Annotated in this window: 49 protein-coding genes, 1 tRNA gene and 1 pseudogene (1 of these 51 only partly in view); 15 read left to right on the forward strand and 36 right to left on the reverse strand. The window is 71.2% G+C overall.

All coding sequences use genetic code 11. The features are described 5' to 3' along the window. Window positions 1-455 (reverse strand): annotated as a pseudogene (locus tag ACFVX6_RS03960) (sugar kinase); the annotation flags it as partial. Between the two features lie 184 nt (window positions 456-639). Between ACFVX6_RS03960 and ACFVX6_RS03965 the strand changes: the two are divergent. The 7 genes from ACFVX6_RS03965 (at window position 640) to ACFVX6_RS03995 (ending at window position 13,134) form a co-directional block, all read left to right on the forward strand. After that, window positions 640-1,959 carry an extracellular solute-binding protein gene (locus ACFVX6_RS03965; RefSeq protein WP_389687657.1) on the forward strand — a complete coding sequence of 440 codons (1,320 nt, stop codon included), beginning with the start codon at window positions 640-642 and terminating at the stop codon, window positions 1,957-1,959. Window positions 1,960-1,972: 13 nt separating this feature from the next. Beyond that, window positions 1,973-2,968, forward strand: a complete 996-nt coding sequence (locus ACFVX6_RS03970) for a carbohydrate ABC transporter permease (protein WP_389687659.1) — start codon at window positions 1,973-1,975, stop codon at window positions 2,966-2,968. 31 nt (window positions 2,969-2,999) lie between these two features. Beyond that, window positions 3,000-3,839, forward strand: coding sequence for a carbohydrate ABC transporter permease (locus ACFVX6_RS03975; protein ID WP_382970814.1), 840 nt, complete (start codon window positions 3,000-3,002; stop codon window positions 3,837-3,839). A 31-nt stretch (window positions 3,840-3,870) separates the two neighbouring features. Continuing rightward, a complete protein-coding gene (locus tag ACFVX6_RS03980; RefSeq protein ID WP_389687661.1) occupies window positions 3,871-5,226 on the forward strand; it encodes a GH1 family beta-glucosidase in 1,356 nt (451 codons plus the stop codon). A gap of 719 nt (window positions 5,227-5,945) precedes the next feature. Next, window positions 5,946-8,153, forward strand: coding sequence for a discoidin domain-containing protein (locus ACFVX6_RS03985; RefSeq protein WP_389687663.1), 2,208 nt, complete (start codon window positions 5,946-5,948; stop codon window positions 8,151-8,153). 219 nt (window positions 8,154-8,372) lie between these two features. Further along, entirely contained in the window at window positions 8,373-10,547 is a 2,175-nt protein-coding gene (locus ACFVX6_RS03990; RefSeq protein ID WP_389687665.1) for a discoidin domain-containing protein, read from the forward strand. Between the two features lie 148 nt (window positions 10,548-10,695). Then, window positions 10,696-13,134 carry a glycoside hydrolase family 3 C-terminal domain-containing protein gene (locus ACFVX6_RS03995; RefSeq protein WP_389687667.1) on the forward strand — a complete coding sequence of 813 codons (2,439 nt, stop codon included), beginning with the start codon at window positions 10,696-10,698 and terminating at the stop codon, window positions 13,132-13,134. Here ACFVX6_RS03995 and ACFVX6_RS04000 read toward each other — a convergent pair. The 7 genes from ACFVX6_RS04000 to ACFVX6_RS04030 all read right to left on the reverse strand — a co-directional run bounded on the left by ACFVX6_RS04000 (window position 13,115) and on the right by ACFVX6_RS04030 (window position 20,765). After that, window positions 13,115-14,113, reverse strand: a complete 999-nt coding sequence (locus tag ACFVX6_RS04000) for a TIGR03842 family LLM class F420-dependent oxidoreductase (RefSeq protein WP_389687669.1) — start codon at window positions 14,111-14,113, stop codon at window positions 13,115-13,117. The genes ACFVX6_RS03995 and ACFVX6_RS04000 overlap by 20 nt on opposite strands. Window positions 14,114-14,151: 38 nt before the next feature. Then, window positions 14,152-15,552, reverse strand: a complete 1,401-nt coding sequence (gene hydA, locus ACFVX6_RS04005; RefSeq protein ID WP_250740473.1) for a dihydropyrimidinase — start codon at window positions 15,550-15,552, stop codon at window positions 14,152-14,154. Window positions 15,553-15,569: 17 nt separating this feature from the next. After that, entirely contained in the window at window positions 15,570-16,865 is a 1,296-nt protein-coding gene (locus tag ACFVX6_RS04010) for an aspartate aminotransferase family protein (RefSeq protein ID WP_389687671.1), read from the reverse strand. After that, on the reverse strand, window positions 16,862-17,704 hold the full coding sequence (locus tag ACFVX6_RS04015) for a nitrilase-related carbon-nitrogen hydrolase (RefSeq protein ID WP_389687673.1): 843 nt from the start codon (window positions 17,702-17,704) through the stop codon (window positions 16,862-16,864). The genes ACFVX6_RS04010 and ACFVX6_RS04015 overlap by 4 nt, the downstream gene beginning before the upstream one ends. 173 nt (window positions 17,705-17,877) lie before the next feature. Then, window positions 17,878-19,815, reverse strand: a complete 1,938-nt coding sequence (locus ACFVX6_RS04020) for a hypothetical protein (RefSeq protein ID WP_389687675.1) — start codon at window positions 19,813-19,815, stop codon at window positions 17,878-17,880. Window positions 19,816-19,914: 99 nt separating this feature from the next. Next, on the reverse strand, window positions 19,915-20,313 hold the full coding sequence (locus ACFVX6_RS04025; protein WP_389687677.1) for a PPOX class F420-dependent oxidoreductase: 399 nt from the start codon (window positions 20,311-20,313) through the stop codon (window positions 19,915-19,917). Between the two features lie 23 nt (window positions 20,314-20,336). Beyond that, window positions 20,337-20,765, reverse strand: a complete 429-nt coding sequence (locus ACFVX6_RS04030) for a MarR family winged helix-turn-helix transcriptional regulator (protein WP_389687679.1) — start codon at window positions 20,763-20,765, stop codon at window positions 20,337-20,339. 132 nt (window positions 20,766-20,897) lie between these two features. Between ACFVX6_RS04030 and ACFVX6_RS04035 the strand changes: the two genes are divergently transcribed. Continuing rightward, window positions 20,898-21,782, forward strand: a complete 885-nt coding sequence (locus ACFVX6_RS04035) for an MBL fold metallo-hydrolase (protein WP_389687681.1) — start codon at window positions 20,898-20,900, stop codon at window positions 21,780-21,782. 49 nt (window positions 21,783-21,831) lie between these two features. Here ACFVX6_RS04035 and ACFVX6_RS04040 read toward each other — a convergent pair whose 3' ends face one another. Both ACFVX6_RS04040 and ACFVX6_RS04045 read right to left on the reverse strand, forming a co-directional pair. Next, window positions 21,832-23,049 carry an alginate lyase family protein gene (locus tag ACFVX6_RS04040; RefSeq protein ID WP_389687683.1) on the reverse strand — a complete coding sequence of 406 codons (1,218 nt, stop codon included), beginning with the start codon at window positions 23,047-23,049 and terminating at the stop codon, window positions 21,832-21,834. 142 nt (window positions 23,050-23,191) lie between these two features. Next, window positions 23,192-23,443 carry a helix-turn-helix domain-containing protein gene (locus ACFVX6_RS04045; RefSeq protein ID WP_243339177.1) on the reverse strand — a complete coding sequence of 84 codons (252 nt, stop codon included), beginning with the start codon at window positions 23,441-23,443 and terminating at the stop codon, window positions 23,192-23,194. Window positions 23,444-23,507: 64 nt separating this feature from the next. Between ACFVX6_RS04045 and map the strand changes: the two genes are divergently transcribed. Beyond that, window positions 23,508-24,275 carry a type I methionyl aminopeptidase gene (map, locus tag ACFVX6_RS04050; RefSeq protein WP_389687685.1) on the forward strand — a complete coding sequence of 256 codons (768 nt, stop codon included), beginning with the start codon at window positions 23,508-23,510 and terminating at the stop codon, window positions 24,273-24,275. 59 nt (window positions 24,276-24,334) lie between these two features. Here the strand turns inward: map and ggt are convergent, their stop codons facing one another. After that, the gene (ggt, locus tag ACFVX6_RS04055) at window positions 24,335-26,137 is read right to left on the reverse strand and encodes a gamma-glutamyltransferase (protein WP_389687687.1); all 1,803 of its coding nucleotides are present in this window, start codon (window positions 26,135-26,137) and stop codon (window positions 24,335-24,337) included. 114 nt (window positions 26,138-26,251) lie between these two features. On the opposite strand from ggt, the gene ACFVX6_RS04060 reads away from it, so the two are divergent. Continuing rightward, window positions 26,252-26,977, forward strand: coding sequence for a hypothetical protein (locus tag ACFVX6_RS04060; RefSeq protein ID WP_389687689.1), 726 nt, complete (start codon window positions 26,252-26,254; stop codon window positions 26,975-26,977). Here ACFVX6_RS04060 and ACFVX6_RS04065 read toward each other — a convergent pair. From ACFVX6_RS04065 to ACFVX6_RS04090, 6 genes are all read right to left on the reverse strand, one after another. Further along, complete coding sequence (locus ACFVX6_RS04065) at window positions 26,937-28,208, reverse strand: cytochrome P450 (protein WP_389687691.1); 1,272 nt, start codon at window positions 28,206-28,208, stop codon at window positions 26,937-26,939. The two genes, ACFVX6_RS04060 and ACFVX6_RS04065, sit on opposite strands and share 41 nt — an antisense overlap. Window positions 28,209-28,288: 80 nt before the next feature. Continuing rightward, complete coding sequence (locus tag ACFVX6_RS04070; protein WP_389687693.1) at window positions 28,289-28,822, reverse strand: hypothetical protein; 534 nt, start codon at window positions 28,820-28,822, stop codon at window positions 28,289-28,291. Beyond that, complete coding sequence (locus ACFVX6_RS04075) at window positions 28,819-30,264, reverse strand: ATP-binding protein (protein WP_389687695.1); 1,446 nt, start codon at window positions 30,262-30,264, stop codon at window positions 28,819-28,821. Before ACFVX6_RS04075 ends, ACFVX6_RS04070 begins: the two co-directional genes overlap by 4 nt. A gap of 7 nt (window positions 30,265-30,271) precedes the next feature. Further along, entirely contained in the window at window positions 30,272-30,955 is a 684-nt protein-coding gene (locus tag ACFVX6_RS04080; RefSeq protein ID WP_389687697.1) for a response regulator, read from the reverse strand. A gap of 81 nt (window positions 30,956-31,036) precedes the next feature. Then, window positions 31,037-32,743 (reverse strand): murein biosynthesis integral membrane protein MurJ, encoded by a 1,707-nt coding sequence (gene murJ, locus ACFVX6_RS04085; protein WP_389687699.1) that lies wholly within the window; start codon window positions 32,741-32,743, stop codon window positions 31,037-31,039. Next, window positions 32,740-33,915: a lipid II:glycine glycyltransferase FemX gene (locus tag ACFVX6_RS04090; RefSeq protein WP_389687701.1), complete on the reverse strand. Its 1,176-nt coding sequence runs from the start codon at window positions 33,913-33,915 to the stop codon at window positions 32,740-32,742. Before ACFVX6_RS04090 ends, murJ begins: the two co-directional genes overlap by 4 nt. Window positions 33,916-34,132: 217 nt before the next feature. Between ACFVX6_RS04090 and ACFVX6_RS04095 the strand changes: the two genes are divergently transcribed. Next, complete coding sequence (locus ACFVX6_RS04095) at window positions 34,133-35,344, forward strand: Ig-like domain-containing protein (protein WP_389687703.1); 1,212 nt, start codon at window positions 34,133-34,135, stop codon at window positions 35,342-35,344. Between the two features lie 107 nt (window positions 35,345-35,451). Continuing rightward, a complete protein-coding gene (locus ACFVX6_RS04100) occupies window positions 35,452-37,047 on the forward strand; it encodes a CocE/NonD family hydrolase (RefSeq protein ID WP_389687705.1) in 1,596 nt (531 codons plus the stop codon). A gap of 52 nt (window positions 37,048-37,099) precedes the next feature. Here the strand turns inward: ACFVX6_RS04100 and ACFVX6_RS04105 are convergent, their stop codons facing one another. From ACFVX6_RS04105 to ACFVX6_RS04165, 13 genes are all read right to left on the reverse strand, one after another. Beyond that, on the reverse strand, window positions 37,100-37,987 hold the full coding sequence (locus ACFVX6_RS04105) for an amino acid ABC transporter permease (RefSeq protein WP_389687707.1): 888 nt from the start codon (window positions 37,985-37,987) through the stop codon (window positions 37,100-37,102). Then, a complete protein-coding gene (locus tag ACFVX6_RS04110; RefSeq protein WP_274550219.1) occupies window positions 37,984-38,628 on the reverse strand; it encodes an amino acid ABC transporter permease in 645 nt (214 codons plus the stop codon). The genes ACFVX6_RS04105 and ACFVX6_RS04110 overlap by 4 nt, the downstream gene beginning before the upstream one ends. Before the next feature lie 17 nt (window positions 38,629-38,645). Then, window positions 38,646-39,593 (reverse strand): glutamate ABC transporter substrate-binding protein, encoded by a 948-nt coding sequence (locus tag ACFVX6_RS04115; protein ID WP_389687709.1) that lies wholly within the window; start codon window positions 39,591-39,593, stop codon window positions 38,646-38,648. Window positions 39,594-39,604: 11 nt separating this feature from the next. Next, window positions 39,605-40,348, reverse strand: coding sequence for an amino acid ABC transporter ATP-binding protein (locus ACFVX6_RS04120; protein WP_250740493.1), 744 nt, complete (start codon window positions 40,346-40,348; stop codon window positions 39,605-39,607). A 145-nt stretch (window positions 40,349-40,493) separates the two neighbouring features. Then, window positions 40,494-40,934, reverse strand: a complete 441-nt coding sequence (locus tag ACFVX6_RS04125) for a DUF6278 family protein (RefSeq protein WP_250740494.1) — start codon at window positions 40,932-40,934, stop codon at window positions 40,494-40,496. Window positions 40,935-41,076: 142 nt separating this feature from the next. Then, window positions 41,077-41,856: an exodeoxyribonuclease III gene (locus ACFVX6_RS04130; RefSeq protein WP_389687712.1), complete on the reverse strand. Its 780-nt coding sequence runs from the start codon at window positions 41,854-41,856 to the stop codon at window positions 41,077-41,079. 30 nt (window positions 41,857-41,886) lie between these two features. Then, complete coding sequence (locus tag ACFVX6_RS04135; RefSeq protein WP_389687714.1) at window positions 41,887-42,519, reverse strand: MBL fold metallo-hydrolase; 633 nt, start codon at window positions 42,517-42,519, stop codon at window positions 41,887-41,889. A 34-nt stretch (window positions 42,520-42,553) separates the two neighbouring features. Beyond that, window positions 42,554-42,628: transfer RNA gene (locus ACFVX6_RS04140), tRNA-Trp, on the reverse strand. 39 nt (window positions 42,629-42,667) lie between these two features. After that, on the reverse strand, window positions 42,668-43,255 hold the full coding sequence (locus tag ACFVX6_RS04145; RefSeq protein WP_389687716.1) for a hypothetical protein: 588 nt from the start codon (window positions 43,253-43,255) through the stop codon (window positions 42,668-42,670). Further along, a complete protein-coding gene (locus tag ACFVX6_RS04150) occupies window positions 43,252-44,415 on the reverse strand; it encodes an ROK family glucokinase (RefSeq protein WP_389687718.1) in 1,164 nt (387 codons plus the stop codon). The genes ACFVX6_RS04145 and ACFVX6_RS04150 overlap by 4 nt, the downstream gene beginning before the upstream one ends. Window positions 44,416-44,431: 16 nt before the next feature. Continuing rightward, window positions 44,432-45,331, reverse strand: a complete 900-nt coding sequence (locus ACFVX6_RS04155) for an ATP-binding cassette domain-containing protein (protein ID WP_389687720.1) — start codon at window positions 45,329-45,331, stop codon at window positions 44,432-44,434. A gap of 2 nt (window positions 45,332-45,333) precedes the next feature. Then, window positions 45,334-46,395, reverse strand: a complete 1,062-nt coding sequence (locus ACFVX6_RS04160; protein WP_389687722.1) for an ABC transporter permease — start codon at window positions 46,393-46,395, stop codon at window positions 45,334-45,336. After that, a complete protein-coding gene (locus tag ACFVX6_RS04165; protein WP_389687724.1) occupies window positions 46,392-47,411 on the reverse strand; it encodes a sugar ABC transporter substrate-binding protein in 1,020 nt (339 codons plus the stop codon). The genes ACFVX6_RS04160 and ACFVX6_RS04165 overlap by 4 nt, the downstream gene beginning before the upstream one ends. Before the next feature lie 206 nt (window positions 47,412-47,617). On the opposite strand from ACFVX6_RS04165, the gene ACFVX6_RS04170 reads away from it, so the two are divergent. Continuing rightward, on the forward strand, window positions 47,618-48,622 hold the full coding sequence (locus ACFVX6_RS04170) for a Gfo/Idh/MocA family oxidoreductase (protein ID WP_389687726.1): 1,005 nt from the start codon (window positions 47,618-47,620) through the stop codon (window positions 48,620-48,622). Between the two features lie 128 nt (window positions 48,623-48,750). On the opposite strand, the gene ACFVX6_RS04175 is transcribed toward ACFVX6_RS04170, so the two are convergent. From ACFVX6_RS04175 to ACFVX6_RS04185, 3 genes are all read right to left on the reverse strand, one after another. Then, window positions 48,751-49,935, reverse strand: a complete 1,185-nt coding sequence (locus tag ACFVX6_RS04175) for a cytochrome P450 (RefSeq protein WP_389687728.1) — start codon at window positions 49,933-49,935, stop codon at window positions 48,751-48,753. Between the two features lie 55 nt (window positions 49,936-49,990). Then, a complete protein-coding gene (locus ACFVX6_RS04180; RefSeq protein ID WP_389687730.1) occupies window positions 49,991-50,905 on the reverse strand; it encodes a DMT family transporter in 915 nt (304 codons plus the stop codon). 246 nt (window positions 50,906-51,151) lie between these two features. Beyond that, the gene (locus ACFVX6_RS04185) at window positions 51,152-51,766 is read right to left on the reverse strand and encodes a dihydrofolate reductase family protein (RefSeq protein WP_389687732.1); all 615 of its coding nucleotides are present in this window, start codon (window positions 51,764-51,766) and stop codon (window positions 51,152-51,154) included. A gap of 170 nt (window positions 51,767-51,936) precedes the next feature. Here ACFVX6_RS04185 and ACFVX6_RS04190 point away from each other — a divergent pair, with 170 nt between their 5' ends. Beyond that, a complete protein-coding gene (locus ACFVX6_RS04190; RefSeq protein ID WP_389687734.1) occupies window positions 51,937-52,671 on the forward strand; it encodes a 3-oxoacyl-ACP reductase family protein in 735 nt (244 codons plus the stop codon). Window positions 52,672-52,702: 31 nt separating this feature from the next. Here the strand turns inward: ACFVX6_RS04190 and ACFVX6_RS04195 are convergent, their stop codons facing one another. The 3 genes from ACFVX6_RS04195 to allB form a co-directional block, all read right to left on the reverse strand. Then, window positions 52,703-53,158 (reverse strand): pyridoxamine 5'-phosphate oxidase family protein, encoded by a 456-nt coding sequence (locus ACFVX6_RS04195; protein WP_389687736.1) that lies wholly within the window; start codon window positions 53,156-53,158, stop codon window positions 52,703-52,705. 187 nt (window positions 53,159-53,345) lie between these two features. Then, on the reverse strand, window positions 53,346-54,479 hold the full coding sequence (gene alc / locus ACFVX6_RS04200; RefSeq protein ID WP_389687738.1) for an allantoicase: 1,134 nt from the start codon (window positions 54,477-54,479) through the stop codon (window positions 53,346-53,348). A gap of 2 nt (window positions 54,480-54,481) precedes the next feature. After that, on the reverse strand, window positions 54,482-55,765 hold the full coding sequence (allB, locus tag ACFVX6_RS04205) for an allantoinase AllB (protein ID WP_389687754.1): 1,284 nt from the start codon (window positions 55,763-55,765) through the stop codon (window positions 54,482-54,484). Between the two features lie 388 nt (window positions 55,766-56,153). Between allB and ACFVX6_RS04210 the strand changes: the two genes are divergently transcribed. After that, on the forward strand, window positions 56,154-56,727 hold the 5' portion of the coding sequence (locus tag ACFVX6_RS04210; RefSeq protein WP_250740510.1) for an IclR family transcriptional regulator. 230 nt of this gene lie beyond the right edge of the window; only the first 574 of its 804 coding nucleotides appear in the window; the start codon lies at window positions 56,154-56,156; the stop codon falls past the right edge of the window.

A 56,727-nucleotide genomic window follows, 5' to 3' on the forward strand; every position in this document is an offset into this window, starting at 1 on the left:
TCCCGCCCGGGTGCTTTGCCGCCCCGGCGCAGCCCCACGCCCATGCCCACGCGGGGTTGTGGCACTACGAGGTTCACTACGTACCGCTCCATGCGGGGGGCCCCCCCCGCCTCCAGGGGTCGCTCCACGCGGGCGAGCTCGGTCAAGGTCAGGTCGAAGAGCTCGATGCGGATGCGGGTCTCGCCGACGTCCACGCCGATCATGTAGCCGCTGTCCGGGCTGACGCGGAGCAGGGTCCGGGGGCGCCCGCCGGCCGACTCCACGCTCCCGGCTTCCTCCACCAGGCCGTCGGTGACCAGCTCCGCCACCACGTTGCTGATCGACCCGGAGCTCAGCCCCGTGGCGGGGCCCAGCGAGAAGCGGCTCAGGGGACCGTCGAAATACAACCGTTGCAAAACAGCGGTTCGGTTCTCCCGCCGCAGGTCACGCACTGTTCTGCCGCTACGTACTCGCACTCTGTCCCCTGTCATCGATGCCCGTACCTGCAAGATACCTGCGTGAACGCTCTTGACGAGTCCTTCGCTTGAGGTTTAACTCACATCCTAAATTAAGCCATGTGGTTTTGGGGGCGAACCGCGGAACGTCCGCCCCCCACCCCGCAGTCGGCATCCCGTTCCTTCCTGAAAGGCCCATGGAGCCATGCGCAGAATCAGAGTCGCAGCGGTCGGCGCCGTCACCCTCTCCCTCGTCCTCGGGGCGGCTGCCTGTGGGGGCGGCGGCTCCACCAGCGGGAGCGGGTCCAACGAGCAGCCGAAGACGCTGACCTACTGGGCCTCCAACCAGGGATCGAGCCTGGAAGTCGACAAGCAGGTCCTCCAGCCGGAGCTCGACAAGTTCGAGAAGCAGACGGGCATCAAGGTCAAGCTCGAGGTCGTGCCGTGGGGCGACCTGCTCAACCGCATCCTGACCGCGACCACCTCCGGTCAGGGCCCCGACGTCCTGAACATCGGAAACACCTGGAGCGCCTCGCTCCAGGCCAGTGGCGCGCTGCTCCCGTGGGACGGCAAGAACTTCGAGAAGATCGGCGGCAAGGACCGGTTCGTGGAGTCGGCGCTGGGCTCCACCGGCGTCCAGGGCCAGGACCCGGCGGCCGTCCCGCTGTACTCCATGGCCTACGCGCTCTACTACAACAAGAAGGCGTTCGCCGACGCGGGCGTCACCAAGCCGCCGACCACCTGGGACGAGCTGGTCGCCACCGGCAAGCAGCTGACCAAGGACGGCAAGGCCGGGTTCGGCGTCGAGGGCTCCAACCTGTCGAACAACATCCACCAGGTCTTCGTCCTGGGCAAGCAGCACGGCGCGGACTTCTTCACCGCGGACGGCAAGGCCGACTTCACCTCCGACGGCGCGGTCAAGGCCGTGAAGCAGTACGTCGACCTGATGTCCGATGCGCAGATCGTCGCCAAGGGCAACGCCGAGTACTCCCAGAACCAGTCACTGAGCGACTTCGCCAAGGGCAAGACCGCCATGGTGCTGTGGCAGACCGCGTCGGCCACCTTCGCCGCGCAGGGCATGAAGGAGGACGAGTGGGGCGTGGTCCCCGCACCCGTCCAGTCCGGCGCGCCGGGTCAGGGCACCTCAACCAACTCCATGGTCGCCGGCATCAACATGGCCGTCTTCAAGAACACCAAGAACATCGACGGCGCCACGAAGTTCGTGAACTTCATGACCGGTGACGAGGAGCAGAAGATCCTCAACAAGGCCTACGGCTCCATCCCGCCGGTGAAGTCCGCGCAGGCGGACCCCGCGTTCAACACCCCCGGCCTGGCCGTCCTGCGCGACACCCTCGCGAAGAGCGCCGCCGCCCTCCCGCAGGTCCCCGAGGAGTCGCAGTTCGAGACGGTGGTGGGCACCGCGGTCAAGGAGCTCTTCGCCGACGCGGCGGCCGGCCGTCCGGTGACGCCGGAGTCGGTGAAGGCCAAGCTCGAGAAGGCCCAGCAGCAGATGCCCAAGAAGTAGGCACGGAAATCCCATGACCACCACCGCACCCCCTCGTACGGGCAAGCGGACGGTACGGAAGAACCACCCCGGAGCGGCGCCCCGCACGCGCCGCCCCGGGCGGCTCCGCCGGATCTCCCTGCCGTACCTGCTGCTGCTCCCCGCACTCGTCCTCGAGCTCCTGGTCCACCTGATCCCGATGGTCATCGGCATCGTGGTCAGCTTCAAGGAGCTCACCCAGTTCTACCTCCGCGACTGGGGCAACGCGCCCTGGGCCGGCCTGGACAACTACTCCCTGACCGTCGACTTCGACGCACCGGTCGGCGAGGCACTGCTGAGCTCCTTCTTCACCACGTGCCTGTTCACCTTCTTCTCCGTGGGACTGTGCTGGCTGATCGGCACGGCGGCCGCGATCTTCATGCAGGAGACGTTCAGGGGCCGGGGCATCCTGCGCACCATCTTCCTGGTGCCGTACGCACTGCCCGTCTACGCCGCCGTCATCACCTGGGCCTTCATGTTCCAGCGCGACAACGGCCTGGTGAACCACGTCATCCACGACCAGCTCGGGCTCACCGACAGCCCGCCGTTCTGGCTCATCGGGGACAACGCCTTCGTCACCCTGCTGGTCGTCTCGGTCTGGAAGGGCTGGCCCTTCGCCTTCCTCATCATGATGGCCGGCCTGCAGAACATCCCCCGCGAGATCTACGAGGCCGCGGCCCTGGACGGGGCGGGCGTCTGGCAGCAGATCCGCCGCATCACGCTCCCCTCGCTGCGCCCGGTCAACCAGGTCCTGATCCTGGTGCTGTTCCTGTGGACGTTCAACGACTTCAACACGCCGTTCGTGCTGTTCGGCAAATCGGCGCCGGCGTCGGCCGACCTGATCTCCATCCACATCTACCAGTCCTCGTTCCAGACCTGGAACTTCGGCACCGGCTCCGCGATGTCCGTCCTGCTGCTGCTGTTCCTGCTCGTGGTGACTGGCCTCTACCTCCTGCTCACCTCCCGAGGAAGGAGCGCCACCGATGCCTAGGCACACTCAGGCGGTGCAGTCCCGGTCGCCCATGGCGCCCCCCAAGTCGTTCCTCGCGAGCCGACTGGTGTTCCTGACGCTCCTCACCGGGTTCGTCCTGCTGCCGGTGTACGTCATGATCTCCAGTTCGCTGAAGCCGCTGCAGGACGTGTCGGGGAAGTTCCAGTGGATCCCCTCGGGCCTGACCGTCCAGCCGTACTTCGACATCTGGAAGACCGTCCCCCTCGGCGACTACTTCATGAACTCGCTGATCGTGGCCGGTTCGGCGACCGTCTTCTCCGTCGTCATCGCGATCTTCGCGGCCTACGCCGTCAGCCGCTATTCCTTCCGGGGCAAGCGGGTCTTCACCGTCACCGTGCTGTCGACGCAGATGTTCCCCGGCATCCTCTTCCTGCTGCCGCTGTTCCTCATCTACGTCAACATCGGCAACGCCACCGGGATCGCACTGTTCGGCTCGCGCGCCGGGCTGATCCTCACCTACCTGACGTTCTCGCTGCCGTTCTCGATCTGGATGCTGATCGGGTACTTCGACTCGGTCCCCCGGGACCTCGACGAGGCCGCCAAGGTCGACGGCTGCGGTCCGCTCGGCGCCCTCTTCCGCGTCATCGTGCCCGCCGCGATCCCCGGCATCGTCGCCGTCGCCGTCTACGCCTTCATGACGGCCTGGGGCGAGGTGCTGTTCGCCTCGGTGATGACCAACGACGCGACCCGCACCCTCGCCGTGGGCCTGCAGGGCTACTCGACGCAGAACGACGTGTACTGGAACCAGGTCATGGCCGCCTCGCTCGTCGTGAGCCTGCCCGTCGTCGGCGGCTTCCTCCTCCTCCAGCGCTACCTCGTCACCGGGCTGACCGCCGGCGCCGTCAAGTAGCCCCCTCCCATTGCTCTTCGAAAGGCTTGCTGTGTCGGATTCCATTGACCTCGGCGCCTTCCCTCAGGACTTCGCCTGGGGCACGGCCACTTCCGCGTACCAGATAGAGGGAGCCGTCAAGGAGGACGGCCGGGGGCCGTCCATCTGGGACACGTTCTCCCATACCCCCGGCAAGATCGACAACGGTGACACCGGCGACGAGGCCTGCGACCACTACCACCGCTGGCCCGAGGACATCTCCCTCATGAAGCAACTGGGCACCAACGCCTACCGCATGTCGATCGCCTGGCCGCGCATCGTCCCCGACGGCTCGGGACCGGTCAATGCCCGGGGCCTCGACTTCTACGACAAGGTGGTCGACGGGCTCCTGGAGGCCGGCATCACCCCCTCGATGACCCTCTACCACTGGGACCTCCCCCAGGCCCTGCAGGACCGCGGCGGCTGGACCGTCCGCGAGACCGCCGAACACCTGGCCACCTACACCTCCGCCGTCGCGGAACGGCTCGGCGACCGCGTCACCCAGTGGGCCACCCTCAACGAACCGCTCTGCTCGGGCTGGATCGGCCACCTGGAAGGCCGCATGGCCCCCGGCCTGACCGACCTGACCGCTGCCGTCCGCGCCTCCTACCACCTCCTGCTGGGCCACGGCCTGGCCGCCCGAGCCATCCGTGCCGCAGCACCCGGCGCGCAGATCGGCCTCGTCACCAACCACTCCACGGTGGTGCCCGCCACGGACCGGCCCGAGGACATCGCCGCCGCCGTCCGCATGGACGGACACACCAACCGCTGGTGGCTCGACCCCGTCTACGGACGCGGCTTCCCCACCGACATGCGGGAGCTGTACGGCGTGGGGCTGCCCGAGCGCCCCGGCGACCTGGAGACCATCGCCGCGCCCCTCGACTGGCACGGCCTCAACTATTACTTCCCCGCCACCGTCACCAACGACGCCGACGGCCCGGTCCCCTTCGCCCGCGAAGTCCGCCTCCCGGACGTACCGCGCACCGGCCTGGACTGGCAGATCGACGCCGACGGCATCGAGTCCCTGCTGCTGCGCCTCACCAACGACTACGGCGTGCAGAAGCTCTACGTCACCGAGAACGGCTCCGCGTTCGCCGACACCGTCGGCCCCGACGGGGCGGTCGACGACCCCGAGCGCACCTCCTACCTCGAGCAGCACCTGGCAGCCTGCGCCCGCGCCGTCCGCCAGGGCGCCCCGCTGGCCGGCTACTACGCGTGGTCGCTGCTGGACAACTTCGAGTGGGCCTACGGCTACGACAAGCGCTTCGGCCTCGTCCACGTCGACTACGCGACCCAGCAGCGCACCGTGAAGACCAGCGGCCGCCGCTACGCGGACATCGTCCGCAGCCACCGCGAGCTCCACGCGTAAGTCCGGCGGTTCGCCCACGGGCCCGGCCGGATTCCGTTCCCCGCCGGCGCCGGCGGCCGTCCCCGCCCCCTTCCGCTTCCCCACCCCCTCTCCCCTCTCTCCGCCCCCGCCCCCGCCCCCGCAGAACGCTCGGCCGGAACACCCGGCCGAGCCTGCGGCGGTGCTCCCGGGCAGCCGGATGAAGCATCCGGAACTTCCCCTGCCATATGCCTACCGGCCTGCGCGTTCCGGTGCTTATGGTGTGGCTCCGGACCATCCCGGGCCCAGCACCCTCCCGGCTCCCCACGGGAGGGTTGCCGTGCGTCCGGGTTCGGCCGGCCCCCGTGTTCGCGCAGAACCCGACGAGCCCCGCGGGCCGCCAGGTCGTTCGCGGCGAACACCCCGCCCGCACCGGGATCCCCGATCGGCAGCCGGGTCATGACCACACCCACGGCACTCAAAGCAGCCCACGGCTGCCCACCGCTGCCCACCGTGACGGTTCCCCCTCGACGACGGGAACCCCGGTGCTCCCGCCGAGGCCAGAGCCGCCCGGCCGACCCAACCCCTCGCTCCACAACGGAAAGTGACGGGTCGTGAGGGATGCGCACACACGGCTCGTTCCGACCTCGGAACTTAATGAAAGACGAAAGAAAAGACGTCACGATCCTTGACCGGTCGATCGCGTTACGGGCAAGGTCTGGAGAGCGCTCTCCCGTTTCAGGTTCGTTAAAGGAGCACCAATGCCCACTGGCATACCTGTCGATGCGTTGCCACGCGGACGACGTCCCGTTTCCACCCGGAAGGGGATCGCCGGGGCGGTCACGACCGCCCTCTTCGGCAGCCTGCTCGCGCTGGCACCGGCGGCCCCCGCGGCCTCCGCCGAGCCCGCGCCGGTTTCGCAGGGCAAGGCGGTCACGGCCTCCAGCCAGGAGCACTACGGCACCCCGGCGGCCGATGCCGTCGACGGCAACGACGGCTCGCGCTGGTCCAGCGCCGCCTCCGACGCCCAGTGGCTGCAGGTGGACCTCGGCGCCGTGACCGAGCTGAGCAAGGTCGTCCTGCAGTGGGAGGCCGCCTACGCCAAGGCCTACCGGATCGAGCTGTCGACCAACGGCACCGACTGGTCCACGGCCCACTCCACGACCACCGGCGCCGGCGGCACCGAGACCGTGAACATCACCGGGACCGCCCGCTACGTCCGCATGCAGGGCGTCTCCAGGGCCACCGGCTACGGCTACTCGCTCTGGGAGTTCAAGGTGTTCGGCACGACCGGGGGCGACGGGGGCGGGCCGACCCTGCCGGGCGGCGGCGACCTGGGCCCCAACGTGCACGTCATCGACCCCTCCACGCCCGGCATCCAGGACAAGCTGGACCAGGTGTTCCGCGAGCAGGAGTCGGCGCAGTTCGGCAGCGGCCGGCACGCCTTCCTGTTCAAGCCGGGCACGTACGACAACATCAACGCCCAGATCGGCTTCTACACCCAGATCGCCGGCCTCGGCCTGAACCCGGACGACACGACCTTCAACGGCGACGTGACCGTGGACGCCGGCTGGTTCGGCGGCAATGCCACCCAGAACTTCTGGCGCTCCGCGGAGAACCTCGCCGTCAAGCCGGTGAGCGGCACGAACCGCTGGGCGGTGTCCCAGGCGGCGTCCTTCCGCCGGATGCACGTCAAGGGCGACCTCAACCTCGCCCCCGCCGGGTACGGCTGGGCCAGTGGCGGCTACATCGCCGACAGCAAGGTCGACGGCACGGTCGGCCCGTACTCGCAGCAGCAGTGGTACACCCGCGACAGCACCATCGGCGGCTGGACCAACGGCGTGTGGAACATGACCTTCTCCGGCGTCGAGGGCGCCCCCGCCAACTCCTTCCCGGAGCCCCGCTACACCACCCTCGACACCACTCCCGTCTCGCGCGAGAAGCCCTTCCTCTACCTGGACGGCAACGAGTACAAGGTCTTCGCACCGGCCAAGCGCACCAACGCCCGCGGCACCAGCTGGGCCAACGGCGCAGCGCAGGGCGAGTCGGTCCCGCTGAGCAAGTTCTACGTGGTCAAGCCCGGAGCCACGGCAGCCACCATCAACAGCGCGCTCGCCCAGGGCCTGAACCTGCTGTTCACGCCCGGCATCTACCACGTCGACCGGACCATCGAGGTCAACCGCCCCGGCACGATCGTGCTGGGCCTGGGCCTGGCGACCTTCATCCCGGACAACGGGGTGACCGCGATGAAGGTCGCCGACGTGGACGGGGTCAGGCTCGCCGGCTTCCTCATCGACGCCGGGCCGGTCAACTCCCCGACCCTGCTGGAGGTCGGCCCGGCCGGCGCTTCGGCCGACCATTCCGCGAACCCGACGACCGTTCAGGACGTCTACATCCGCGTCGGCGGCGCGGGGGCCGGCAAGGCGACGACCAGCATGGTCCTCAACAGCGACGACACCATCGTCGACCACACCTGGGTGTGGCGCGCCGACCACGGCGAGGGCGTGGGCTGGGAGACCAACCGCGCCGACTACGGGGTGCGGGTGAACGGTGACGACGTCCTGGCCACGGGCCTGTTCGTCGAGCACTTCAACAAGTACGACGTGGAGTGGTACGGCGAGCGCGGAAAGACGGTCTTCTACCAGAACGAGAAGGCCTACGACGCCCCGAACCAGGCCGCCATCCAGAACGGCGCCACCAAGGGCTACGCCGCCTACCGGGTCGACGACTCGGTGACCACCCACGAAGCGTGGGGCCTGGGCAGCTACTGCAACTACAACGTGGACCCGAACATCCGCCAGGACCACGGCTTCAAGGCCCCGGTCAAGCCGGGAGTCAAGTTCCACAGCCTCCTGACGGTGTCGCTCGGCGGCAACGGCCACTACGAGCACGTCATCAACGACACCGGGGCGTCCACGGTCCCCGCCGGCACCTCGACGGTTCCCTCCACGGTGGTCTCCTTCCCCTGAGCCGCCCTGCCTCCCCCACCGGTTCCGCCGATCCCCCGCGCGGAAGCGGCCCCACTCCCCGGGCCCGGTTTCCGCCCTGCCGCCGCGGCCCGGGGGAACCACCGCCCGACCGGCCTCCACCGACCCGACGGAGCCGGGCTCGACTCCCCTGGGCCGGGTGAACCGACCTCCGCGCCCCGGCCCAGGGGCATTCCACCGCCATTGACACCAGGAGCCGCAATGTTCTCCCCTCCCTCCACCAGAACCACGCCCCGCCGCACGCGCGGCGCGGCCGCCCTCGTCACGCTCGGAGCGCTCTTCGCGTCCTCGCTCACGCTGGCCGGCGCCCCCACCGCGGTCGCCGCGGAGTCCCTGCTCTCCCAGGGCAAGCCGGCCACCGCCTCCTCCCAGGAGGGCGAGGGCTACTCCGCGGCCGCCGCGTTCGACGGCAACCTCACCGGCACCCGCTGGGCCAGCCAGTGGCGCGACGCCGAATGGATCCAGGTCGACCTCGGCGCGAGCCGCAACCTCAGCCGCGTCGTCCTCACCTGGGAGGGCGCGTTCGGAAAGAACTACGAGATCCAGGTCTCGGACGACGGAACGAACTGGCGCACCGCCAAATCCGTCACCGGAAGCGACGGCGGCACCGACGAGATCGCGATCTCCGGCACCGGCCGGTACGTGCGGATGAACGGCCTGGTCCGCGCCGGCGGTTACGGCTACTCCCTCTGGGAGTTCCAGGTCTACGGCACCACCTCGCAGGAGCCCCCGGTCCAGGGCGCCGTGCGCGTGGCCGGCTCCCAGGGCAACTGGCAGCTGACCGTCGGCGGGCAGCCGTACACCGTCAAGGGCCTCACCTGGGGCCCGTCCTTCGCCGACGCCCCGAAGTACATGCCCGACGTGAAGTCCATGGGCGTCAACACCATCCGCACCTGGGGCACGGACGCGTCGAGCAAGCCGCTGCTCGACACGGCCGCGGCGAACGGCATCCGGGTCATCAACGGCTTCTGGCTGCAGCCCGGCGGCGGCCCCGGCGCCGGCGGCTGCGTCAACTACGTCACCGACGCCGCCTACAAGAGCAACATGCTCACCGAGTTCGCCAAGTGGGTCGACACCTACAAATCGCACCCGGCCACGCTCATGTGGAACGTCGGCAACGAATCCGTCCTCGGCCTGCAGAACTGCTACAGCGGCACCGAACTGGAGGCGCAGCGCAACGCCTACACCACGTTCGTGAACGACGTCGCCAAGAAGATCCACACCATCGACCCGGACCACCCGGTCACCTCGACCGACGCCTGGACGGGCGCGTGGCCGTACTACAAGCGCAACGCCCCGGACCTCGACCTGTACTCGATGAACTCCTACGGCAACATCTGCAAGGTGCGCCAGGACTGGGTGGACGGCGGCTACGACAAGCCCTACATCATCACCGAGACGGGACCGGCCGGCGAGTGGGAGGTGCCCAACGACGCCAACGGCATTCCCGAGCAGAAGACCGACGTCCAGAACGCCGAGGGATACACCACCGCCTGGAACTGCATCACCGCCCACCAGGGTGTCGCACTGGGCGCCACGATGTTCCACTACGGCATCGAGCACGACTTCGGGGGCATCTGGTTCAACCTGCTGCCCGACGGGCTCAAGCGGCTGTCGTACTACGCGGTGAAGAAGGCGTACACCGGGTCGACCGCGGGCGACAACACGCCGCCGGTGATCAGCAACATGGTCGTCGACCAGGCCTCGCAGGCACCGGCGGGCGGCGAGTTCACCGTCCGCGCCAACGTCAGCGACCCGCAGAACGACCCGCTGACCTACAAGGTCTTCCTCAGCGGCAACTACGCGAACGGCGACAAGCGTCTGGTCGAGGCGCAGTGGCGCTCGACGGGCAACGGGACCTTCGCGGTCACCGCTCCCGAGAAGCTCGGTGTCTGGAAGGTCTACATCCAGGCCGAGGACGGCCACGGCAACGCGGGCATCGAGACCAAGTCCGTCAAGGTGGTCGCCCCGCCCGTGAGCGGCACGAACGTGGCGCTGAACAAGCCGGCGACCGCCTCCTCCTTCCAGGCCGGGTACGGCGACTGCCCGTGCGCGCCGGGCAACGCGACCGACGGCAAGGCCGGTACCCGCTGGGCCAGTGACTGGAGCGACCCGCAGTGGATCCAGGTGGACCTCGGTGCTTCCACCGCGATCCGCACCCTGCAGCTGGTCTGGGACCCCGCCTACGCCAAGTCCTACGAGGTGCAGCTCTCCGACGACGGCACCAACTGGCGCACCGTCCACTCCACCACCACCGGCAACGGTGACATCGACACGATCAACGTGTCGGCGACCGCCCGCCACGTGCGACTGAACCTGACCGCACGCGGCACCGCCTGGGGTTACTCCCTCTACGAGTTCGGCGTCTACAGCTGACCACGTGACGGCGCGGCACTGAACGCGGAGTACCGGCTGCCCTGACCCGGTCGGCCCTCCGTACGGGCCCGGTTCTCCCCGTCTGAAAAGCGGGGAGGGCCGGGTCTTCTCCCATGGGTGAGGAGCGGATGACGTGAATGGGGTGGGGATGAGCGAGGACATGCTCGATCGGCTGCTGGAGAAGCTCGATCTGGTGCAGAAGGTGCGACTGCTGTCCGGGGCCACGACCTGGCGGACGGCCGGCGAACAGGCCCTGGGTTTGCGCGAGATGGTGACCTCCGACGGCCCCGCGGGGGTGCGGGGAGAGGCCTGGGACGAGCGGCTCACCTCCGCGCTGCTGCCCTCGGCGTCCGCGATCGGCGCGCTGTGGGACGAGGACCTGGTCGAGGAGCTGGGGGGCCTGCTCGCTTCGGAAGCGGTCCGCAAGGGCGTGGACGTCGTGCTGGCGCCGACGCTCAACCTGCATCGCACGCCCCTGGGCGGCCGGCACTTCGAGTGCTTCTCGGAGGATCCGGTTCTGACGGGCCGCACGGGCGCGGCGCTCGTCCGGGGCATCCAGGCGGCGGGGGTGGCGGCCACGGCCAAGCACTACGTGGCCAACGACTCCGAGACCGGGCGGATGCACGTGGACGTGCGCGTCTCCGAGCGGGTGCTGAGAGAGGTGTACCTGGCTCCGTTCGAGGCTGCCGTCGGGGCGGGCGTGTGGCTGGTGATGGCCGGCTACAACAGCGTGAACGGCGCGACCATGACCGCCAGTCCGCTGCTCGCCGAACCCCTCAAGGGCGATTGGGGCTTCGACGGGGTGGTGGTCTCCGACTGGGGCGCCCTGCGTTCGACACTGGAACCGGCCCTCGCCGCACTCGACCTGGCGATGCCGGGACCGCAGGGCCCGTGGGAGGCGTCCCTCGTCCGGGCCGTGCAGGACGGCCACGTCCCCGAGCGGGCCATCGACGAGAAGGTGCGGCGCCTGCTGCGGCTGGCCGGACGCGTGGGGGCCCTCGAAACGGACCGGCCCCCGCGCACCCCGGCGTTCGGGCCGGACGCCGCGCGGACGCTGCTGCGCCGCACCGTGGCCGCCGGATCCGTGCTGCTGAGCAACCGCGAGGTGCTCCCGCTCGACCCGTCCTCGTTGGCGAAGGTCGCCGTCATCGGCGTGCACGCCGCCTCCCCCCGGGTGCAGGGCGGGGGCAGCGCGGGGGTCTTCCCCTCGTACGTGGTCACCCCCCTCGACGGGATCCGCGCCCGGCTGGACGGGCGGGCCCGGGTCGTGCACGTACCGGGCCCGGGACTGGACGTCCCCCCGGCGCCCCTCGACACCGGCTGGTGCAGCGACCCGCGATCAGGGGAGCCCGGTGTGCTGCTGCGCCTTCTGGACGAGGCGGGCCACGAGCTCCACACGGAACACCGGCTGTCCGGGCGGCAGTTGGAGCCACCCGTGGTTGCCGCCGCTCGGACGGTGGAGATCAGCGCGCTGGTACGGCCGCGGGCGACGGGGGAATGGACCTTCGGCATCGCCGGCTTCGGCCGCATGAGCCTCACCCTCGGCGAACGGACCGTTCTGGACGGCGAGTTCCCGTGCACCACCGACGACCCGGCCATCGTCCATGTGAACCCGCCCCTGCACACGGTGCGGGCCACCCTGGACACGACGGAACCCGTTCTTCTGACCGCCCGGCGCGAGCTGGTCCCCGGAGCCGGGCGCGCCACGATCGTCGCGGCGGCGCCGCCGGAGCCCGAGGCGGCGGCCGCGCTCGCCGAAGCGGTGCGGGCGGCCCGCGAGGCGGACGCCGTGATCGTGGTCGTCGGCACGACCGAACACACCGAGACCGAGGGCCACGACCGCAGCGACCTCTCCCTGGGCGGCCACCAGGACGAGCTGGTCCGCGCCGTGGCAGCCGTCAACCGGCGCACCATCGCCGTGGTCAACAGCGGCGGCCCCGTCGAACTGCCCTGGCGCGACGAGGTGGGCGCGGTGCTGCTCACCTGGTTCCCCGGCCAAGAGGGCGGTGCCGGGCTCGCCGACGTCCTGTTCGGGGACGCCGAGCCGGGCGGCCGCCTCCCCACCACCTGGGCGGCCGCCTTGACCGACTCGCACGTCACCCACGCACACCCCGTCGACGGCCGGCTCGCCTACGCCGACGGCGTGCACATCGGGCACCGGGCCTGGCTCCGCACCGGCAGACGGCCCGCCTACTGGTTCGGCCACGGCCTGGGCTACACCAGCTGGGAGTACGGGACGGTCCAGGCCCCGGCCCAAATCGTGGAAGGGTCCCCGTTCACGGTCCGCGTGCAGGTGCACAACACGGGCGACCGGCCCGGCCGCGAGGTCGTGCAGGTGTACCTCGCCCGTACGGAATCCACCGTCGAGCGTCCGGTCCGCTGGTTCGCCGGCTACGCCGCGGTCCACGCGGAGGGCGGCGCTTCGGCGGCCGCCGTCGTGGAGGTGCCGGCCCGCGCGCTGCGGCACTGGTCCGAAGCCGAGGGGGCCTGGCGCACGGAGCCCGGTACGTACCGGATCATGGTGGGCCGCTCGGCCGGCGACCCGGTGTGGAGCGGGGCACTGGAGGTCAGCGGAACGACGGGATGACGTCGGAGCCGTACGCGTCGATGGTCGCTTCCCGGGCGTCGTGCATGTCGTAGAGGGCGAACTGGTCGACGCCTAGGGCCTGTAGGGCGCGCAGCTTCTCGATGTGGGCCTCGGCCGGGCCCAGCAGGCAGAAGCGGTCGACGATCTCGTCGGGGACGAAGTCGGTGGAGGGGTTCCCGGCGCGGCCGTGGTGGCTGTAGTCGTAGCCGTGGCGGGATTTGATGTACTCGGTGAGTTCCTCGGGGACCATCGAGGAGTGCTCGCCGTAGCGGGAGACGAGATCGGCGACGTGGTTGCCGACCATGCCGCCGAACCAGCGGCACTGGTCGCGGGCGTGCGCGAGGTCGTCGCCGACGTACGCCGGGGCAGCCACGCAGATGGTGATCGCGTCGGGGTCGCGGCCGGCCTCCACGGCAGCCTGGCGGACGGCCTTGACCATCCACTCGGTGAGGTAGAGGTCCGCGAGCTGGAGGATGAACCCGTCCGCCTTCTGACCGGCGAGCGCGAGGGCCTTGGGCCCGTACGCGGCCATCCAGACGGGCAGCTTCCCGTCCGTGATCCAGGGGATCCGGATCGGGTTGCCGTCGACCTGGGCCTCGCGGCCCTCCGCCAGGTCCCGGATGACGTCGATGGCCTCGCCCAGCCGGGCCAGGGTGTTGGGCGCGCGCCCGGCGACCCGCATCGCCGAGTCACCGCGCCCGATCCCGCAGACGGTGCGGTTGCCGTACATGTCGTTCAGTGTGGCGAAGGTGGAGGCGGTGACCTCCCAGGTGCGGGTGCCCGGGTTGGTGACCATCGGACCCACGTGCATGCGCTGGGTGTTGGCCAGGATCTGGCTGTAGATGACGAAGGGTTCCTGCCAGAGGACCGCCGAGTCGAAGGTCCAGCCGTAGCGGAAGCCGTTGCGCTCGCCGCGCTTCATGAGGCTGACGACCTGGGAGGCCGGCGGGTCGGTTTGCAGGACGAGGCCGAAGTCCATGCATGGCTCCTTGCTGCTGCTGTGTGCGGGCGTGCGGCTTACAGGTACTGGCAGGTGGAGCGGGGGATGAAGGCCCCGTGGCCGGCCCGGCCGGTGAACTCCCGCCGGTCGATGACCAGTTCACCCCTGGACAGGACCGTGTCGACGCGTCCGGTGATCCGCTTGCCCTCGTACGCCGAGTAGTCCACGTTCATGTGGTGCGTCTCGGCGGAGATGACCTGCTCGGCGTGCGGATCGTAGAGGACGATGTCGGCGTCGGAGCCCGGCGCGATGGTGCCCTTCTGCGGGTAGAGGCCGAACATCCGGGCCGGGGTCGCGCACGCGATCTCGATCCAGCGGCGGCGGCTGATGTGACCGTCCAGGACCGCCTGGTGGAGGAGGTCCATGCGGTTCTCCACCCCCGGCAGCCCGTTGGGAATTTTGGAGAAGTCGCCGCGGCCCAGCTCCTTCTGGCCGCGGAAGCAGAAGGGGCAGTGGTCGGTGGAGACCACCTGGAGGTCGTTCGTGCGGAGCCCCCGCCAGAGCGCCGCCTGGTGCTCGCGGGGGCGCAGCGGCGTGGAGCAGACGTACTTCGCGCCCTGGAAGTCGGGCTCTTCGAGGTTGTCGGTGGACAGGAAGAGGTACTGCGGGCAGGTCTCGCCGAAGACGGGGAGGCCCTTGTCCCGGGCGGCCGCCAGCTCCGCGACCGCTTCCTCCGCCGAGACGTGCACCACGTAGAGGGGGGATCCGGCGACCCGGGCCAGCTGGATCGCGCGGTGGGTCGCCTCCGCTTCGAGGAGGACCTTGCGGACCTCGCCGTGGTGGCGGGGGTCCGTCTCCCCGCGCGCCAAAGCCTGTTCGACGAGCACGTCGATCGCGATGCCGTTCTCGGCGTGCATCATGATCAGCCCGCCGTTGCCCGAGGCCCGCTGCATCGCGCGCAGGATCTGGCCGTCGTCGCTGTAGAAGACCCCGGGGTAGGCCATGAACAGCTTGAAGGAGGTGACCCCCTCCCCCACCAGGTGGTCCATCTCCTTCAGGGTCCGCTCGTTGACGTCCGAGAGGATCATGTGGAAGGCGTAGTCGACGGCGCACTTGCCGTCGGCCTTGTCGTACCAGGTGTCGAGGCCCTCGCGCAGGGCGTGCCCCGGTGTCTGGACGGCGAAGTCCACGATGGTGGTGGTGCCGCCCCAGGCGGCGGCCCGGGTGCCGGTCTCGAAGGTGTCGGAGGCGGCGGTGCCGCCGAAGGGCAGCTCCATGTGGGTGTGGGCGTCGACCCCGCCGGGGATGACGTACTTCCCGCTCGCGTCGATCGTCCGGTCGGCCGTCCAGGTCTCGGCGGCCGCCGTGCCGTGTGCCGCGAGCGCGGCGACCCGGCCGTCCTCGATCAGCACGTCGGCGTGGAGCTCGTCGGACGCGGTGATGACGAGCCCGCCGCGGATGAGGGTGCGGATGCTCATGTACGTCTCCCCCGGTGCTAGTTGAGACTTCTGAGGGCCTCGGCGAGGATCTCGGCGCCCTCTTCCGCCTCGGCGACGGTGAGGGAGAGCGGCGGCGCGATGCGCAGCACGCTGGTGTTGTGGCCGCCGCCCTTGCCGAGCAGCAGGCCGCCGTTCCGGGCGGCCTCCAGCACGGCGGCGGCCGCGTCCGGGTCGGCCTGGTCGGTGCCGGGTTTCGTCAGCTCCAGGCCGGCCATCAGGCCCCGGCCGCGCACCTCCCGTACGGCGGGCACGGTCGCGGCGATGGCCCGCAGCCGCTCGAGCAGCAGGCCGCCGACGCGGCGGGCGTTGCCCTGGAGGTCGTGTTCGAGGAGGTAGCCGAGGTTGGCCACGCCCGCCGCCATGGTGACGGGGGAACCGCCGAAGGTGGAGATGGAGTTGGAGTCGAGGCAGTTCATCACCTCGGCGCGGGCCACGACTCCGCCGATGGACATGCCGTTGCCGATGCCCTTGGCGAAGGTGATGATGTCCGGCGGGCCGTTCTGGGCGTGGGCCTGCCATCCCCAGAAGTGGTCGCCGGTACGGCCCCAGCCGGTCTGCACCTCGTCGCTGATCCAGAGGATGCGGTGCCGGTCGAGGACCTCGCGGAAGGACCCGTAGAGCCCGTCGGGCGGTGAGGTGAACCCGCCCACGCCCTGCACCGGTTCGGCGATGAGCGCGGCGACCCCGCCGCGCGCCTGGCCGAGCACGTCCTCCAGGTCGGCGACGGCCGCGGCGGTGAAGGCGGTGTCGTCGAGGTGGGCGAAGGGGCCGCGGGTGCGGACCGCGCCGTGGACGTAGTACGTCTGGAGCGGCGAGAGGCTGGTCGGGGACCAGCCGCGGTTGCCGGTGATCGAGACGGTGGAGAAGGACCGGCCGTGGTAGCTGTTGCGCATCGCCAGGATCTGGTTGGAGCGGCGGTACGTCGTCGCGAGCAGCAGGGCGGTGTCGTTGGCCTCGGTGCCGGAGGTGGTGAAGAAGACCCGGGCGTCGGGGATTGCGGACAACGCCGCGACCCGCTCGGCCAGTTCGATCATCGGGCGGTTGAGGTACAGGGTGGAGGAGTGGATGATCCGCCCGGCCTGTTCGGCGACGGCCTTGGTGACCTCGGGCAGGGCGTGGGCGGTCATCGTGGTGAGGATGCCGCCGAAGAAGTCGAGGTAGCGGTTGCCGTCCGCGTCCCAGACGTGGCGGCCCTCGCCGTGGGTGAGTTCGATGGGGCGGTCGTAGTAGAGCGCGAGCCAGTCGGGCAGGACGGAGCGGTGCCGGCTGTGCAGGGGGATCGGGTTGGTCACGGCTGTACGAGTCCTCCGTAGGCGTCGGGGCGGCGGTCGCGGTAGAAGGCCCACTGGTCGCGGACCTCCTTGATGAGGTCGAAGTCGAGGTCGCGGACGAGGAGTTCCTCTTCCTTGTCGCTGGCGACCTCCCCGACGAACTGGCCGCGCGGGTCGACGAAGTAGCTGGTGCCGTAGAAGTCGTTGTCGCCGTACTCCTCCTGGCCGACGCGGTTGATGGCGGCGACGAAGTACTCGTTGGCGACGGCGGAGGCGGGCTGCTCCAGCTGCCACAGGTACCCGGACAGGCCGCGGGAGGTGGCGGACGGGTTGTAGACCAACTGCGCGCCGTTCAGGCCTAGTTCGCGCCAGCCCTCCGGGAAGTGCCGGTCGTAGCAGATGTAGACGCCGATCCGGCCGACGGCGGTGTCGAAGACGGGGAATCCGAGGTTGCCCGGGCGGAAGTAGTACTTCTCCCAGAAGCCCCTGACCTGCGGGATGTGGTGCTTGCGGTACTTGCCGAGGTAGCTTCCGTCGGCGTCGATGACCGCGGCGGTGTTGTAGTAGAAGCCCTCGGACTCCAGCTCGAAGACCGGTACGACGATCACCATGCCGGTCTCGCGGGCGAGGGCCTGCATCCGCTGGACGGTCGGGCCGTCGGGGACGGCCTCGGCCCAGCGGTAGTGCTCGGGCTCCTGGACCTGGCAGAAGTAGGGGGCGTTGAAGACTTCCTGGAAGCCGATGATCTGCGCACCCTGGGCGGCGGCCCGGCGGGCGTGCTCCTCGTGTTTGGCGATCATCGACTCGGTGTCTCCGGTCCAGGTGGCCTGGACGAGTGCGGCGCGGACGACTTGGGCCATGAGCTGCTCCTCGCGACGGGTACGCCGGCTTCTACGCACGTAGAGGGTGTACGACGGCTGCGCGTAGGGAGTTGAAGGTAGGCCTCGGCCAGGCCCGGGGCAAGACCGCCTTGCGCGGTTGGAGTAGTCGATCAGCAAACGCAGGAGTTACGTCGGCACGTGGTCGTTTCCGGTCAGGCGACGGGCAGATTCGCGACTCGAAGGGCATGCAACAGGTCGCGGTGATGAGCCCCCGAGAGGGCTTCGGCGGCGCGGAGCAGCCGGGGCGCGAACCAGCGGGGATCCCGGCGGGCGAGCCGGGCCGACTCCTCGGCGGTGCGGACCCGGACGAAGGCGGTGAGCAGGGCGTCGGCCTCCGGGGTGTGGCCGGCCTCTCCGAGCACGAGGGCGATCTCGGCGATCTCGGCGGCCGGGCGGGCCGCGCCCTGACGCAGCAGGGCGTCGCGGTCGACCGGCCCGAGCACGGCGGCGGCCGCGGCGAACCGGGCGGGCGGCAGCGAGGCCGCCTCCCAGAGCAGGGTGGCCCAGTCCGCGGCCAGCCCGGCCCGCACCAGCTCCTCCCCCAGCAGGACCAGCCGCTCGGCGGGCCCGGCGGCAGCCTCACAGAGCAGCACATGCGCCTCCCCGCTGCGCCCTTGCCCCCGCAGGGCCACGAGCCCCTCCACGAACCCCCCGGACCCCCCGGCCACCTCCGCGGGCACACCGTGCGGGCCGCCGCCGGGGGCCGGGTCGTGCCACTGGGTGGAGCCGCCGTGCGGGTCGCCGGGGGCGGAGTCGTGCCACTGGGCAGAGTCGCCGCGCGGGCCACCGCCAGGGACGGAGCCGCCCCACTGGGCGGAGTCTGCGGGCGGGCCGCCGGCGCGGGCCCGGTCCGGCCATGGGGCGGGTTCACCCTGCGGGTGGGGCCGGGGCGCCGGGTCGGGGGCCGTGCCGGGCGCGGGGGCGTGTCCCGTGCTCCAGGCCGGGGTGCCGGGCCGGCGCCCGTCCTGGCCGGTAGCGGCGGACGGTTGCCTTTCGACCGGCCTTTCGGAGCCCGCACGGGCGGGCTCGTGCAGGGCTCCCCGTGTCGGGCCCGCGTGCCCGGCCCCGTCTGCCGAAGCGTTCTGCTCCGGCACCGGATCTCCCGCCGGGGCGGACTCGGCCGCCGCGCGGGCGGGCCGCCCGAAGCGGGCGCCGCGCAGCGGCGTGGCGGACGACGGGTGCCCCGGGGGCACGAGGACGGCCCGGGCTTCGGACGCCGCCGCGCCCGCGTACCGGGCCCCGCCGCTCCGCCGCGCACCGCGCAGCCACCGCCCCTCGGCCCGCCCGACCGGCTCCGCCGCCGTTTCCGGCGCCGGGGCCGGCGGCGATACCGGGGTCGACGCCCGGCCCGATGCCGCGTCCGATGCCGCGTCCGGTGCCGCGCCCGACATCCGGCCCGACGCCGCGTCCGACGCCCAGCCCGAAGCCGCGCCCTCCACGCCCCCGGCCCACTCCGCATCCCCGGGCGACCCGGCCCACTCCGCGTCCGGGGGCCCCGCCTGCATACCGTCCTGCGCACCTTCCCGCGGACCCGGCCACACCGCGGCAGAGGCCGCACCCGGGGACGTCGCGGTGCGCTGTGCGGGCACGCCGTGCAGGGGGTCCGACTGTGTCGGCGACGGGTGTCCGGGGCGGTCGGCCCCCGGGGTCACCGCTTCCAGGCGGGTCGTCAGGTCCTCGTGGCGGGCCGCCGCGCGGGCGGCGTCGTCGCGGGTCCAGGAGAGTTCCCGGGTCAGGGCCTCCACCTCCGCCGGGTCCGCCGATTCCGCGAGCCGCGCCGACAGCACGCGCAGGGCCGCCCGGGCCCGGGCCAGCTGCTCGGCTGCCGATGCGAGCAGCGTGCGCAGTTCCTCCACCCCGCCCGGCAGCCGGTCCCAGACCCCGACCGCGGCGGCCCGCAGACCGACCGCGTACTGCGTCTCCCGGGCGATCGCCGCCGTGCCCGTCGTTGCGGCCAAGTCGCCGAGCAGGGACTCCAGTACGTCCCACGGAGGCATCGCGGCCCCGTCCAGACAGGCCCGCATCCCCTCCGGGTCCCGCCGCAGGAACTCCCCGTACCAGCCCGTCCCGGGATCCAGTCTCTGTGTCAATCCCCGCATGTATCCGGAGAGTTGGCCGATCACCTGCGAAGTCGCGGTCTCCATCCCCGCATTGGATCCCACTGGTGTTACGGGCGGGCTACAGGAGTCTCAAAGCTTGGCGGCGGGCGGGGCAAGCCTGACCGCGATCGCGGTGTGCGGCCGCTCGCGCCGGACGATGGCGGCCGGCACGTCGAGCATCCAGAACTGCCACGTGTACTTGCGCGTCATCAGCTTCCGCACCCGCTTCAGCCCCGCCGCGTCCAGCAGCCGCGCCTCGCCCTCGGCCGCGACGGCCCCTTCGGCCACCCGCCCGCGCACGTCGCAGGCCACGACCGTGACCCGCCCGTCGTTGCGGATCCGCTTCACCTTCCACGCGTCGTTGCGCGTCCACACGTACAGCTCGTCGCCGTCCGCCACCGCCCAGACCGGCGTGGCCACCGCCGTGCCGTCCTTGCGGAAGGTGGTGAGACTGACGTACCTCGCTCTGCCCAGCTCCTCGATCGTCATGCGCCCGACCCTACGCGGCCCGGTCAACGGGAGGTGACGGCCCGCTCCAGCAGGCTCCGCAGCACGCCCTGCTCCTCCGGGGCGAGCCCGGACACCGGCGAATCCACGGAGAGGAGGTCGAGGAGCCGGGCGCGCAGGGCGTCGCCCTCGGGCGTGAGGACGAGCTGCTTGGCACGGCGGTCGGTGGGGTGCGGGTGCCGCGCGATCAGGTGCTGCTTCTCCAGCTTGTCGACGACGAAGGTGGCGTTGGAGGGCTCGCAGCTCATGCGCTCGGCGAGGTCCCGCATGGTCATCGGCCCGCTCATCTCGCGCAGCGCGGTGGCCTGGGACGCGGTGAGGCCCAGGGTGGCGGCGCGCCCCCGCACGTGCTCGGCGATCCGGTGGGCCAGCCCGTCCACCAGCCCGCACAGCTGCCGCTCGGCGATGGCTTGGCGCTCGGGAGGTGTCGTCATGGCGCCAGTTTAACAAGTCCCTCAAGCCAGAATATTTACAACTTGAATGATTCAAGCTTGATGCTTATGGTTGGCCCCACCACCCCGGCAGACCGGCCGGGGCGGCTGACGATCACTCACATGGGAGCTCTCATGCCCGATTTGACGACGGCGCGCGACGAACGACTGCGCCGGCCCGCGGGAATCCGCTCGCTGTGGCTGGGTGACACGAAGGTCTCCTACGTGCCGGACGGCGACGTACGGCTCCGGCCGCTGCCGCTGCTCCCGGACACCACAGACGAGGTGTGGGCCGCCCACCCGGAGTACCTGGACGCCACGGGCCACCTCGTGGCGGGCGTCGGCGGTCTCCTGGTGGAGCACGGCGGCCGGGCGCTGCTGATCGACGCGGGCTTCGGACCGCAGACGCTCCGCGCCCCGGACGGCCCCCTCGGCGTGATCCACGGAGGCGCGCTCCCCAGCAGCCTGGCCGCACTCGGCCGCGCCCCCGGGGACATCGAGGCGGTGGCCTTCACCCACCTCCACTCCGACCACATCGGCTGGGCCGTCCACCCCTCCCCCGACGACGAGCTGCCCCTCTTCCCGCGCGCCGAGTTCCTGATCGCCGAGCCCGAGTGGGACCGGCTCGACCTCCTTGCGGCCGAGGGCGCGACCGAGCGGGTCGCCGCCCTCGCACCGCGCGTGCGCACCCTCAAGGACGGCCAGGAGGTCTTCCCGGGGGTGCACGTGCGGATCACCCCAGGCCACACCGTCGGGCACGCCGAGTACGTCATCACGGGGGGCGGCCGGCGCCTGATCGCCTTCGGCGACGCCGTGCATTCGCCGATCCAGATCGACCACCCGGACTGGTCCTCGGCCTTCGACCACGACCTCGCCCGGACCGCCGCCCACCGCCGCCGACTGGTCGCCGAGCTCGCGGAGCCGGACACCATCGGCTTCGGCGTCCACTTCGCCGACGTGGTGTTCGGCCACGTCAGGCAGGGCGGGGACGGCCCGGCCTGGCACCCCGTGGACGCCTGAGAACGGCCGCGCCTCAGGCCGCGCCTCAGGCCACCCCACGGGCCGCGCCTCAGGCGACCGGCGCCGCTTCCCCGTGAGTGAGGGTCTCCCACGCCACGAACAGGTCGTCCGTCCCGGCCGGCCGCGCCTTCTCGACCAGCTCGCGGGTGTACGGGAGTTTGGCCCCCGTCCGCACCGCGTAGTGCTGGAGCGCGACTTCCAGGTCGGGGCCCATCGTCCGCTCCAGCTTGCCGCCGCACAGCCACCCGGGGGCCTCTTCACCCAGCTGGTACTTCGAGTGGAACTCCAGTGCCGCCCGCAGCCGCTCGCCCTGCTCCCCGTACAGGTCGACGCCCTGGTGCCAGGCCGTCTCCGCGATGTGCGCGGACGCCGCGAGCGCGTAGCCGACGTGCATGAGGTTGCGGCAGGTCTCCTGGGCGACGCCGTCGACGTACGTCCCCTGACCGAACCAGTACGCCGCGAGCTCGTCCGGCGAGTCGATGCCGGTGCGCGGCGGGGCCGGCGGGTGCGCGCCGTCCCGCTTCAGGTAGAAGTACGCCGGGACTCGCTCCCGGAACCGCTCCAGCGACTCCCGGAAGACGACCCGGTCCTCCAGGAAGACGGAGATGCCCAAGGCCGCGTCGGTCATGGCCAGCTCCCAGTTGCCGTTGTACGCCGGCACCTGCGCGCGGACGGCCGGGAGGTAGGCGGTGCGCAGCATCTCCTTGAAGCGGGCGACCCGTTCCTCCCGCCACGTCGGGTAGTCGGCGTGGACGATCTCGGCGGCGCGCGCCCAGGTGGAGCCGGACCAGGCGGCCTGGAGGCCGGCGTTGTCCTCGGCGTGGCGCTTCATCACGGCCGACCAGCCGTCCATGATCTGCACGGCCTTGCGGGCGTGGGAGGTCTTGCCGTTCACCGACCACAGCAGGGCGTGTGTGTAGGCGGCGATCGCGTCCTGCCGTTCGTCCAGGCAGGACTGCGGCCCCGAGTTGAAGGGGCAGGGCACCACGTCGGCCGGGTGCGCCCGGTAGTCGAGGGAGGCGTAGCGGCTCTTCAGGAGCGCCTGGTACGCCGAGTTCCACGGCTCCTTGCCGGCCGCGACCATCTGCTTCGCGTGCTGGAGCCGGGTGTGACTGACGACGACGCCCGGGTGGCGGAAGACCACGTCGCCCGGGTCCTTGGCGTGGGCCCGACCCTCGGGGGCGGCGCATGCCGCGAGCAGCAGGCCGCCCGCGAGGAGGGCGCCCACGAGTCCGAGGCCGAGTCGCTTGGATGTGGATGCGTTCATGTCTGACACGCCTTCACGCTTCCCCCGCGCCCCGGTCCTCCCACCGCCGATTGGGCCGTTCGGCCTCCGGGCCCGCCCTAACGGCACGCCGAAGGGCGGGCCCGGCGGCCGAACGGCCGCGGCCCGCCCGCTCCCCCGGACCTCACACGGGTACGAGGGCGCAGCGCCGCATCACTTCGTCCAGCGAGAGCCCCAGGGCCCCGGCGAGGGCGGCGACGGTGAAGAAGGCCGGGGTCGGGGCCCGGCCGGTCTCGATCTTGCGGAGGGTTTCGGCGGAGAGCCCGGCACTGGCCGCGACCTCGACCATGCTGCGGCCACCACGGGCCGTGCGCAACAGGGCGCCGAGCCGCTCGCCGCGCTCGCGCTCTTCGGGGGTGAGGGGGGTACGGACCATGCCCTCATCCTACCCCGGAACCCAATAAGTATCCCGTTACAGTTATACCGGTATAGTTATTGGCATGTTGGAACTGAAGACAGACCAATCGATCGACCGGATGCGTGCCGCCGGCCGCGTCGTCGCGCACGCCCTCGCCGCCGTCCGGGAACGGGCCGCCGTCGGGGTGTCCCTGCTGGAACTCGACCTGGCCGCGCGCGAGGTGCTCCGCGAGACCGGAGCGAGCTCGCCCTTCTTCGGCTACCGGCCGCGGTTCGCCCCGGTCCCCTTCCCCGCCGTCATCTGCGCCTCCGTCAACGACGCGATCGTGCACGGCATCCCGAACGACTACCGGCTGCGCGACGGCGACCTGGTCAGCATCGACTGCGGCGCGAAACTGGGCGGCTGGGTCGGCGACGCGGCCGTCAGCTTCACCGTCGGCCGGGCCCGCCCCGACGACCTGCGGCTCATCTCGACCGCCGAGGCCGCCCTCGCTGCGGGCATCGCCGCCGCCCGGCCCGGCAACCGCATCGGCGACATCGCCCACGCCATCGGCACGGTCGGCCGCGCCGCCGGGTACGGCATCCCCGACGGCTTCGGCGGCCACGGCATCGGACGCTCCATGCACGAGGAGCCGGGCGTGCCCAACGAGGGCCCGGCGGGGCAGGGTACGAAGCTGCGCGCAGGCATGGTGATCGCGATCGAGCCGATGCTCATCGCGGGCGGTACGGACGACTACGCCTGCGACGCGGACGGCTGGACCCTGCGGACCGTCGACGGCAGCCGCGCCGCGCACGCCGAGCACACGGTCGCGATCACCGCCGCCGGTCCGAGGATCCTCACCGCCCTGTAGGCCTCACCCGCCGGGGTCCGCCGGGCCGCCCGGCCCTGCGGCTGCCCCTACGGCCTCCCCTACTGCTTCCCCTGCGGGTGCACCACCATCGCCGAGCCGCCGCCCCTCCGGGTCGTCTCGGCCGCGGCCAGCCACCGCCCGTCGGGCAGCCGCTGGACCCCGGTGGCCGCGCCGATCTCCGGGTTCTGCCGGAAGCCCTGTCCGAGGGCCTCCAGCTCGGCCCGCACCGGGCTGTTCCACAGGCCCGGCTCCAGCTCGGTGGTGGTCTGGTTGCGCTGACTGGCCCGCGGCGCGGCGATGGCCTCGACCAGCGGCAGCCCGCGGTCCAGGTGCCCGGTCAGGGTCTGGAGCACCGTGGTGATGATGGTCGCCCCGCCCGGGGAGCCCAGCGCCAGCACCGGGCGTCCGTGCTCCAGCACGATGGTCGGGGACATCGACGAGCGCGGCCGCTTGCCGGGGCCCGGCAGGTTGGGGTCGGGGACGCCGGGTGCGGCCGGAGCGAAGGAGAAGTCGGTCAGCTCGTTGTTGAGCAGGAACCCGCGTCCCGGGACGGTGATGGCGCTGCCGCCGGTCGACTCGATGGTCAGCGTGTAGGAGACCACGTTGCCCCAGCGGTCGGCGACGGTCAGGTGCGTGGTGTTCTCCCCTTCGTACGTGGTCGGGGCGGCCTGCCCGGAGCCGCCGCAGGCGACCGGGTGACGGGGATCCCCCGGAGCCAGCGGGCTGGTCAGCGCCTTGGCCGGGTCGATGAGGCAGCCGCGCGTGTCTGCGTAACTCTGCGAGAGCAGCTCCTTCGTGGGCACGTCCTCGGCGGCCGGGTCGCCGACCCAGCGGCCCCGGTCGGCGAAGGAGATCCGGGAGGACTCGATGAAGCGGTGCAGGTACTGGGCTTCGGTGAGCGCGCCGAGGTCGGTGCGCTCCAGGATGTTCAGCGCCTCGCCGACGGTGGTGCCGCCGGAGGAGGACGGGGCCATGCTGTACACGTCCAGGCCGCGGTAGCCGACCCGGGTCGGGTCCTGCCGCTTGGTCGCGTACGCGCGCAGGTCCCCGGTGGTCAGGTCCCCGGAGCGGACCACACGGGTGGCGGCCGGGTCCACCGGGGGCGTGCGCACGGCCCGGACGATGTCCTCGGCCAGCGGGCCCCGGTAGAGCGCGCCCGCACCCTTGCGCCTCAGCTCCGCGTACGTGGCCGCCAGGTCGGGGTTCTTGAAGGTGGAGCCGACCACCGGGAGCGCGCCGCCGGGCAGGAAGAGCTTGCTCGTGTCGGGGAAGTCCCGGAAGCGGTCCTGGTTCAGTTCGGTCTGGGCCCGGAAGGTGGGGTCCACGGTGAAGCCCTCGCGGGCCAGCTTCTCGGCGGGCTTGAGGAGTTGGCCCAGCGAACGGGTGCCCCAGGATTCCAGCGCGCTCTGCCAGGTCGCCGGGGTGCCGGGGACTCCGACGCCGCGGCCGCTGGTCTGGCCCTCGGCGAAGGGGATGGGCAAGCCGTTCTCCTGGAACAGCCCGGCGGTCGCCGTTGCCGGGGCGGTCTCGCGGCCGTCGATGGTGCGCACCCGGCCGGAGCGGGCGTCGTAGTACACGAAGTAGCCGCCCCCGCCGATGCCCGCGGAGTACGGCTCGGTGACCCCGAGCGCGGCCGCCGTCGCGACGGCGGCGTCCACGGCGTTGCCGCCGGAGCGCAGGACGGCGATGCCGACCGCGCTGGCGTCGGCGTCGACGCTGGCGACGGCCCCGCCGTAGCCGGTGGCGACCGGGACCTTCTCCGGAGCCCCCTGCGCGGACGGCGGGGCGGCAGCGCCGGTGGAGACGAGCGCACCGGTGAGTGCGAGGAGCGCTAACTGACGTGCTGCGGCGGGACGACGCATCCGTACCTCCAGTCGACGGCCTGTCGGCCCCCCTGGCCCAGGCCTGAGTCCGGCACTGTAACTTCACCGCACCCCCCGCGTCAGGAAGGCGCCGCCCGGGCTAACATCCGCGCCATGAACGACGACGTGCGCAATCTCGTACTGGGGGTGGCGGCCACTGCCATCAGCGGCGGCTTCGGCTGGTTCGCCCGGACCTACTTGTGGCGCCGCACGCTCCGCCGCAAGCAGGCCTTCTTCGGGCTGCCGACCGGTTCCGACTGCCTGTTCGTGGTCAACCGGCAGATGGGCGGCACCGATTCCTCACTTCACCGCAACGACGCCTTCGCCCTGCTGGAGATATCCGCCCTGATCAAGGACTGCGGGGCGAACGTTCAGATCGTCACCCATGACGGAGCCCGTCAGGGCTTCGGCGAGCGGGCCGAGTTCTGCGTGGGCGGGCCGTCCTCCAACTCCCGGACGACGGCGCACCTGGGCTCCATGCTCCCCGGGGTACGGATCATCGTCTCCAGCGATCCCGTACCGGACCGCGGGGCGATCACCGTCGGCGGGGAGACGTACCGCTGGGAGAAGGGGCTCGTCGAGCACGTGCTGCTCGCCCGGCTGACCGCCGGACCGGGCTCCCGGCCCGTGTTCCTGCTGAGCGGGCAGACCGCCATCAGCAACCAGGCCGCAGCCCGTTACCTGGCCAGGAACCACCGCACGCTGGCCGGCAAGTACGGCGACGACTCCTTCTGCCTCCTGCTGAAGGTAATCAACTCCGACGCCTACGGCCCCGACGTGACGGAGCTGATCGCCGATGTCACCCGGCCGGCCCGGACACCCGCAGCGGCAACCGCGTGATCCCGTTGATGAAGTTCGACACCAACCGGCGCGGCTCGCCCGCGAGTTCCGGTGCGGGCATCAGCGTGCGCCACTCCTCGTAGAGGACCCGCAGCTGGAGCCTGGCGAAGTGCGCGCCCAGGCACACGTGCGGGCCGTCGCCGAAGGAGACGTGCGGGTTCGGTGCGCGGCCGAGGTCGAGGCGGCCGGGGTCGGTGAAGACGCGCTCGTCGTGGTTGGCGGAGGCGTGGAAGACCACCACCTTGTCGCCGGCCCGGATCCGCTGCCCGGCGAGCTCGGTGTCGGCGGCGGCGGTGCGCCGAAAGCTCAGCACCGGCGGGTGGACGCGCAGGAGTTCCTCGACGGCCCGGTCCGACGGGGCCCGGCCGTCGGCGAGTCCGGCGTAGGCGTCGGGGTCGCGGGCCAGGGCGAGCAGGCCGCCGGGCGCGGCGCTGCGCACGGTGTCGTTGCCCGCGACGGTCAGCAGGAAGAAGAACATCTCAAGCTCCGCCTCCTCCAGCCCGGCGAGCGCGAGGGCGGTCATCACGTCGTCGCCGGGGTGGGCCCTTTTGTACGCGGCCAGCTCGCGGGCGTAGGCGAACATCTCCCCCAGCAGCGCCGGCGAGCGCGGGTTCAGCGGTGTGCCGTCCGGGCCGAGCAGCGGAGCCGGGGCGTCCTCGGGATCCTGATATCCGATGATCCGTATGGTCCACTCCAGCAGCAGTCCCCGGTCTGCGGCCGGGACGCCCAGCAGGTCGGTGAGGTTCAGCAGCGCGTACGCGTCGGTGACGGTGTGCACCAGATCGGCGGCCCCGTCCTCGGCGCCGTCGCGGGCGGCGCGCAGCAGCGTACGGGCCCGGCCCCGGACCCGGGCGGCGAAGGCGTCGACGCGGGCCGGGGTGAAGGCGCGGGCCACGGTCCGGCGCAGGGTCCCGTGCTCGGGGGGATCCTGGTTGAGCATGGTGCGCCGCAGGAAGGGCAGGTCCGCCGGGTCGGGGTCGCGGATCTGAGTGGCGCCCAGGTGCGAGGAGTACGTGCGGTGGTCGCGCAGGACCCGGACCACGTCGGCGTGCCGGGTGACGGCCCAGAAACCGGGTCCGGCGGGCCAGCCGAGCACCTCCGGCTCGCTCTGCCAGGCCACCGGGTGCCGGTCGCGCAGCAGGCGGTAGCGGTCGTACGGGACGCCTTCGCCGTAGAGGCGCGGGTCGAAGACGTCGGGGGTACCCGGGGCCCGTTCCCTGACATGGTTCATGGGGCACACGGTGGGGTTCCGGCGGTCGCGCCGCAAGGGGGCGACACGGGCCGGGCCGCGGCCGGACGCCAGTCTGGACGTCAGCCGGGCGTAACGACGCAGCGCATCGGGTCGAGCCTGCCGTCCGGGCCGCTCAGGACCACCTCGGTCTCCGGGCCCGTCCGGACCGCCGAGACGGCGGTGCACACGAGCTGGAGCCGGGCCACGGTGGACAGCGACTTCACCTCGATCGGCAGTTCGACGCGCACCGACTGGCTGTCGGTGGAGAACATCCGCGGCTGCTCGGCCTTGGGCCACGTGCTCCGGGCGGGCAGCTCGGTACGCAGCCCGGCCGCCCGCGCGGCCGCGTCCGGGCCGCCGGCCAGCAGGTCGATCAGGGAGCTGGGCCGCGCCTCCAGCCGATCGGAGGTGTCCGACTGGTCCGCGAACACCACCGGAACGAGGCGGTCCTCGGGCGAGACGAAGTAGAGCAGGCTGCTGGTGGGCGGGGTCGGCATCTTCACCGTGCCGGGGGGCCCGGCTTCGATGACCCCGGTGGTGGCGATGCCGCAGCCGGTGGCCAGCAGCAGCGTGCCGATCAACGCCGCCGCCGCGGCCGGACGGACCGAGCTCATGCCTGCGCCTCCAGGGGCATGTCGATGGTGAAGAGGGCTCCGCCGACGGGGCCGTTGGCCGCCTGCAGGGTGCCGCCGTGCAGCCGGACGTTCTCCAGGGTGATGGCGAGTCCGAGGCCGCTTCCGGCGGACCGGGTGCGGGCCGCGTCGGCCTTGAAGAACCGGTCGAAGATGCGCGGCAACACCTCGGGGGCGATGCCGGGGCCGCTGTCGGCGACGTCGATCAGCAGCCGCCGGCCGCCGGGCCGGTCCTCGGTCCGTACGGTGACGCGGACGGGTGCGTCACCGTGTTTGAGGGCGTTGCCGACGAGGTTGGCGAGGACCACGTCGAAACGGCGCGGGTCGAGCCGGGCCCGGATGTCCGGCGGCAGGTCGGTGACGACCCGCTCGTCGCTCCAGTGGCGGCGCTCCAGCGATTTGGTGACGGACTCGGCGACGTCCACGTCGTCGGCGTTGAGTTCGGCGGCGCGCGCGTCGAAGCGGGAGATCTCCATGAGGTCCTCGACGAGGACGGCGAGTTTTCCGGTCTCCGCGCTGATCAGGCACAGGGCCTTGGCGGTGTCGGGGTCGAACCCGCCGGCAGCCTCGTCGAGGACCTCGGTGACGGCGAGCATCCCGGCGAGCGGAGTGCGCAGTTCGTGGGAGACGTCGGAGGCGAAGCGGCGGGCCCGGACCTCGGCCTCCCGGAGCTCGCTCACGGAGTGTTCGAGGGCGCGGGCGGTCTCGTTGAAGGTGCGGGCGAGTCCGGCGAGCTCGTCGGCGCCCCGGACCTCGATCCGGGTGTCTAGGCGGCCCTCTCCGAGCCGCAGGGCGGCCCGGCGCATGTCCCGTACGGGTCTCAGTACGCTGCGGGCGGCGAGCAGGGCCGGGACGACGGCGATGGCGAGGCCGGGGATGGCGCCCTGTCTCGCGGCGGCGACCATGGCGTCCACGGTGGTCTGCTCGCTGCTCAGGGGCATCACGGCGTAGAGGACCACGCCTGTGGGCTGGTCGGCCCCGCTGTGCTTGAAGACGGTCGGCATGCCGACGACGAGGTACAGGGTGCCGCTCCGGTCCTCCGTGCGCTGGAAGGCTCCGTGCGGACGGTCGGACACCTGGCGGCGGAGCTCGTCGGTGACGACGGTGGAGGTGGCCGAAGCCGGGTTGGTGGAGGCGCGCAGGCTCCCGTATTCCCCGAACAGGATCCAGGGGTGCGGCTGGCCCCGTTTGCCGAGGTCGAGGACCATCCTCTGCAGCTGCTGCTGGTCCATCGGCAGCGCCACGGACTGGTTGTCCACCAGGTCCCGCAGGGTGCTGATGGCGGTGTCCTGGCTCTGCTTGAGGATGGCGTTGCGGGCCTGCTGGTAGGTCAGGGCGGCCGTGCTGACGGCGCTGATCGCCGCGACGAGCAGGAAGGCGGCGATCAGCCGGGTGCGCAGGCCGAGCGGTGCGAAGCGTCTCACCGCGCGCCTACAGCGGGCCGAAGCGGTAGCCGAAGCCGCGCACGGTCTGTATGTAGCGGGGGGCGCCGTCGGGGTCCTCGATCTTGTGGCGCAGGCGGCGTACGCAGGCGTCCACCAGCCGGGCGTCGGCGTGGTAGCTGTGCTCCCACACGTATTCGAGGAGCTGTTGGCGGGAGAAGACCTGCTCGGGCGAGGCCGACAGGTGCAGCAGGAGCTTGATCTCGCTGGGGGCCAGGGGGACGCGCTCGCCGTTCTTGGCGACGGTGAGCCCGGCGCGGTCGACGGCCAGCTCGCCGTGGAACTGCACGTCGGGGCGGCCGCCCGCGGGCTCGCTGAGGCGGCGCAGCACGGCCTTGATGCGGGCTTCGATGACCTCGGTGCGGGCGGGTTTGACGATGTAGTCGTCGGCTCCGGCTTCCAGGCCGACGACTATGTCGAAGTCGTCCCCGCGCGCGGTGAGCATGATGATCGGGACCTGGCTGGTCTCGCGGATCCGGCGGCACACCTGGACGCCGTTGATGCCGGGCAGCATGAGGTCGAGCAGGACCAGCTCGGGATGGAAGCTCGCCATGAGGCCGAGTCCGGCCTCGCCGGTCTCGGCGGCGCTCACGTCGTGACCCCTGCGGCGCAGGCCGAGACCCACGCCCTCCCTGATGGAAGGGTCGTCCTCGATCAGCAGTACGCGTGGCATCGGGTCAGTATTCCAGGGTCGTCAATCGGTCCCCTCCCGCTTTCGGCCGATATGGGCGGCTGTGAGCGGGGACGGCCCGGCCTAACGGCCGGTCTTGCGGCGTACGGATTCCAGCAGGTCGGTGATCTCCGTGAGCCGCAGGGGGCGGGCGAGGAGTACGACGCAGAGGACGATCACCGCGGTTCCCGCCGCGACCCCGGCGAAGTTCCCGAGGGGCCCGGCCAGGTTCCCGAACCGGTCGACGGAGCGCGCGGCCGCGTATCCGGCGGCGCCCGCCGGGGCGCAGGCGGCGAGGAGCCGCAGGTGGGTCCGTACGGCGGTGCTCCGGCGTTCCGTCCGGGTCCCCGTGCGCGGGCCGAGCCGCCGGGACAGCACGGACGCGGTGACGGCCGCGCCCACGGTGAAGGCGATCGAGCAGGCCGCGGCCATGCCGGTGACCGCCCAGCGCGGCGGCAGCAGGAGGTACGCGGCGGCCGAGAGCCCGGCGTTGAGGGCGGCGATGGAGAGGTTGAGGAAGAAGGGGGTCCGGGTGTCGGACAGGGCGTAGAAGCCGCGGGAGAGCACGTACTGCGCGGAGTAGGCGATCAGGCCTGGTGCGAAGGCCGCGAGCATGCCGGCCATGACGGCGACGTCGGCGGGGCCGGTGCGCCCGTACTCGAAGACGCTGCCGGTCACCCAGGGGGCGAGGGCCGCGAAGAGCGCGGCGGCGGGGACGATCAGGGCCGCGCTGGAGCGCAGGGCGTAGGAGACGTCCTTGCGTACGGCCCCGAGGTCGCCGTCGGCGGCCGCGGAGCTCATCCGGGGCATGAGGGCGGTGACGAGGGAGACGGTGATGATGCCCTGCGGGACCATCCACAGCAGGTAGGCGTTGCTGTAGGCGGTGTATCCGGCGCCGCCGGCGAGGCCCTCGGCGACGGCGTGCTCGCCGGTGGCGGTGGAGAGCCGGGTCACGACCCAGTACGCGATCTGGTTGGTCAGGACGAGCAGCACGAGCCAGCCCGCATTGCGCAGCGGGCGGGCCAGTCCGCTGCCGCGCCAGTCGAAGCGGGGGCGCCAGCGGAAGCGGGCGGCGCGCAGCGAGGGGATCAGGCCGACGGCCTGGACGACGATGCCGGCGGTGGTGCCGATGCCCAGCAGCCGGGTCTCGGAGGCGCTCAGACCGTCCGTCGCGCCGTGGGAGACGTACAGGAACAGCCCGAAGACGGCGATGACGACGAGGTTGTTGAGGACCGGGGTCCACATCATGGCGCCGAACCGGCCGCGGGCGTTGAGCACCTGCCCGAGCAGCGTGAACAGCCCGTAGAACAGGATCTGCGGGAGGCAGTACCGGGCCAGGGCCACGGTGACGGACTCCTGGCCGCCGCTGTAGCCGGTGTACGCCGAGACGATGAGCGGGGCGGCCAGTACGGCGGCGGCGGTGAGGACCAGCAGCGCGGCCGTGCAGACGGTGAGCAGCCGGTCGGTATAGGCGGCGCCGCCGTCCTCGTGCTCCTTGGCGGCGCGGACCAGCTCGGGGACGAAGACGGCGTTGAGGGCGCCGCCGATGAGCAGGATGTACAGGATGTTCGGGACGGTGTTGGCGACCGCGTAGCCGTCGCCGAGCAGGGTGGTGCCGAGGGCGGCGACGATCACGGCGGAGCGGACGAAGCCGGTGGCGCGGGAGACGATCGAGCCGGCGGCCATGAGCGCGCCGCTGCGCAGCACCGAGGTCTTCTTCGGTGCTGCGCGGTCGGTGCGGGGCTCCGTGGCGGCCGGGGTGCCTGCCGCTCTGGGGTCTGCGAGGGTCACCGGCGGGCCATGTACGCCTGGAACGCCTTGTAGAGGGCCGTGTTGGCGTATCCGTCCATGGAGGTCTCCCACTCGCCGAGGGTTTCGACGACCTGTCCGCCGGTGCCGAGCTTCCAGCGCAGCAGCCCGAAGGAACGTTCGTCGGGGTCGAGGGTGGAGGGTACCCCGCGCATGTCGTATTCGTCCGCTCCGAGTGCATGTGCGTCACACATCATGCGCCACTGAAGGGCGTTGCTGGGGCGGACCTCGCGGCGGTGGTCGGCGGAGGCGCCGGTCTGGTACCAGACCCGGCTGCCGGCCACGATCATGGTGTGCGCGGCGAGGATCTCACCCTGGTGAACTCCCAGGTAGAGGCGCATGCGGCCGGGTTCCTCGGCGTTCAGGGCCTCGTACTGCTGCTGGTAGTACGCGAGCGAGCGGCCGAGCCGGAAGCCGTCGCGCTCCTCGGTGATGCAGAGCAGCCGGTAGAACTCGGGCAGCTCGGCGGCCGTGCCGACGACCGTCTCGACCCCCGCCTTCGTGGCCTTGCGCACATTGCGCCGCCACTCCTGGTTCAGGCCCGACCACAGTTCATCGAGGGTGCGCCCGGCGAGCGGGACGCGGAAGACGTGGCGGGGCTGGGCGTCGCCGTCGTCCTCGCCGCCGCAGCGCTTCCAGCCGCGGGTGCGCAGCCGGTCGGCGAGCGCGGCGCCGACCGGGTCCACCTCGGTGGCGAGCACGTCGGAGATCTGCCGGCCCGGGCCGGTGCCCGCCTTGGCGGTGGCCGCGTCCCAGCGGCGGTAGGCGGGGGTGGGCCCGATGCGGACGGCGAAGGCGCCGGAGGCCTTGAGGTGGTTCTTGAGGGGGGTCAGCCAGCGGTCGATGTCGGGGTCGGCCCAGTCGGCGACGGGTCCCTCGGGGAGGTAGGCGAAGTATTTGCGGGTGCCGGGGAATTGACGGTAGAGAACGAGCCCGGCTCCTTCTATTTCACCGCCGGGATAGTGCCATCCGACCCTTTCCGACCGCCAAAGGTCCTTTACGCCGCCCCAGGACGGGTACTGGAGAAAGCTGGCCCGTCCGTGCCGCGAAAGGAATCCCTGATATTCCGCAACGGACAGCGGGCGCACGGTGAGCTCCCTGTCCCGGCTTCGAGTCTGGTCCTGCTGGGTGGGTGTCACGAGCAGTGCGCACACGGCTGACCGGCCTTCCCGTACGTCCGAATCGGTGGATGCACAGGACTCTCACAGGTGTCCATGACCGCCGTGCGCGGCGATTGTGACCGGACGATGACCGTATCGCTGCGGTCCATGTCACATGGGAAATCCTGAACTTTTCTTCATCTCCCGCAACCTAGAGTCGTTCCGTTCGCATCTTCTATTGCGGACGATCATTACTTCGGAGGGGTTTTCGTTGAGCCGCACACGCCGGGTCTTCTCTGTACGCAGCCGCACCGCCGTGGCGGCCGGCACCGCATTGCTGGCCGCCTCGTTGGCCGCCTGCGGGGGCGGCGCCGCTCCGGGGGGCGCGGCCAAGGCGGAAATGAAGCCGAAGCCCGACATGGCGGTTTCGGTGAACCTCACCGGCGACCAGGTCAAGGCGGGCCAGCCCGTGACCGTGACGATCGCCGAGGGCAAGCTCGCGGCGGTGAAGGTCACGGATGCCAAGGGCGGCGAACTGGCCGGGCAGATATCCGCCGACGGGAAGACCTGGACCTCGCAGGGCAACGCCCTGCCCTCGGCCGACTACAAGGTCGAGGCACAGAACACGGACAGTCAGAGCGCCGCGACGACGTTCAAGACCTCGGCCCCCGACAAGGTCAACAAGGTCTCGATCAACATCCCCAAGGGCAGCACCGTGGGCGTGGCCATGCCGGTCTCGATCGTGTTCGACAACCCGGTGAAGGACAAGGCCGCGGTCGAGAAGCAGCTGAAGGTCACCACCTCGACCAACACCGAGGGTTCCTGGGGCTGGATCACGGACTACTCGGGCAAGGACCGGGTGGACTGGCGGCCCAAGGAGTACTGGAAGTCCGGCACCGACGTGAAGGTCCAGATGAACCTGAACGGTGTCGACTCCGGCTCCGGCGGCGGGATGTTCGTCAAGGACTACGTCACCGAGTTCAAGATCGGCAAGGACCGCGAGGTGAAGGTGGACCTCGACACGAAGAAGGCGACCGTCACCGAAGGCGGCCAGGTCGTCAGCACCATCCCGGTCTCGGCGGGCACGCCCGGCGGCAAGAAGGCCTCCTGGAACGGGAAGATGGTGATGATGGCGAAGGAGGGCACCATCCGGATGGACTCCCAGACGGTGGGCCTGGGCGACTCCTACGACAAGATGGTCGACTACTCGATCCGGCTGACCTGGTCGGGCATGTACGTGCACGCCGCGCCGTGGAACACCGCCAACTTCGGTCGAGCCAACACCAGTTCCGGCTGCGTGGGCATGAGCGACGAGAACGCGAAGGCGTTCTTCGCGGCAGCCCAGGCCGGCGACCCGTTCGAGGTCGTGGGGCAGGGCTCCAAGGGCAATCCGGACATCGGCAACGGCTACGGCGAGTGGAACCTGCCCTGGGAACAGTGGCAGACGAAGAGCGCCGTAAGCGGAACCCCTCAGACCGGATGACACGAGTAATTGTTACCGGCACGTAACTTACCCACGGGTTACTTCCGGTAAGCCCCTCCCGTTACCGTCGGGTCACTTTGACACCCGGCACACGCGAGGAGCGATCGATGGTCCGCACGGTCCGCACCACCAGCACCGCGACTGCCATGGCAGCCGTACTGGCAGCAGCCGCCCTGGGCCTGGCCCCCCATCAGGCCCAGGCGGCTCCCGCCCGCACGACCGCCATCACCGCCGAAGCCTCCCCGGCGCTGAGCTTCCACGACATTCCGGGCTCCGGCGGCATCACCCTCAAGGGAAACGTCTTCACCCCGGCCGGCGCCGCGGCCGGCGCGAAGTACCCGCTGATCGTGCTGCCGACCAGCTGGGGCCTGCCGCAGATCGAATACATCGCCCAGGCCAAGAAGCTCGCCGACTCCGGCTACGTGGTGGTCAGTTACACCTCCCGCGGCTTCTGGCTCTCCGGCGGCGAGATCGAGACCGCCGGCCCGGCGGACACCGCCGACGTCTCCGCCGTCATCGACTGGGCGCTCGCGAACACCCCGGCCGACGCCGCGCACATCGGCGCGGGCGGGGTCTCGTACGGCGCGGGCATCAGCCTGCTGGCCTCCGCGAGCGATCCGCGCATCAAGGCCGTGGTCGCGCTCAGCGGCTGGGCCGATCTCATCGAGTCCATCTACTCCGGCCGCACCCAGCACCTCCAGGCCGCCGCCCTGCTCGGCGGCGCCGGCTTCCTCACCGGACGCCCCGGCCCCGAACTCCAGCAGATCCTCGGCGACTTCCTCGGCTCGAAGCTGGACCGGGAGCCGCAGATGATCGAGTGGGGCAAGAAGCGCTCGGCCGCCGAGAAGGTGGACGCGATCAACGCCAACGGCGCCGCGATCATGCTCGGCAACGCCTGGGGCGACACCATCTTCCCGCCCAACCAGTACGCGAAGTTCTTCGAGAAGCTGACCGGCCCCAAGCGCCTGGAGTTCCGCCCCGGCGACCACGCCACCGCCGAGGCCACCGGGCTCCTCGGACTGCCCAACGACACCTGGACCAACGCCCACCGCTGGTTCGACCGCTACCTCAAGGGCGCGGCCAACGGCATCGACACCGAGGCCCCGGTACAGGTCAAGCCCCGCAGCGACGGCGGGTACGAGGGCTACGGCGACTGGAAGTCCGTCGGCGGCGGCGCCGAGAAGCTGATGCTCTCCGACAGCGAGCACCTCTTCACCGGCATCGACTCCGGCGCCAACGGCGGGATCGTCATGCTCTCCAGCCTGCTCGACCAGATCGCCCAGGCGCCCCCCACCGCCTCCATCCCGCTGCTCCCCCGCGCCTTCGCCGCCGTCTGGCAGTCGCCGCGCTACGGAGAGGTGCGCCGCGTCCGGGGCACGGTGAGACTGCACACCACCGTCACGCCCTCGAAGTCCGACGGCACCTTCGTCGCGTACCTCTACGACGTGGGCCCGCTCGGGATCGGGAAGCTGATCAGCAACGCCCCGTACACCTTCCACGGGAAGCCGGCCGGCCAGTCCTTCGGCGTGGACCTGGAGCTCTTCTCCACCGCCTACGACGTCCCGGCCGGGCACCGCCTCGCGGTCGTCGTCGACACCGTCGACCCGCTGTACATCGAGCACAACCCGACCGGCGGGCAGCTGACCTTCTCCTCGCCTCGCACCGATCCCTCGTACGTCTCGGTGCCGCTGCGCGAGCAGTGATCCGCGGCTGCTGCCGGGCCGGGTGTGGCTCAGGGGGGCTTCGCCCCGCGGGTCAGATCCGGCCCGGCAGCGCCGTCCCGGGGTCGGCCACGTCGATGTCGATGTCGACCGCCTTGGTCTTGGGGTTGCGGTGCTCGCGCCGGGCCACCCAGGTGGCGAACCAGGACAGGAGCATGCACATCCCGATGTAGATCGGCGAGATGATCATCACGACGGGGATGAAGGGCAGGTCGTAGTCGAGGTTGGAGGCGATCAGCTTGCCCGCGTGCAGGAACTCCTCGTAGGTGATCAGGTAGCCGAGCGAGGTGTCCTTCAGGGCGACCACCAACTGGCTGATGATCGTGGGCAGCATCGCCCGGACCCCCTGCGGGGCCAGGATGTAGCTCATCACCTGGGTCTTGCGCATGCCCAGGGCGTACGCGGCTTCGCGCTGGCCCTTCTCCACCGAGTTGATGCCGGTCCGGAAGACCTCGGCCAGCACCGAGCCGTTGTACAGGGTCAGTCCGGCGACCAGCGCGGGCAGCGGCTGGACCTTGAGCGCGACGAAGATGAAGAAGATCATCACCAGCACCGGCATCGCCCGGAAGAACTCCACGCACAGCGTGCACAGCCAGCGCACCGGCCGGTGGACCGAGAGCCGGCCCGTCGCGAGCACCGCACCGAGCACGAGCGAGAGCACCGAGGCGTAGGCGAAGGCCTTGAGGGTGTTCCAGAGCCCCTTGAGCAGCAGTTCCTGGATGCCCTGGTAGGTGAAGGGGCTCCACTTGGCGGCGGTGAACTGGTTCGTGTCGAAGAGCAGGTAGAGCAGCCAGCCGATCAGCCCGAGGATGAGAGCCGTCGAGGCGATCCCGTAGAAGAAGTGGCGGCGCTGGGCGCGCGGGCCCGGCAGGTCGTAGAGGGCGGTGGACTCCATGTCACCGTGGAGCGCGTGCGCGGTCATCGGGCGACTCCGTAGCGCTTCTCGAGCACGTTGAACAGCGCGCTGATGGACAGGGTGATGATCAGGTAGCCCACCGCGATCCAGACGAAGGTCCAGATGATGCTGTAGCCCAGCTCGTTGAGGGTCTTGTACGTGCCCAGCAGCTCGGTGACGCTGAAGGCCCCGGCGATCGCGGAGTTCTTGGCGAGCGCGATCAGCGTGGAGCCGATGGGCGGGATGACGGACCGGAAGGCCTGCGGCAGTACGACGGTTCCCAGGGTCTGGCCGAAGGACATGCCGAGGCTGCGGGCCGCCTCGCCCTGGCCCTTGGGCACGGTGTTGATGCCGGAGCGCAGGACCTCGCAGATGAAGGCCGAGGTGTAGCAGCCCAGGGCCAGCACGGCGAAGAGCTGGAAGGGCAGGACCAGGCCGAAGCGGGGCAGGCCGAGCAGGACGGCGAAGAAGAGCAGGGTGAGCGGGGTGTTGCGCAGGATGGTCACCCAGACAGTGCCGAAGACCCGGAAGGAACCGACGGGGGCGACGCGGAAGGAGGCCATCAAAAATCCGAGGACCAGGGCCAGGAGGGAGGCGTAGACCGTGAGTTCCACGGTGCCGAGGAAGCCCTTCCCGTAGAGCGAGAAGTTTTCGGTGAGTACGTCCATGGCGGTGCGCTCTCCCCTCAGCTCGCCGGGTAGCGGTCGATGGCGGGTGGTGTCGGCGCGGGCTGGCCGGAGAGGCCGAGCGTGGCCTCGTAGGCCTTCTTCCAGTTGCCGTTCTTCTCGTTCGCGGCGAGTGCGTCGTCGAGGGCGAACCGCAGGGCGTTGTCGGAGCGCGGGACGCCGATGCCGTAGGGCTCCTCGGAGAAGGGCTTGCCGACCACCTTGAGCTCCTCGGGGACCTTGGCGGCGTAGCCGAGGAGGATGGAGTCGTCGGTGGAGACGGCGTCGACCTGGTAGGTCAGCAGGTTGTCCACGCAGACCGAGTACGTGTCGTAGGCGACGAGGACGGCCCGCGGGAACTCCTTCTGGAGCCGCTGGTAGGGGGTGGAGCCGGCGGCCGAGCAGACCTTCTTGCCGTCGAGGTCCTCGGGGCCCTTGATGTCCGTCTCCCCCTTGCGCACCAGCAGGGACTGGCCGGCCATGAAGTAGGGGCCGGCGAAGCCGACCTGCTTCTTGCGGTTGTCGTTGATCGTGTAGGTGCCGACGTAGTAGTCGATCTGGCCGTTCTGCAGGGCCGTCTCGCGGTTGGCGGAGGCGATGGTCTTGAACTCCACGGTCTTGGGGTCGAAGCCCAGCGAGGCGGACATCATCTTGGCGATCTCGATGTCGAAGCCGGAGTAGCGGCCGCTCGCGGGGTCCTTCTCCCCCATGTACGGCTGGTCCTCCTTGGCGCCGACCACGAGGTGGCCGCGCCGCTTGGCCTTCTCCCAGGTCGGGGAGTCCGGCAGTTGGAAGCCGGTCGCGACCTGGTAGACGGGCAGGTCCTCGGGTTGCGGACCCTTGACCGGCGGGCTGCCGGACTTTCCGCAGCCGGCGAGGGCGCCCACGAGCACGAGGGCCAGGGCGAGCGCCGCGGAGGAGGCGCGCAGGCGTTGCGCCGGGTGGTGCCTCATCGGGTGGTGTCTCATCGGGCCGCCCCTCAGTGCTTGAGGATCTTGGAGAGGAAGTCCTTGGCCCGGTCGCTCTCGGGGGCGGTGAAGAAGGCCTCCGGGGTCCGGTCCTCGACGATCTTTCCGTCGGCCATGAACACGACGCGGTTGGCGGCGGAGCGGGCGAAGCCCATCTCGTGGGTGACCACGACCATGGTCATGCCCTCCGCGGCGAGCTGCTGCATGACCTCCAGCACCTCGTTGATCATCTCCGGGTCGAGCGCGGAGGTGGGCTCGTCGAAGAGGAGGGCCTTGGGGTTCATGGCGAGCGCGCGGGCGATGGCCACGCGCTGCTGCTGGCCGCCGGAGAGCTGGGCCGGGAACTTCTCGGCCTGGTTCGCGAGGCCGACCCGTTCCAGCAGCTCACGGGAGCGCTTGTCCGCCTCCTCCTTCTTCCGCTTCCGCACCTTGATCTGGGCGAGGGAGACGTTGGCGAGGACCGTCTTGTGCGCGAAGAGGTTGAAGGACTGGAAGACCATCCCCACGTCCGCGCGGAGCGCGGCGAGCTCCTTGCCCTCGGCCGGCAGCGGTTTCCCGTCGAGCGTGATCGTGCCCGACTCGATGGTCTCCAGCCGGTTGATCGCCCGGCACAGGGTCGATTTCCCGGAGCCGGAGGGGCCGATGACCACCACCACCTCCCCGCGGCCGACGGTGAGGTTGATGTCCTGGAGGACGTGCAGTTGTCCGAAGTGCTTGTTGACGTCCCGCAGCTCGATCAACGGATCGACGGCCATACGCTGCCCTGCCCACTTGTCGGTGTGTCGAGGTCAGCGCAAACTATCCAGCCGCGGAAGGGCACTTCACCGCGACACGCCTAAAAGCCGCATAAAGGCCCGCGAGGTCAGCCTTCCGTGGCGGCTCGGGCCTTTTCGTGGCGGCTCAGCCCTCCGAGGCCTCGGCGTACGCCTGGCTGAGCTCGGGGGATCCCGTCATCGCCCAGGACACCCCCGACTCGACCACGTTCAGCTCGCGGCCCGAGGCCAGCCGGATCATCGGCTGACCGTTGGGCCACACCTGCCAGGCGGCGCCCGGAACGGAGCGGATGATCACGGTCCCGAGGTAGAAGCCCGCGTCGTTGCCGAGCCACGGGGTGATCTCCGGATCCCGGCGCCAGCGCGGCATCAGCTGGTCGATCTCCTCCAACGAGCGCGGGCTCTCGTCGAGTTCGAGCCCGGCCGAGCGCGCCTGGGCGCGCAGCATCTCGCATTCCGCGAACAACTCGTTGATGCCCTCCGGATCGTCCGCGAGGGCCGCGGCGAGTCCCGCGCCCCGGTCCGTTTCATGTCGGTTGATCCAATTAGCCAGGAAAGGGATGTTCATGGGGCCAGCCTGACACCAGGATCCACGACCGGCCATAGGGCGCGCCTGAGGATCACGGGCCGCGGGGCAATCGGCGGGGCTGGGCCGTCTCTTTCGGATCTTGCCTGGCCCGCGCCGCCCGGCAAGATCCGAAAGAGACGACCTAGACCTCCAGGTCGACGACGACCGGTGCGTGGTCGGAGGCGCCCTTGCCCTTGCGCTCCTCGCGGTCCACGTAGGAGTCGGTGACGGCCTTGGCGAAGGCCTCGTTCCCGTAGACCAGGTCGATGCGCATGCCCCGGTTCTTCGGGAAGGCCAGCATCCGGTAGTCCCAGAAGGTGTACGGCCGGTCGTACTTGAGCGCGCGCGGGAAGACGTCGGAGAGCCCGGCCGCCCGCAGCTGCTCCAGGGCGGCCCGCTCGGCCGGGGTCACGTGGGTGAGGCCCTCGAAGACCGCCGGGTCGTAGACGTCCTCGTCGGTCGGGGCCACGTTGAAGTCGCCGAGCACCGCGAAGGGGCGCTCCCCCGCCGCGTCCTCGGCGATGGCGGTGGACAGGGACCGGAACCAGTCCAGCTTGTAGCCGTAGTGGTCGTGCTCGACCTCGCGCCCGTTGGGCACGTACACCGACCAGAGGCGCACGCCACCACAGGTGGCGGAGATGGCGCGGGGCTCCTGGACGCCCTCGTAATCGGGGCCGCCGGGCAGCCCCACGACCACGTCCTCCAGGCCGACCTTGGAGATCAGCGCCACGCCGTTCCACCGTCCGGTGGCGTTGACGGCCGACTCGTAGCCCAGCGCGCGGAGCTCCTCGTACGGGAACTGCTCCGCGGAGCACTTGGTCTCCTGGATGCACACGACATCGGTGCCGGAGCTCTCCAGCCAGGCCAGCAGGCGCGGCAGCCGGGCGGTGATCGAGTTGACGTTGAACGTGGCGATACGCATGCCGTCCAACCTACCGCCCGGCACCGACAGTCACAGGTCGGCGGCGTGGCCCGGGGTGAGTCGGCCGTACTCGGCGCCGCCGAGGTTGCCGATCTGGTTGGCGTAGATCGGCAGCACGAGATCGGTCAGACCGGCGTCGTGGATGGCGAGGGTCTGGCGCGGCTTGACCTCGCGCACGTAGTCGATCACTTCGGCGATCTTGTTCCAGGGCGCGTGCACCGGGAGCATGAGGGTCTCGACGGGGGTCTCGGGCACGGTCAGCGCGTCCCCCGGATGGAAGACGGAAGCGTCCACCAGGTAGCCGACGTTGGTGATCCGCGGGATGTCCGGGTGGATCACGGCGTGCAGCTCGCCGTGCACCTGGACCTCGAAGCCGGCCGCGGTGAAGGCGTCCCCGTGGCCCACGGTGTGGACGCGGCCCGGATAAGCGGGGGCCAGCTTCTCCGCGACGCTGCGCAGGGTCCACAGCTGCGCCGCCGGGTTCGCGTCGAGGGCGGCGCGCAGCCGGCCCTCCTCGAAGTGGTCGGGGTGCTCGTGGGTGACGAGCAGGACGTCGGCGCCGAGGCCGGCGTCCGGTTCGCTGAAGGCGCCCGGGTCGATGACGAGCAGGCGCCCGTCCTTCTCCAGCTGGACGCAGGAGTGCAGCCGCTTGGTGAGCTTCATGATCCAAGGCTAGCGCCGCCGCACGGTGGGAAGACGGAGCCGACCGGATTCGAACCGGCGTCCTCGCAGTGTTGGAGACCGCGCGCGACGACCTCTGCGCTACGGCTCCGTCCCCGGGGCGCACTGTACTCGCGGGGCGGGCGGGGCCCTAGGGCACTGCCGTGGAGACCACGAAGACCTTGGGGTACCCGGGGTGGCTGAGGTCGACGGTGATGTCGCGGGTGGGCCGGGGGTCCGGGGCGTCCAGGGTGATTCCGTACCAGCTGCCCTTCGAGCCCCAGCGCCAGCCCGCGAACGCGGTGTCGCTCGGGGAGATCGACACCCCGCGGGTCAGGTCCTCCCGGCTGGTGCCGACCTCGGCGAGGAAGGTGTCGAGCTCCTCCGGGGTGACTCCGAACTGCACGTACAGGCGGCTGGTGTGCCAGTTGTTGGTCTCCAGGTACCCGACCCGCGAGGCCTTCACCGGGATCGGGACCTCGTAGATGCTGCGCTGCACCTTGGAGGGCCAGCCGGTGCGGACCTTGGCGGCGCCGACCTTGGCGGCCTTGTCGCGGCCGCTCTGGCGGCTCTGCTGGGCGGAGACGGCGAGGTAGCCCGCCGGGACGCCGACCAGCAGCAGGATGATGATCGCCGTGATCCAGCGGCGCCGCACCACGTGCTTGCGGTCCTCCGGAGTGGGCGCGCCGGACCGCTCGTCGGGGGACGGGGCCTGGCGGGGCAGAGAGGGCGGAGTCACTGCTGGTCCTGGTCTTCGGGGCCGGTGGTGGTGTCGCGCCGGCCGAACTGCGCGTAGCGCTCGTACCGCTCGACGCGCCGGCGCGTGGCCCGGCGGAAGCGGCGGGCTACCAGTCGGGAGAGGTCGGCGGCGCCGACCATGCCGGCCTCGGGGCCGAGCTGGGCCTTGGCGATGCGGGCCTCGGGACGGTAGCCGCGGCCGGTGAGGTGGCGGCGGAAGGCGTCGCGGGCCGGGCCGATCAGCAGGTCGTCGGCGGCGCTGACGCCGCCCCCGATGACGAAGCAGGAGGGGTCGAGGGCGGCCGCGAGGTTGGCGATGCCGACGCCGAGCCACTGGCCGATGTCCTGGAGGAGCTCGACGCACATGGCGTCGCCCTCGCGGGCCAGCTCGGTGATGAGCGGCCCGGTGATCTCGTTGACGTTGCCGCCGACCCGGGCGATGAGGTTGTGCGCGACCGGGGAGTCGGCGGCGGCCAGCTCGCGGGCCTCGCGGACCAGCGCGTTGCCGGAGCTGTACTGCTCCCAGCAGCCGCGGTTGCCGCAGGGGCACCGGTGGCCCCCGGGGACCACCTGCATGTGGCCGAACTCGCCGGCGACCCCGTAGCGGCCGCGCTTGACCTGGCCGCCTTCGAGGATGGCCCCGCCGATCCCGGTGCCCAGGGTGATCATGACCAGGTGGTCCTCGCCCCGGCCGGCGCCGAAGCGCCACTCGGCCCAGGCGGCGGTGTTGGCATCGTTGTCCACCATGACCGGTACCGCGAGCCGGGACTGGAGCGCGTCGCGCAGCGGCTCGTCGCGCCAGGCCAGGTGCGGGGCGAACAGGACGCGGGAGCGGTCGGCGTCGACCCAGCCGGCGGCGCCGATGCCCACGGCGTGCACGTCGTGCCGGTCGGAGAGGTCGAGGACCAGCTCGACGATGGTGTCCTCGACGACCTTGGGGCTCTTGGACTTGTCCGGGGTCTCGGTCCGGATCTTCTCCAGGATGACCCCGTCGGCGTCGACCACCCCGGCCATCACCTTGGTGCCGCCGATGTCGATGCCGACGGTCGGAACGCGCGGGGCGGTCAGGTGCGACCGGCGCTCACGGGTCCCGATGGTCCGCAGGACGGTGCCTCGTGCCGCCCCCCGGTGGGCGAGCGTGAAGTCCCGGTACGTGCTCATCGAGTCGTGTCGTCCCTCAAGGTGCGGCGGGGCCCGCAGTGGGGCCGGATGCCTGGTCGGATGGAGTGGCCGATGGGGAAGCGGATGCGTTGTCAGGTCCTGATTCTGCCACTCGCTCCAGTTCGTGGCTCAGTTCGTCGAGCTCGGAGCCGCCCGCCATCTGCCGGGTGAGCTCGTCCAGGGTGATCGAGTCACGGGTGTGGCTGCCCGCCATGGTGCCGCGCTTGAGCAGCACGAACCGGTCCCCGACCAGGTGGGCGTGGTGCGGGTTGTGCGTGATCAGGACCACGCCGAGGCCGGCGTCACGGGCCGCGGCGACGTACTTGAGGACCACGCCGGACTGTTTGACGCCGAGGGCGGCGGTGGGCTCGTCGAGCACGAGGACCTTCGCGCCGAAGTGGACGGCGCGGGCGATGGCCACGCACTGCCGCTCGCCGCCGGAGAGGGTGCCGATGGGCTGGTCCACGTCGCGCAGGTCGATGCCCATGCGCAGCAGCTCGGCGCGGGTGGTCCGGCGCATGAGCTCCACGTCGAGGCGGCGGAAGGGTCCGCGGCCCTTCGTGGGCTCGGAGCCGAGGAAGAAGTTGCGCCAGACGGGCATGAGCGGGACCACGGCGAGGTCCTGGTAGACGGTGGCGATGCCGCGGTCGAGGGCGGCGCGCGGGTTGGCGAGGACGGTCTCTTCGCCCTCGATCTCGAAGGTGCCGGCGTCGTGCCGGTGCAGCCCCGCGATGATCTTGATCAGGGTGGACTTGCCGGCGCCGTTGTCGCCGAGGACACAGGTGATCTCGCCGGCCGAGACCTCCAGGGAGACGTCCTGGAGGGCACGGATGTTGCCGTAGTACTTGCTGACCTCGGTCAGCTTCACCAGGGCGGGTGCGCCGGCCGGGGACGTTTCGGTTCCGGTGTCGGTCATCGTCACTTCGCCTCCGCCCGCTTGCGGACCCATGCGTTGAGCAGCGTGGCCAGCAGCAGCATCGCGCCGAGGAAGAACTTGAACCAGTCCGGGTTCCACTGGGCGTACACGATGCCGTTGCTGGTCATGCCGAAGATGAAGGCGCCCACGGCGGAGCCGATGGCCGAGCCGTAGCCGCCGGTCATCAGACAGCCGCCGATGACGGCCGCGATGATGTAGAGGAACTCGTTGCCGACGCCTTCGCCCGACTGGACCACGTCGAACGAGAAGAGGATGTGCTGCCCGGAGATCCAGGCGCACAGCGCGACGCCCATGTACAGGCCGATACGGGTCTTCACGACCGGTACGCCGGTCGCCCGGGCGGCGTCCGCTCCGCCGCCGACGGCGAAGATCCAGTTTCCGGCGCGGGTGCGCAGCAGGATCCAGGTGGCCACCGCGACCAGGAGCAGCCACCACAGGATGGTGACCTTGAGGGTGACCGAGCCGAAGGTCCACTGCGAGGCGAAGAGCGCGCGGGCGGAGGAGAAGCCCTCCATGTCGGCGATGGTCTTGGTGGAGACCGAGCCGCTGATCAGCTTGGTGAAGCCGAGGTTCAGGCCGGTCAGCATCAGGAAGGTGCCGAGCGTGATGATGAAGCTGGGCAGTTTCGTGCGGGTCAGCATGAACCCGTTGAAGAACCCGATCCCCAGGGTGACCAGCAGCGATACGAGGACGCCCACCCAGACGTTGGCGGTCATCTGGTAGCTGAACATCGAGCTGAGCAGCGCCGACGAGGTGACCATGACCCCGGCGGACAGGTCGAACTCGCCGCCGATCATGAGCAGGGCCACCGGGACGGCCATGATGCCGATCGTGGAGGCCGAGTACAGGATCGTGCTCAGGCTGGAGGCCCGCAGGAAGCTGTCGGCGGCGAAGGAGAAGAAGACGAAGACGGCGGCCGCGCCGACCACCGCGCCGAGCTCGGGGCGACCGAGCAGGCGGCGCAGCAGCGAGGTGGGTGCGAGCCGCTCGTCGCGCGGGGCGGGAGCGGGGGCGGGGGCCTGGGTGCTGGTGCCGGTGCTCATCGGCTGCCCCGGTTGATGAACTTCTCCAGCGTGGCCGCTTCGGCCCCCGTGACGATCTGCGGCCCGGTGAGCACCGGCCGGCCGCCGCCGAGCACGTCGGCGTTGTAGCGGTAGAGCCAGAGCAGGTCCACGGCCTCGTAGCCCTGGAGGTAGGGCTGCTGGTCGACGGCGAATCCGAGGGCGCCGGACTTCAGGTCGCGGGCCACGGAGGCGTTCAGGTCGAAGGTGTCGACCTCGGCCTTGCTGCCCGCCGCGTCCTTGGCCTTGACGGCCGTGGGGGCGAAGGGCGCGCCGAGGGTGACGATCGCGTCGACGGAGGGGTCGGCCTGGAGCTTGGCCTGGAGGGCGGACTGGACGGACGGCATGTTGGTGCCTTCGACGTACAGGTTCTCCAGGGTCCCGCCGGACTCGCCGAAGGTCTTCTTCGCTCCGGCGCAGCGCTGCTCGTGGCCGACGTTGCCCTGCTCGTGCAGGACGCAGACGGCCTTCTTGCGGCCGCGCTTGCCCAGCTCGGTGCCGACCGCCTCGCCGGCGATCTCCTCGTCCTGGCCGATGTGGGTGAGCGCCCCGTACGCGGCGGACTGGGCGGATCCGGAGTTGACCGTGATCACCGGGATGCCGGCCTTGACGGCCTTGGCGAGGACGTCCTTGAGCGCCTCGGGCTTGGCGAGGGAGACGATCAGCCCGTCGACCTTCTGGTCGATGGCGTTCTGGACGAACTGGGCCTGCTGCTGTGCCTGGTCGTCGTGGGCGTAGACGAAGTTGATGTTGTCCTTCGCCGCGGCCTCCTTGGCGCCCTTCTGCACGATGTCCCAGAAGGTGTCGCCATCGCCCGCGTGGGTGACCATCGCGAAGGTCCAGCGCGGAGTGGAAACGGCGGGCCGGCCCGCCGCCTCGGCCTTCGCGCGGTCCTCGGCGCGCTTGCCGCCCGTACTGCTGCAGCCCACGAGGGAGGCGCCCAGTACCGCCGCGAGCACCGCGCCCACGAGGCGTACCCCTGTCCGAACCCTAGCCACGTCTGCCCGTGCCTTTCGCTTGTCGGGCCGTTCCGCGGGCGCTGTCCCGCCGCGGTACCCGGTCGCCGAAACGGTCATATGTTTCACACCGCAGCCGCCCAGTATCCGTCACAGTGCACCATGCAAGGTCATCGGGGCCATTGCGGACCGTGCCGGACACAGCGGGACAGATTGACAGCTCCCCCGGACGGGGCCACGTTGAGTGCATGCGCATCGGGCTCATCGGAACGGGCCGGATCGGTTCCTTCCACGCGGCGGCACTGGCACGCCAGGCGGACGCGGGATCGCTCCTGCTCGCCGACGCCGACCCCGCGCGGGCGGTGCGCCTCGCCGACCGGCTCGGGGCCACCGCCGCGCCCACCGTCGAGCAGGTCTTCACCTGGGGCGTGGACGCACTGGTGGTGGCCTGCGCCACCGAGGGGCACGCGGACCTCGTCGTACGGGCCGTCCGCGGCGGGCTGCCGGTCTTCTGCGAGAAGCCGGTCGCCCCGGACCTGGAGCGCACTCTGGCGGTGCTGCGCGAGGTCGCGGCGGTCGGCGGGGTGCTCCAGATCGGGTTCATGCGCCGCTTCGACGCGGGCTACACGACGGCGCGCGAGCTGGTCCGCTCCGGGGCCCTGGGCCGGTTGCACACCGTACGGACCACGACCGCGGATCCCTCGCCGCCGAGCGCCGAGTACCTGCGGACCTCGGGCGGGCTGTACCGGGACTGCCTGGTGCACGACTTCGACATGGTCCGCTGGGTGACGGGGCACGAGGTGAGCGAGGTGTACGCGACCGGATCGGACGCGGGGCCGGCTCGCTTCCGGGAGGCCGGTGACATCGACACTGCCACCGCCGTCCTCACCCTGGACGACGGGACGCTGGTCTCCAGTACCGGTACGCGGTGCAACGGCGCCGGGTACGACGTACGGATGGAGCTGGCCGGGGAGCTGGACCAGGTCTCCACCGGGCTGGACGACCGCACGCCGATCGCCTCGACCGAACCGCACGGCCCGCCCCCGGCGACCAAACCGTGGCCCGGGTTCCTGGAACGCTTCGCTCCCGCCTACGAGGCCGAGCTGGAGGCCTTCGTCCGGCTGGTGCGGGGCGAGGGCCCCAATCCGTGCGACGGCGTCGAAGCGCTCGCCGCGTTCCGGGTGGCGGAGGCCTGCGAGCTCTCGCGGCGCGAGCGGCGCCCGGTGGCCATGGAGGAGCTCCCGGATCTCTGAGGGCCGTGTGCAGGTACCCGGGGTCCGTAAGCCGGCCGTCCGTGAGCCGCCCGTCCGCAAGCCGGCCTTCCCGCCCGTGGCTCCCGTACCGCCCACTGCTCCTGTCCCGCCCGTCCCGCGCACCCCTGCTACCAGCGCACCGGGTGGCGGGTCGTCCCCCGGACCAGGGTCCCGGGCGCCCATTCCAGGACGGCCGGCTCCTCCCGGAGGTCCGGGAAGCGCTCCACCAGGGACCGGATCGCGATCCGGCCCTCCAGCCGGCCGAGCGGGGCGGCGACGCAGTGGTGGATGCCGTGCCCGAAGGCGATGTGCCCGCCGCGGCCGGGGCGGCGGATGTCGAAGGCCTCGGGGCGTTCGAAGCGGGCGGGGTCCCGGTCCGCCGCGGCGAGGCAGACGAGTACGGCGGAGCCCGCCTCGATGAAGGTGTCGCCGATCTCCAGGTCCGTGCCGGCGAAGCGGAACGTGGCCGTCTCCACCGGGCCGTCGTAGCGCAGGATCTCCTCGACTGCGCCGTCGATCAGTCCGCCGGGGTCGGCGCGCAGGGCGGCGAGCTGGTCGGGGTGGGTGAGCAGCGCCCGCATCCCGTTGGAGATCAGGTGCACGGTGGTCTCGTGCCCGCCGACCATCATCAGGACGGCCATGGCGACCAGCTCCTGCCGGGAGAGCCGGTCTCCCCCGTCCCCCCGGCTGGTCACCCAGTCGCTGAGCAGGTCATCGCCGGGTCGGGCGATCTTGGCGTCGACGAGATCGGCCGTGTAGCCGGTCATGGCGCGCACGGCCGCGTTCTCGGCCTCGACCCCGGTGGGCGAGACCATCTCGGTGATCCAGCCGTGGAAGGCGCCGCGATCGGCCTCCGGGACCCCGAGGAGCTCGCAGATCACGGTCATGGGCAGCGGCTGGGCGAAGGCCTCGATCAGGTCGGCGCGGCGCTCGGGGAGGGCCTCCATGCCGTCGAGCAGTCCGTCGACGATCTCCTGGATGCGCGGGCGCAGTCCCTCGATCCGGCCGGGGGCGAAGGAGCGGGAGACGTGCCGGCGCAGCCGGGTGTGGTCGGGCGGGTCGGCGCGCATCATGTTGGCGCTGGCCTCGGTCTGCTCCCGGTCCGTGTAGAGCCCGGAGGTCAGCCAGTTCTTGGACACCGCGGGGTGGGTGAGGGCCTGGCGGGCCTCCTGGTGACCGACGATCAGCCAGACCTCTTGGCCGTCCGCCGCCTTCACCCGGTGGACGGGGCCCTCGGCACGCATGCGCGCGTAGTGGGGGTACGGGTTCTCGTTGAAGTCTTCGGCGATCGTACTGAGGTCCAGAACGGGCATGTGGCCACCCTAGACCGGGAGTTGATCTGCTCCGGATCGGCTTTCGGCCATTCGTTCAGCCAGCCGCGCGCCGCCCCCAGGCGGTACCCGCGAGCACCAGCGCGACCCCCGCGAAACCGGCCGCGCCGAGCCGCTCGCCGCCGATGGCGATGCCCGCCGCGGCGGCCCACAGGGGTTCGGTGCCGAGCAGCAGGCTGACGCGCGAGGGCGAAGTGCGGCGGACGGCCCACATCTGCACGAAGAAGGCGAACAGGGTGCAGAAGACGGAGAGGAAGGCGAGCCCCGCCCACTCGGCCGCGCCGAAGTCGGCGGCGGCCGCCCAGGGGCTCGCGCCGGTGCCGGGCAGCAGGGCCAGTACGGCGAACACGGCGACGGCGGTCCCGAGCTGGACGGTGGTCAGCGAGAGCGAGTCGGCTTCCTGCACGGCCTTGATCCGGGCCATGAGCAGGACGTGCGCCGTCCGGGCGAGCGCGGCGCCGAGGATGAGGAGGTCGCCGAGGCTCGGGGTGGTGAAGCCCGCCCCCTGGGTGAGCAGCACGACTCCGCAGACGGAGACGGCCGCGGCGCCGAGGAAGGCGGGCGAGGGGGCTTCGCGCCGGACGGCCGACTCGGCGAGCGGGGTGAAGATCATGGTCAGGCTGATGATGAGCCCGGCGTTGGTGGCGGAGGTGTGGACGACCCCGTAGGTCTCCAGCAGGAAGATTCCGCCGAGTACGAGTCCCAGTACCCCGGCGCCGCGCAGCTGGGCGGGGGTGAGCGCGCGCAGCCGACGCCGGCCGGCGACGGCGAGGACGGGCAGGACCAGCGCGAAGCGCAGGACGAGCACCGCGATCACGGTGTGCGTGGTGGTGACGCCCTTGGCGGCGAGGTAGCTGCCGCCCCAGACGACGGCGACGAGCAGGACCGGCAGATCCGCGAGCCAGGCCCTGCGGGGGGCGGCGACGGGAGCGGGGGCGGCGATGGTGGACACCGGTTCTCCAACGGCAGAAAGGCAGGTGGAGACTTCGGCGGCTCGCACGGGGGCGAGCCCAAGCTACCCGAGCATGATCGGCCGGTCGAGCCTTTTGATCCCCGGGCCGCACCGCTGGTCCCGGGGCTGCAGCGCTGTTCCCGGGGCTGCACCGCTGGTCCCCCGAGCCGCACCACTGGCCCCCCGGTCCGCACCGGCCGCGGGCGGGCGCCCGCGGGCCCGCCCGGTGCGGGCCTGGGCCCGGTGTCAGGCGAAGGTGCCGAACGCGGCGCGCCCCGTCGGCCGGTAGGTGTGGATGGCCGTGCCGGCCGAGGTGGTGCGGGAGCCCGTCAGCTCGAAGGCCGTCGGCAGCCCGCCCGTCGGGAACAGTCGCCGTCCGCCGCCCAGGAAGACGGGGAAGACCAGCAGGTTCAGCTCGTCCACCAGGTCCCGCGCCAGCAGCCACTGCGCCAGCGCGCCGCTGCCGTGCACTTGCAGTTCCCCCTCGGTCGCGTCCTTGACCCGTACGACCTCGCTCTGCAGCTGCTCCCCGTCGATCGCGGTGGCGGGGCCCCAGGCGGGCTCCTTGAGCGTGGTCGAGGCCACGTACTTGGGCAGCCGGTTCAGCCTGCTCGCGACCGGGTCGGCGGGGTCGTCGTGCTGCGGCCAGTACGAGGCGAAGATCTCGTAGGTCCGGCGGCCGAGCAGGAAGGCCCCGGCCCGGTCGAAGACCTCGGTGATGAACTCCCCCATGCCCTCGTCGGCGAAGGGCACGAGCCACCCGCCGTACGCGAACCCGCCGCTGGGGTCCTCCTCCGGGCCTCCCGGGGCCTGCATCACGCCGTCGAGGGTCAGGAAGGTGGTGAGGGTCAGCTTTCCCATGGCACTGCGCTCCTTGGCTCCGGTACGTCCACTGTCACGGGTTCAGACTCCCGGGCCGCCGGGAACTCATCGCTCCGGCGCGCGCGAACGCGATGTCCGTTTCCTGCCAGCGCCGTTGCTCCCCGGGCGCTTTCATTGAACTCGCAACCAACCGACGCGGGAGGAACACCATGAACGGCAATGCAGTGGCCCTGGTGACAGGTGGCAGCAGGGGAATCGGCGCGGCGACCGCGCTGCGGCTCGCGCAGGACGGGGCCGACGTTGCGATCACCTACGTCAGCGACGCGGCCGCGGCCGCCGATGTGATCGGCAAGATCGAGGCGCTCGGCCGGCGGGGCCTGGCACTGCGCGCCGACTCGGGAGACGCCGAGCGGGTCGCCGAAGCGGTGGAGGAGACCGTACGCGGCCTTGGCCGGCTCGACGTCCTGGTGAACAACGCCGGGGTGGGCGTGCTCGGACCGCTGGAGGGGCTCACCCCCGCGGACGTGGACCGGGTCCTCTCGATCAACGTCCGGGGCTCCTTCCTGGCCTCCCGCGCCGCGGCCGGCCGGATGGGCCGGGGCGGGCGGATCATCACCATCGGCAGCTGCATGACCCAGCGGGTGCCGGGCCCGGGCGGCACCCTGTACGCGATGAGCAAGGCGGCGCTGACCGGCCTGACCAAGGCCCTCTCGCGGGAGCTCGGCGAGCGCGGGATCACCGCGAACCTGGTCCACCCGGGCCCGGTGGACACCGACATGAACCCGGCGGACGGCCCTTACGCCGCACCGCAGTCGGCCATGACGGCGCTGGGCCGCTTCGGCACCCCGCAGGAGGTGGCCGCCATGGTGTCCTTCCTCGCGGGACCGGACTCCGCGTACGTCACGGGCGCCGAGTTCTCGGTGGACGGCGGTCACGCGGCGTAGGCCGTCAGAGCCGTTGGGGCGGTCGGGTCCGTCAGGGCAGCCAGCGGCCGGCCTTCATCAGGTCGCGTCCGGCGATCTCGTTCACCTCGCGCCAGGCCTGGATCCACACGGGCGTGACCCGGAAGTACGGATAGGGCGTCTTGAGGCTGCTCGGGTCGAAGCCGGAGTGCGCCGCGAAGGCCTCGATCTCGCCGGGCGCGAGCTCCGCCGCCTCCGACCGGGTCACGGTGCCCTCGACGAGGACCACGTCGCGGGTCGTGCCGAAGGCCAGCCGGGCACGGCCGCTCGCCGCGAGGTTGCGTCCGGTGGGCAGGGTGCGTCCCGTCGACACCAGGAAGCCCTCGCCGTCCCACCGGAACGAGAGGGGCACGAGGCAGGCGACGCCCTCGGCGTCCGCGGTGGCGACCCAGACGTCGACGTCGCTCTCGAACCGGGCCAGCGTGTCCTTGCGCCGCTGCTCGGTCGTGCGTGGCGTGCTCTGCTCCATCGTGGCCCCCTGGGTGTCGGTCGTAGCGGCAGGCTAGCGGGCCCCGGCGGCCCGCGCGGCCCGCGGGGCGCCGCAGCCCGTAGGGGCGCGAACGCCGCAGGGGCGCACCGTCGAAACGGTGCGCCCCTGCGGGGTGTTCGCGCATGCCCCGGGGGTGTCGGCCCCCGGGGCGGTCACGAGGGTGGCGTCAGCCGCCCAGCTCCTGGTGACGGGCGGTGTGCGCGGCGGTGCCGGCCTCCGTCAGCGCGCCGAAGAGGCGCAGGCGGGAGAAGCCGCCGTCCGGGAAGATGTCGATGCGCACGTGCGTACCGACCGCCGGGGCGTCGAGCACGAAGCGGTGGTTGGTGTCGGGCTGCAGGCGGGTGCGCGGCAGGAACTCCGTCCACTCGCCCTCCTCGCCGGTCTTGATCGACAGCGAGGCCCAGCCGGCCGAGTTGCCCTTGAGGTACGCGGTGTCGATCTCGACGGCGCGGATCTCGGACTCGGCGACGAGCTGGTAGCGGATCCAGTCGTTGCCGTTGTCACGGCGACGGGCGGTCTCCCAGCCGTCGTCCATCTTGCGGGAGCGGCCCGGGTTGATGGTGTTGGTCGGCGGGGAGTAGAAGCGGTTGGAGGCGTCCTGGACGGAGCCGCCGTTCTCCAGGGCCACCACGTCGAAGGAACCGAGCGCCGCGAGCCACTTCGGGTCGGGCACGACCTCGCCGTAGACGCGCAGGCGGGCGATGCCGCCGTCGGGGTGCTGGTTCACGCGCAGGTGCGTGAAGCGCTGCTCGGCGCTGACCTCGAAGCCGTTGGCCGCGTGGCCGCCGACCGCGGTGCGCGGGACGAGCACGGTCCACTTGACGTCCTCGCCGAGGAGCTCCTCCGGGGTCGGCGCGAGGGCGCCTTCCCAGTTGGTGCCCTCGATGGAGACGGCCTGCGGCATGTTGCCGCGGAAGTGGGCGGTGTCGACGACGATGCCGCGGATCACGCCGGGGGCGCCGAGGCGCACCAGGGCGTAGTCGTGGTCCTCGGGCGTCGGCCAGGGCTGCGTGGCGGAGACGCCACGGCGACGGCGGGTCTCCCAGCCGTCCATGATCTTGCCCTTGTGGCCGAAGTGCTCGGGGTCGAAGTGCGCGGCCTCGGCGATGAGGAGGTTCTCGCGCTGGGCGAAGAACTCGTCGTTGGCGAAGGTGACACCGGCGCCCAGCTCACGGGCGGCGAGGTTCGCGTACTGGGTGAACGGGAAGTCCGCGGTGCGGTAGTCCGCGTACGGGTCGCCGCCTCCGTACGGGTTCGCGTTACCGGTGAAAGAAGCGAATCCAGTTTCACGCTGTGCCACTGTCAGTTCTGCCTTTCGAGGAGGAGGCCCGTGGGCTCGGTCGGGGTGCCGTGGTCGGCGATCTGCGTACCGCGCAGCCAGGTGGACTTCACGACGCCGTGCAGGGTCTTGCCCGCGTACGCCGTGACCTGGTTGCGGTGGTGGAGGTGGGCCGGGTCCACGGTGAACGTTTCTTCGGGTGCGAGGACGGCGAAGTCGGCGTCACGGCCCACCTCGATCGCGCCCTTCTGCGCCAGACCCGCGAGGGCGGCCGGGGCGGCGGACATCCAGCGGACGACGTCCTCGAGGGTGCGGCCGCGCTTCTGCGCCTCGGTCCAGATGGCCGGAAGGCCCAGCTGGAGGGAGGAGATGCCGCCCCACGCGGTGGCGAAGTCGCCGGTCTTGAGGTCCGCGGTGGACGGGGAGTGGTCGGAGACGATGCAGTCGATCGTGCCGTCGGCGAGCGCGTCCCACAGGACGTCCTGGTTGGCGGACTCGCGGATGGGCGGGCAGCACTTGAACTCGGTGGCGCCGTCCGGGACTTCCTCGGCCGTGAGGGTGAGGAAGTGCGGGCAGGACTCGACCGTGATCTGTACGCCCTCGGCCTTCGCGGCGGCGATCAGCGGCAGCGCGGAGGCGGAGGACAGGTGCAGGACGTGAACGCGCGCGTTCAGTCGCTTCGCCTGGTCGATCAGGTTCTGGATCGCGGTGTTCTCGGCGTCCTGGGGGCGGGAGGCCAGGAAGTCGGCGTACTTGGGGCCCGGGTTCTGCGGCGCGGACTCCAGGTGGTGCGGGTCCTCGGCGTGCACGATCAGCAGGCCGCCGAAGCCGGTGATCTCGGCGAGCGAGGCGGCCAGCTGCTCCTGGTCGAGGAGGGGGAACTCATCGACGCCGGAGGGCGACAGGAAGCACTTGAAGCCGAAGACTCCGGCGTCGTGCAGCGGGCGCAGGTCCTTGACGTTGTCCGGCAGCGCACCGCCCCAGAAGCCGACGTCCACGTGCGCCTTGGTCCGGGCCACGTCCTGCTTGACCACCAGGTTGGCGGTGGTCGTGGTGGGCGGCAGCGAGTTGAGCGGCATGTCGAGGATGGTGGTGATGCCACCGGCCGCGGCGGCGCGGGTGGCCGTCCAGAAGCCTTCCCACTCGGTACGACCGGGGTCGTTCACGTGGACGTGGGTGTCGACCAGGCCGGGGAGGAGCGCGTCGTCGCCGAAGTCCTCCAGCCGGGCTCCGGCCGGTACGTCGGCCTCGTACGGCAGCACGGCCGCGATCTTCCCGCCGGCGACGGCCACCGAAGCGGCACGCATCCCCTCGGGGGTGATGACGCGCGTCGAGCGCAGTACCAGTTCCACAGCCAGGTCGGACACCGGAACCTCCCCATCTACTTCCACAGAGCGAAATTCAACGTTCTGTTGACGGAGTCTTCACGTCGATCCGGAACCAGTCAAGAGCGCCCGGACGGACCACTGACGACCGCGTACCGCAATTGGATGTTTCCACAGGATGGAATTAAGATTTCGCTATGCAGAATGTAGCTACCACCACCGGGAACCGGACGGGTAACTTCCCGAGGACGTCCGCCACCAGGACAAACCGCCTCTGACCGGCGGGGACGGCATTGCCCCGGCTCTAGGGCCGATGCAGACCGACCGGTAGGCTGCTTGCTTGCCTGCCAGCACCGAAAGGACCGCGCCCGTGCCGACGTCCAGCGCCAGCACCACCGACGCCTCCACCAAGCCCACCGCCGCCAGCGGTGGCGTCCAGTCCCTTGAGCGCGCCTTCGATCTGCTCGAACGCATGGCCGATGCCGGGGGCGAAGTCGGCCTCAGCGAGCTCTCCGCCGCCAGCGGTCTGCCGCTGCCCACCATCCATCGCCTCATGCGCACCCTCGTGGCGTGCGGCTATGTCCGGCAGCAGCCCAACCGACGGTACTCCCTCGGACCCCGGTTGATCCGCCTCGGCGAGTCCGCGTCGCGGCTGCTGGGCACCTGGGCCCGCCCGTACCTGGCGCGCCTGGTGGAGGAGACCGGCGAGACCGCGAACATGGCCCTGCTCGACGGCGACGAGATCGTCTACGTCGCCCAGGTGCCGTCCAAGCACTCGATGCGCATGTTCACCGAGGTCGGCCGCCGGGTGCTGCCGCACTCCACCGGCGTGGGCAAGGCGCTGCTCGCCTACACCCCCGCGGACGAGGTGCGGGCGCTCCTCTCGCGCACCGGGATGCCGGCCGCGACCGAGAAGACCATCACCACCCCCGAGGGCTTCCTGG

Source organism: Streptomyces sp. NPDC058289 (assembly GCF_042880975.1).
Classification (GTDB): domain Bacteria; phylum Actinomycetota; class Actinomycetes; order Streptomycetales; family Streptomycetaceae; genus Streptomyces; species Streptomyces stoeckheimensis.

Coding starts and splice junctions, on each gene's coding strand:
- ACFVX6_RS03985 (WP_389687663.1), top strand. CDS start 5,946: ATGCCCACTGGCATACCTGTCGATGCGTTGCCACGCGGACGACGTCCC.
- ACFVX6_RS04060 (WP_389687689.1), top strand. CDS start 26,252: ATGAACGACGACGTGCGCAATCTCGTACTGGGGGTGGCGGCCACTGCC.
- ACFVX6_RS04030 (WP_389687679.1), bottom strand. CDS start 20,765: ATGACGACACCTCCCGAGCGCCAAGCCATCGCCGAGCGGCAGCTGTGC.
- ACFVX6_RS03965 (WP_389687657.1), top strand. CDS start 640: ATGCGCAGAATCAGAGTCGCAGCGGTCGGCGCCGTCACCCTCTCCCTC.
- ACFVX6_RS04115 (WP_389687709.1), bottom strand. CDS start 39,593: ATGAGACACCACCCGATGAGGCACCACCCGGCGCAACGCCTGCGCGCC.
- ACFVX6_RS04105 (WP_389687707.1), bottom strand. CDS start 37,987: ATGACCGCGCACGCGCTCCACGGTGACATGGAGTCCACCGCCCTCTAC.
- ggt (WP_389687687.1), bottom strand. CDS start 26,137: ATGCGTCGTCCCGCCGCAGCACGTCAGTTAGCGCTCCTCGCACTCACC.
- ACFVX6_RS03995 (WP_389687667.1), top strand. CDS start 10,696: ATGAGCGAGGACATGCTCGATCGGCTGCTGGAGAAGCTCGATCTGGTG.
- hydA (WP_250740473.1), bottom strand. CDS start 15,552: ATGAGCATCCGCACCCTCATCCGCGGCGGGCTCGTCATCACCGCGTCC.
- ACFVX6_RS04000 (WP_389687669.1), bottom strand. CDS start 14,113: ATGGACTTCGGCCTCGTCCTGCAAACCGACCCGCCGGCCTCCCAGGTC.
- ACFVX6_RS04195 (WP_389687736.1), bottom strand. CDS start 53,158: ATGGAGCAGAGCACGCCACGCACGACCGAGCAGCGGCGCAAGGACACG.
- ACFVX6_RS04100 (WP_389687705.1), top strand. CDS start 35,452: ATGGTCCGCACGGTCCGCACCACCAGCACCGCGACTGCCATGGCAGCC.
- ACFVX6_RS04190 (WP_389687734.1), top strand. CDS start 51,937: ATGAACGGCAATGCAGTGGCCCTGGTGACAGGTGGCAGCAGGGGAATC.
- ACFVX6_RS04130 (WP_389687712.1), bottom strand. CDS start 41,856: ATGCGTATCGCCACGTTCAACGTCAACTCGATCACCGCCCGGCTGCCG.
- ACFVX6_RS04175 (WP_389687728.1), bottom strand. CDS start 49,935: ATGCCCGTTCTGGACCTCAGTACGATCGCCGAAGACTTCAACGAGAAC.
- ACFVX6_RS04065 (WP_389687691.1), bottom strand. CDS start 28,208: ATGAACCATGTCAGGGAACGGGCCCCGGGTACCCCCGACGTCTTCGAC.
- ACFVX6_RS04160 (WP_389687722.1), bottom strand. CDS start 46,395: ATGAGCACCGGCACCAGCACCCAGGCCCCCGCCCCCGCTCCCGCCCCG.
- ACFVX6_RS04110 (WP_274550219.1), bottom strand. CDS start 38,628: ATGGACGTACTCACCGAAAACTTCTCGCTCTACGGGAAGGGCTTCCTC.
- ACFVX6_RS04040 (WP_389687683.1), bottom strand. CDS start 23,049: ATGAACGCATCCACATCCAAGCGACTCGGCCTCGGACTCGTGGGCGCC.
- ACFVX6_RS04125 (WP_250740494.1), bottom strand. CDS start 40,934: ATGAACATCCCTTTCCTGGCTAATTGGATCAACCGACATGAAACGGAC.
- ACFVX6_RS04170 (WP_389687726.1), top strand. CDS start 47,618: ATGCGCATCGGGCTCATCGGAACGGGCCGGATCGGTTCCTTCCACGCG.
- ACFVX6_RS04045 (WP_243339177.1), bottom strand. CDS start 23,443: ATGGTCCGTACCCCCCTCACCCCCGAAGAGCGCGAGCGCGGCGAGCGG.
- map (WP_389687685.1), top strand. CDS start 23,508: ATGTTGGAACTGAAGACAGACCAATCGATCGACCGGATGCGTGCCGCC.
- ACFVX6_RS04120 (WP_250740493.1), bottom strand. CDS start 40,348: ATGGCCGTCGATCCGTTGATCGAGCTGCGGGACGTCAACAAGCACTTC.
- ACFVX6_RS04025 (WP_389687677.1), bottom strand. CDS start 20,313: ATGACGATCGAGGAGCTGGGCAGAGCGAGGTACGTCAGTCTCACCACC.
- ACFVX6_RS04070 (WP_389687693.1), bottom strand. CDS start 28,822: ATGAGCTCGGTCCGTCCGGCCGCGGCGGCGGCGTTGATCGGCACGCTG.
- ACFVX6_RS04150 (WP_389687718.1), bottom strand. CDS start 44,415: ATGAGCACGTACCGGGACTTCACGCTCGCCCACCGGGGGGCGGCACGA.
- ACFVX6_RS03990 (WP_389687665.1), top strand. CDS start 8,373: ATGTTCTCCCCTCCCTCCACCAGAACCACGCCCCGCCGCACGCGCGGC.
- ACFVX6_RS04080 (WP_389687697.1), bottom strand. CDS start 30,955: ATGCCACGCGTACTGCTGATCGAGGACGACCCTTCCATCAGGGAGGGC.
- ACFVX6_RS04155 (WP_389687720.1), bottom strand. CDS start 45,331: ATGACCGACACCGGAACCGAAACGTCCCCGGCCGGCGCACCCGCCCTG.
- ACFVX6_RS03975 (WP_382970814.1), top strand. CDS start 3,000: ATGGCGCCCCCCAAGTCGTTCCTCGCGAGCCGACTGGTGTTCCTGACG.
- ACFVX6_RS04185 (WP_389687732.1), bottom strand. CDS start 51,766: ATGGGAAAGCTGACCCTCACCACCTTCCTGACCCTCGACGGCGTGATG.
- ACFVX6_RS03970 (WP_389687659.1), top strand. CDS start 1,973: ATGACCACCACCGCACCCCCTCGTACGGGCAAGCGGACGGTACGGAAG.
- ACFVX6_RS04135 (WP_389687714.1), bottom strand. CDS start 42,519: ATGAAGCTCACCAAGCGGCTGCACTCCTGCGTCCAGCTGGAGAAGGAC.
- ACFVX6_RS04035 (WP_389687681.1), top strand. CDS start 20,898: ATGCCCGATTTGACGACGGCGCGCGACGAACGACTGCGCCGGCCCGCG.
- allB (WP_389687754.1), bottom strand. CDS start 55,765: ATGCGTGCCGCTTCGGTGGCCGTCGCCGGCGGGAAGATCGCGGCCGTG.
- ACFVX6_RS04015 (WP_389687673.1), bottom strand. CDS start 17,704: ATGGCCCAAGTCGTCCGCGCCGCACTCGTCCAGGCCACCTGGACCGGA.